42 protein-coding genes, 1 tRNA gene and 3 pseudogenes (1 of these 46 only partly in view) are annotated in these 57,671 nt (G+C 59.8%); 22 read left to right on the top strand and 24 right to left on the bottom strand.

The window, feature by feature from the left end:
• Together R1A29_RS03735 and R1A29_RS03730 are read right to left on the bottom strand one after the other, a co-directional pair.
• A protein-coding gene (locus R1A29_RS03735; RefSeq protein WP_003221630.1) for a response regulator transcription factor crosses the window boundary here: on the bottom strand, positions 1 to 501 show its 5' portion. 60 nt of this gene lie to the left of the window's left edge; the window shows 501 of its 561 coding nt (coding positions 1-501); the start codon lies at positions 499 to 501; its stop codon lies beyond the left edge, outside the window.
• The gene (locus tag R1A29_RS03730) at positions 494 to 1,756 is read right to left on the bottom strand and encodes an ATP-binding protein (protein WP_085711810.1); all 1,263 of its coding nucleotides are present in this window, start codon (positions 1,754 to 1,756) and stop codon (positions 494 to 496) included. The genes R1A29_RS03735 and R1A29_RS03730 overlap by 8 nt, the downstream gene beginning before the upstream one ends.
• 322 nt (positions 1,757 to 2,078) lie before the next feature.
• Between R1A29_RS03730 and R1A29_RS03725 the strand changes: the two genes are divergently transcribed.
• On the top strand, positions 2,079 to 2,798 hold the full coding sequence (locus R1A29_RS03725) for an SIMPL domain-containing protein (protein WP_085711811.1): 720 nt from the start codon (positions 2,079 to 2,081) through the stop codon (positions 2,796 to 2,798).
• Positions 2,799 to 2,872: 74 nt separating this feature from the next.
• Here the strand turns inward: R1A29_RS03725 and R1A29_RS03720 are convergent, their stop codons facing one another.
• Entirely contained in the window at positions 2,873 to 3,232 is a 360-nt protein-coding gene (locus tag R1A29_RS03720) for a DUF6124 family protein (RefSeq protein ID WP_438300689.1), read from the bottom strand.
• An 860-nt stretch (positions 3,233 to 4,092) separates the two neighbouring features.
• Between R1A29_RS03720 and R1A29_RS03715 the strand changes: the two genes are divergently transcribed.
• The 9 genes and pseudogenes from R1A29_RS03715 (at position 4,093) to R1A29_RS03675 (ending at position 16,716) form a co-directional block, all read left to right on the top strand.
• Complete coding sequence (locus R1A29_RS03715; protein WP_438300688.1) at positions 4,093 to 5,694, top strand: ABC transporter substrate-binding protein; 1,602 nt, start codon at positions 4,093 to 4,095, stop codon at positions 5,692 to 5,694.
• 260 nt (positions 5,695 to 5,954) lie between these two features.
• A complete protein-coding gene (locus R1A29_RS03710; RefSeq protein WP_438300686.1) occupies positions 5,955 to 7,577 on the top strand; it encodes an ABC transporter substrate-binding protein in 1,623 nt (540 codons plus the stop codon).
• Between the two features lie 295 nt (positions 7,578 to 7,872).
• Positions 7,873 to 9,470: pseudogene (locus tag R1A29_RS03705) on the top strand (ABC transporter substrate-binding protein).
• Between the two features lie 178 nt (positions 9,471 to 9,648).
• Positions 9,649 to 11,061: an OprD family porin gene (locus R1A29_RS03700; protein WP_085711816.1), complete on the top strand. Its 1,413-nt coding sequence runs from the start codon at positions 9,649 to 9,651 to the stop codon at positions 11,059 to 11,061.
• A gap of 78 nt (positions 11,062 to 11,139) precedes the next feature.
• A complete protein-coding gene (locus R1A29_RS03695; protein WP_438300685.1) occupies positions 11,140 to 12,735 on the top strand; it encodes an ABC transporter substrate-binding protein in 1,596 nt (531 codons plus the stop codon).
• Between the two features lie 73 nt (positions 12,736 to 12,808).
• A complete protein-coding gene (locus tag R1A29_RS03690) occupies positions 12,809 to 13,819 on the top strand; it encodes an ABC transporter permease subunit (RefSeq protein WP_096818896.1) in 1,011 nt (336 codons plus the stop codon).
• Positions 13,820 to 13,830: 11 nt separating this feature from the next.
• The gene (locus tag R1A29_RS03685) at positions 13,831 to 14,757 is read left to right on the top strand and encodes an ABC transporter permease subunit (protein ID WP_114881405.1); all 927 of its coding nucleotides are present in this window, start codon (positions 13,831 to 13,833) and stop codon (positions 14,755 to 14,757) included.
• Positions 14,758 to 14,767: 10 nt separating this feature from the next.
• Complete coding sequence (locus R1A29_RS03680) at positions 14,768 to 15,736, top strand: ABC transporter ATP-binding protein (protein ID WP_085711820.1); 969 nt, start codon at positions 14,768 to 14,770, stop codon at positions 15,734 to 15,736.
• Positions 15,736 to 16,716 (top strand): peptide ABC transporter ATP-binding protein, encoded by a 981-nt coding sequence (locus tag R1A29_RS03675; protein WP_114881404.1) that lies wholly within the window; start codon positions 15,736 to 15,738, stop codon positions 16,714 to 16,716. The genes R1A29_RS03680 and R1A29_RS03675 overlap by 1 nt, the downstream gene beginning before the upstream one ends.
• 105 nt (positions 16,717 to 16,821) lie before the next feature.
• On the opposite strand, the gene R1A29_RS03670 is transcribed toward R1A29_RS03675, so the two are convergent.
• A complete protein-coding gene (locus R1A29_RS03670) occupies positions 16,822 to 17,079 on the bottom strand; it encodes a hypothetical protein (RefSeq protein WP_438300684.1) in 258 nt (85 codons plus the stop codon).
• 156 nt (positions 17,080 to 17,235) lie between these two features.
• Positions 17,236 to 18,471 carry an MFS transporter gene (locus R1A29_RS03665; protein ID WP_438300683.1) on the bottom strand — a complete coding sequence of 412 codons (1,236 nt, stop codon included), beginning with the start codon at positions 18,469 to 18,471 and terminating at the stop codon, positions 17,236 to 17,238.
• A 442-nt stretch (positions 18,472 to 18,913) separates the two neighbouring features.
• Between R1A29_RS03665 and R1A29_RS03660 the strand changes: the two genes are divergently transcribed.
• Positions 18,914 to 19,321 (top strand): helix-turn-helix transcriptional regulator, encoded by a 408-nt coding sequence (locus tag R1A29_RS03660; protein ID WP_438300682.1) that lies wholly within the window; start codon positions 18,914 to 18,916, stop codon positions 19,319 to 19,321.
• Positions 19,322 to 19,346: 25 nt separating this feature from the next.
• Positions 19,347 to 20,648 carry a type II toxin-antitoxin system HipA family toxin gene (locus tag R1A29_RS03655; RefSeq protein WP_438302004.1) on the top strand — a complete coding sequence of 434 codons (1,302 nt, stop codon included), beginning with the start codon at positions 19,347 to 19,349 and terminating at the stop codon, positions 20,646 to 20,648.
• 98 nt (positions 20,649 to 20,746) lie between these two features.
• Here R1A29_RS03655 and R1A29_RS03650 read toward each other — a convergent pair whose 3' ends face one another.
• Positions 20,747 to 22,330 carry a peptide chain release factor 3 gene (locus R1A29_RS03650; protein ID WP_085608055.1) on the bottom strand — a complete coding sequence of 528 codons (1,584 nt, stop codon included), beginning with the start codon at positions 22,328 to 22,330 and terminating at the stop codon, positions 20,747 to 20,749.
• Positions 22,331 to 22,687: 357 nt separating this feature from the next.
• Between R1A29_RS03650 and R1A29_RS03645 the strand changes: the two genes are divergently transcribed.
• From R1A29_RS03645 to R1A29_RS03630, 4 genes are read left to right on the top strand one after another with little or no spacing between them, the layout of a single operon-like run.
• Positions 22,688 to 23,377: an ABC transporter permease gene (locus tag R1A29_RS03645; RefSeq protein WP_170931630.1), complete on the top strand. Its 690-nt coding sequence runs from the start codon at positions 22,688 to 22,690 to the stop codon at positions 23,375 to 23,377.
• A gap of 21 nt (positions 23,378 to 23,398) precedes the next feature.
• Entirely contained in the window at positions 23,399 to 24,292 is an 894-nt protein-coding gene (locus tag R1A29_RS03640) for a glycine betaine ABC transporter substrate-binding protein (protein WP_438300681.1), read from the top strand.
• Between the two features lie 13 nt (positions 24,293 to 24,305).
• On the top strand, positions 24,306 to 24,959 hold the full coding sequence (locus R1A29_RS03635) for an ABC transporter permease (RefSeq protein WP_007953690.1): 654 nt from the start codon (positions 24,306 to 24,308) through the stop codon (positions 24,957 to 24,959).
• The gene (locus tag R1A29_RS03630; protein ID WP_438300680.1) at positions 24,956 to 26,110 is read left to right on the top strand and encodes an osmoprotectant ABC transporter ATP-binding protein OsmV; all 1,155 of its coding nucleotides are present in this window, start codon (positions 24,956 to 24,958) and stop codon (positions 26,108 to 26,110) included. The genes R1A29_RS03635 and R1A29_RS03630 overlap by 4 nt, the downstream gene beginning before the upstream one ends.
• 50 nt (positions 26,111 to 26,160) lie before the next feature.
• Here R1A29_RS03630 and R1A29_RS03625 read toward each other — a convergent pair whose 3' ends face one another.
• Positions 26,161 to 26,385 carry a hypothetical protein gene (locus tag R1A29_RS03625; protein WP_438300679.1) on the bottom strand — a complete coding sequence of 75 codons (225 nt, stop codon included), beginning with the start codon at positions 26,383 to 26,385 and terminating at the stop codon, positions 26,161 to 26,163.
• 306 nt (positions 26,386 to 26,691) lie between these two features.
• On the opposite strand from R1A29_RS03625, the gene R1A29_RS03620 reads away from it, so the two are divergent.
• The gene (locus tag R1A29_RS03620) at positions 26,692 to 27,855 is read left to right on the top strand and encodes a type III PLP-dependent enzyme (RefSeq protein WP_039769212.1); all 1,164 of its coding nucleotides are present in this window, start codon (positions 26,692 to 26,694) and stop codon (positions 27,853 to 27,855) included.
• Between the two features lie 46 nt (positions 27,856 to 27,901).
• On the opposite strand, the gene R1A29_RS03615 is transcribed toward R1A29_RS03620, so the two are convergent.
• The 5 genes from R1A29_RS03615 to R1A29_RS03595 form a co-directional block, all read right to left on the bottom strand.
• Positions 27,902 to 28,798 carry a hypothetical protein gene (locus R1A29_RS03615; RefSeq protein WP_438300678.1) on the bottom strand — a complete coding sequence of 299 codons (897 nt, stop codon included), beginning with the start codon at positions 28,796 to 28,798 and terminating at the stop codon, positions 27,902 to 27,904.
• Between the two features lie 23 nt (positions 28,799 to 28,821).
• Positions 28,822 to 29,397, bottom strand: coding sequence for an alpha-xenorhabdolysin family binary toxin subunit B (locus tag R1A29_RS03610; RefSeq protein WP_438300677.1), 576 nt, complete (start codon positions 29,395 to 29,397; stop codon positions 28,822 to 28,824).
• The gene (locus tag R1A29_RS03605) at positions 29,385 to 31,031 is read right to left on the bottom strand and encodes an alpha-xenorhabdolysin family binary toxin subunit A (RefSeq protein WP_438300676.1); all 1,647 of its coding nucleotides are present in this window, start codon (positions 31,029 to 31,031) and stop codon (positions 29,385 to 29,387) included. The genes R1A29_RS03610 and R1A29_RS03605 overlap by 13 nt, the downstream gene beginning before the upstream one ends.
• A gap of 244 nt (positions 31,032 to 31,275) precedes the next feature.
• Complete coding sequence (locus R1A29_RS03600) at positions 31,276 to 31,974, bottom strand: tetratricopeptide repeat protein (protein WP_438300675.1); 699 nt, start codon at positions 31,972 to 31,974, stop codon at positions 31,276 to 31,278.
• Between the two features lie 57 nt (positions 31,975 to 32,031).
• Positions 32,032 to 32,712 (bottom strand): Fe2+-dependent dioxygenase, encoded by a 681-nt coding sequence (locus tag R1A29_RS03595; RefSeq protein WP_438300674.1) that lies wholly within the window; start codon positions 32,710 to 32,712, stop codon positions 32,032 to 32,034.
• Between the two features lie 207 nt (positions 32,713 to 32,919).
• On the opposite strand from R1A29_RS03595, the gene R1A29_RS03590 reads away from it, so the two are divergent.
• Positions 32,920 to 35,265, top strand: coding sequence for a TonB-dependent receptor (locus R1A29_RS03590; protein WP_438300673.1), 2,346 nt, complete (start codon positions 32,920 to 32,922; stop codon positions 35,263 to 35,265).
• 132 nt (positions 35,266 to 35,397) lie between these two features.
• The gene (locus R1A29_RS03585; RefSeq protein WP_438300672.1) at positions 35,398 to 37,926 is read left to right on the top strand and encodes a PepSY domain-containing protein; all 2,529 of its coding nucleotides are present in this window, start codon (positions 35,398 to 35,400) and stop codon (positions 37,924 to 37,926) included.
• 55 nt (positions 37,927 to 37,981) lie between these two features.
• Here the strand turns inward: R1A29_RS03585 and R1A29_RS03580 are convergent, their stop codons facing one another.
• Genes R1A29_RS03580 through ptsP form a run of 4 tightly spaced genes read right to left on the bottom strand, consistent with a single transcriptional unit; the run spans position 37,982 to position 45,130 of the window.
• Positions 37,982 to 39,523 carry an alkaline phosphatase D family protein gene (locus R1A29_RS03580; protein WP_248743995.1) on the bottom strand — a complete coding sequence of 514 codons (1,542 nt, stop codon included), beginning with the start codon at positions 39,521 to 39,523 and terminating at the stop codon, positions 37,982 to 37,984.
• Between the two features lie 59 nt (positions 39,524 to 39,582).
• Positions 39,583 to 41,316, bottom strand: a complete 1,734-nt coding sequence (locus R1A29_RS03575; protein WP_438300671.1) for a PTS fructose-like transporter subunit IIB — start codon at positions 41,314 to 41,316, stop codon at positions 39,583 to 39,585.
• A gap of 11 nt (positions 41,317 to 41,327) precedes the next feature.
• Complete coding sequence (gene pfkB, locus R1A29_RS03570) at positions 41,328 to 42,269, bottom strand: 1-phosphofructokinase (protein ID WP_438300670.1); 942 nt, start codon at positions 42,267 to 42,269, stop codon at positions 41,328 to 41,330.
• Positions 42,269 to 45,130: a phosphoenolpyruvate--protein phosphotransferase gene (gene ptsP, locus R1A29_RS03565; RefSeq protein ID WP_438300669.1), complete on the bottom strand. Its 2,862-nt coding sequence runs from the start codon at positions 45,128 to 45,130 to the stop codon at positions 42,269 to 42,271. The genes pfkB and ptsP overlap by 1 nt, the downstream gene beginning before the upstream one ends.
• A gap of 306 nt (positions 45,131 to 45,436) precedes the next feature.
• Between ptsP and cra the strand changes: the two genes are divergently transcribed.
• Together cra and R1A29_RS03555 are read left to right on the top strand one after the other, a co-directional pair.
• Entirely contained in the window at positions 45,437 to 46,432 is a 996-nt protein-coding gene (gene cra, locus R1A29_RS03560) for a catabolite repressor/activator (protein WP_085711835.1), read from the top strand.
• Positions 46,433 to 46,435: 3 nt separating this feature from the next.
• Positions 46,436 to 47,212, top strand: coding sequence for a TatD family hydrolase (locus R1A29_RS03555; protein ID WP_438300668.1), 777 nt, complete (start codon positions 46,436 to 46,438; stop codon positions 47,210 to 47,212).
• On the opposite strand, the gene R1A29_RS03550 is transcribed toward R1A29_RS03555, so the two are convergent.
• The 5 genes and pseudogenes from R1A29_RS03550 to R1A29_RS03530 form a co-directional block, all read right to left on the bottom strand.
• Entirely contained in the window at positions 47,213 to 47,602 is a 390-nt protein-coding gene (locus R1A29_RS03550) for a hypothetical protein (protein WP_134825462.1), read from the bottom strand.
• A gap of 153 nt (positions 47,603 to 47,755) precedes the next feature.
• Positions 47,756 to 49,785 (bottom strand): annotated as a pseudogene (locus tag R1A29_RS03545) (methyl-accepting chemotaxis protein).
• Between the two features lie 201 nt (positions 49,786 to 49,986).
• A pseudogene (gene ampE, locus R1A29_RS03540) lies at positions 49,987 to 50,804 on the bottom strand (regulatory signaling modulator protein AmpE).
• A complete protein-coding gene (ampD, locus tag R1A29_RS03535) occupies positions 50,801 to 51,361 on the bottom strand; it encodes a 1,6-anhydro-N-acetylmuramyl-L-alanine amidase AmpD (RefSeq protein ID WP_114881383.1) in 561 nt (186 codons plus the stop codon). The pseudogene ampE and the gene ampD overlap by 4 nt, the downstream one beginning before the upstream one ends.
• Positions 51,362 to 51,425: 64 nt before the next feature.
• Positions 51,426 to 53,615 carry a DUF1631 domain-containing protein gene (locus R1A29_RS03530; protein ID WP_438300667.1) on the bottom strand — a complete coding sequence of 730 codons (2,190 nt, stop codon included), beginning with the start codon at positions 53,613 to 53,615 and terminating at the stop codon, positions 51,426 to 51,428.
• Between the two features lie 254 nt (positions 53,616 to 53,869).
• Here R1A29_RS03530 and nadC point away from each other — a divergent pair, with 254 nt between their 5' ends.
• Complete coding sequence (nadC, locus tag R1A29_RS03525; RefSeq protein WP_085711842.1) at positions 53,870 to 54,718, top strand: carboxylating nicotinate-nucleotide diphosphorylase; 849 nt, start codon at positions 53,870 to 53,872, stop codon at positions 54,716 to 54,718.
• Between the two features lie 87 nt (positions 54,719 to 54,805).
• On the opposite strand, the gene R1A29_RS03520 is transcribed toward nadC, so the two are convergent.
• From R1A29_RS03520 to pnp, 3 genes are all read right to left on the bottom strand, one after another.
• Positions 54,806 to 55,105 (bottom strand): DUF6388 family protein, encoded by a 300-nt coding sequence (locus tag R1A29_RS03520; protein ID WP_085711843.1) that lies wholly within the window; start codon positions 55,103 to 55,105, stop codon positions 54,806 to 54,808.
• Between the two features lie 231 nt (positions 55,106 to 55,336).
• Positions 55,337 to 55,412 (bottom strand) — tRNA-Thr (locus R1A29_RS03515).
• Positions 55,413 to 55,541: 129 nt separating this feature from the next.
• Positions 55,542 to 57,647, bottom strand: a complete 2,106-nt coding sequence (pnp, locus tag R1A29_RS03510; RefSeq protein ID WP_007953735.1) for a polyribonucleotide nucleotidyltransferase — start codon at positions 57,645 to 57,647, stop codon at positions 55,542 to 55,544.
• Positions 57,648 to 57,671 lie beyond the last annotated feature (24 nt).

Below are 57,671 nucleotides of genomic sequence, written 5' to 3'. Positions count from 1 at the left end.
GGCGCGGGCAGTGGCGGAGATGTTGCCTTCGTGCTCGGTCAGCACGCGCTGGATGTGCTCCCATTGCAGGCGGTCCACCGACATCGGGTTTTCCGGCACCAGGCTGTCGAGGTCGGCGTGTTCGGAGAGCAGCGCCGCCAGCACATCGTCGGCGTCCGCCGGTTTGCACAGGTAATTGCAGGCGCCGCGCTTGATCGCTTCGACCGCGGTGGCGATGCTCGAGTAACCGGTGAGAATCACCACGCGCATTTCCGGGTCCAGCTCCAGCAGCTTCGGCAGCAAGACCAGACCGGAATCGCCGTCCATTTTCAGGTCCAGCGCCGCATAGTCCGGCAGATCGGCCTGGGCGATGGTCAGGCCTTCCTCGGCGGAACCGGCGGTGCTGACGCGAAAACCACGGCGAGCCATGGCGCGGGCCATCACCCGGGTAAAGGTCGCGTCGTCATCGACCAGCAGCAAATGCGGCAGTTCTTCGCCTTCGACTTGGATTTCGTCACTCATGTTGCTCTCCTCGGGCGCCGTGGGGCAGGCGCAGCTCGGTGAGCGTGCCGCCTTCCTCATGACTATAGAGTTTCACTGAGCCGCCGGCGCGTGTCACGCTGGCCTTGCTCAAAAACAGGCCCAGGCCGAAACCTTTGCCCTTGGTGGTAAAAAACGGTTTGCCGATCTGTTCGGCGATGGCCAGCGGCACACCGGCACCGTGGTCGCGGATGCTGATGGTCAAGTCTTCGGCGGTCCAGTCCAGGGTCACCTGAAGGTTTTCCGGGCAGGCATCGGCGGCGTTGTTTAAAAGATTCAACAGTGCCTGGGTCAGATCCGGCGGCGGTGCCACGCGCGGCAACGTACCCTGGCCCAGACGCTGGAAGCGGTAACTGGCTTCGGGGCGCATCAGGTGCCAGCGGTTGAGCGCTTCGTCGAGCCACTCGGTGACGTCCTGCATTTCCACCGCCATCCGGCGATTGGCTTCGGCGGCGCGCACCAGTTGTTGCAGGGTCTCCTTGCAGAGTTTCACCTGATCCTTCAGCACCTTCAGGTCTTCCTGAAGCATCGGATCGTGATGATCCTGCTGCATTTCGTTGAGCAACACGCTCATGGTCGCCAGCGGCGTGCCCAGTTCATGGGCGGCACCGGCGGCCTGAGTCGCCACGGCCAACAATTGCTGATCGCGCAGGCCTTCTTCACGGCGGATCGCACGCAATTCTTCCTGCCGGCGCAGCTCTTCGGCCATGCGCGCGGCGAAGAATGTGATGACCGCCGCCGCGAGGGCGAAGCTCAGCCACATGCCGTAGATCTGCAGGTTCTCCCGGGCCACCGGCAGGGTTTCCAGCGGATAGAAGTGCGTCAGCATCAACGTGTACAAGGCCAGCGCAATACCGGACAGCACCACCGAATAACGCCACGGCAGCGTCACCGCAGCGATGGTCAGCGGCACCAGATAATACGAAACGAACGGGTTGGTCGAACCACCGGAGAAATACAGTAAGGCGCTGTGGATAACCAGATCGCAGGCCAGTTGCAGCGCGTATTCGAGCTCGGTGACCGGCCACGAAGTGCGCAGGCGCACGGCGGTGAACACACACAGCAGAATCGAACAGCCGAGGGTCATCACCAGTTGCACCCACGGCAACGGCAACAGTTCCAGCCAGTAGGCCAGGCCCACGGAACCGGCCTGCGCGGCGAGCACCAGGGTGCGGATGAAAGTCAGCCGCCAGAGGTTCTGGCGAGTGGCGGAAGTCAGTTGTACGGGGGCGAGCATGAGCTCTCCTGATGAGCGCTCCAGGCGGATCGCACGGAGTATAACCAAGGCGCGGGCTTGAGAGGCGAAAGTGCGGCAAACGACCACACCAACAAGCAGTTGCAAGTTGCGAGCTTCAAGCTACAAGCAAAAGCTCGTTGCTTGTGGCTTGTGGCTTGTGGCTTGTGGCTTGTGGCTTGTGGCTTGTGGCTTGAAGCTCGTCGCTGGCCTTGTTGTCATCTGTATAGAAGTTGTAACTGGGCGAACCGGATCATAAAAGCTAGAGTCTGATGGTTTCACGCAGGCCCCCGAACCATCACCTGCGCCTCATCAAGGAGCTTTCATGCACACATTTCGCCGCAGCGCCGCCCTTCTCGCCCTGACCGTCGGCAGCGTCGCCAGCCTTCCGGCCCTGGCCGCCGATGAGCTGCACTACAACCAGATTTCCCTGCGCGCCGAAGTCAGCCAGGAAGTGGCCCGCGACCTGATGATCGTGACCCTCTACACCGAAGAACAAAACACCGACCCGGCCAAACTCGCCGCCGACGTCAGCACCACCATGAACAAGGCCCTGACCCAGGCCAAGCAGGTGAAAGACATCACCCTGCGCCAGGGCAGTCGCAACAGCTACCCGATCTACGACACCAAGGGCCAGAAAATCACCGGCTGGCGCGAACGCGCCGAACTGCGCCTGGAAAGCACCGACTTCGCCGCCCTGTCCAAACTCACCGGCGAGTTGCTGACCGACCTGAAAATGGGCGGCATGGACTTCGCCATCGCCGACCCGACCCGCAAGGCCAGCGAAGACAAACTGCTGAAAGAAGCCGTCACCGCCTTCAAGGCCCGCGCCCAACTGGCCACCGACGCCCTCGGCGGCAAGGGTTACAAAATCGTCAACCTGAACCTCAACAGCAACGGCTACCCACAACCGTACATGCGCGCCCCGATGATGATGAAAGCCGCCGCGGGTATGGATGCAGCGCCAGTGACACCTGAAGTCGAAGCGGGCACCAGCCAGGTCAGCCTGACCGCCGACGGCTCGATTGAAGTGTTGATGCAGTGATTGAATGACGGCTGAATGAAAAACCGGCGATCAGTGAATGATCGCCGGTTTTTTTGTGCCCGGGATTTGTGTTGTCAGGCTCGAGGATCAACCCGATCCAGCGCCCGGTTCACCGCCAGCTCGGCCAGCATGATGATCTGCTGGATGCCGAGCGCCGTGCTGCGCTGCGAACCGCTGAGTTCATTGGCGAAATTGCTGGCGATGGTACTGGCCGACGCCAGGGACTCGCAGGCATTGGCCAGCAGGCTTTCGGTGTCGACGTTGGGCGTGACCATATACATGGTGCTCGGGCGCGGTTTGGAAGGGTTGGGGCACAGGTAATAGTCGAGGGCGCGTTTGATGGCTTCGCGGTTGCGGGCGAGGTCTTCGGCGCGCATGGCTTCTTCGAGAGGGGTGGGTGATTTGAGGGGTGGGTCGGGGACAACCTTGTTCATTGATAACCTCCTTGCTGATTTTAAGCCACCAAATGCCGTTCTCACGCGGCGAAGAGGTGGCAGCTATGTGCGGGGTGAGAAACCGGGCAAGGAGATTCCGGCCAGACCAAAGTCTGCCCGCACACAGCCGCCATAAATCAACTACAGGCAGCAGAAAGCTGGCGGCAATTATGGTCGGACTGACGTTTGAATAACACTCGCTTGCCTGGGTTCTCACACCCAATCACAGAGTTTTCTGCGACAACCAAAGACTAGGGATCGTGCTTCCGACGGACAACCTGAAAACCTTGTGGGAAGGTTCAGTGAATCCCACACATCTTTAAACATTCGAAAATGGAACGCGGAGCGTCCCGGGCGGCATTCCCACGCGGAGCGTGGGAACGATCAAACAGTCCGCAGTAGCTTTGCGCTTTGCGCTTTCCGCTTCCCACCACTCAACACAATGAGCGTTAGCTCGAGTAAAGCTCTTGATCTTTTGGCCCCTTCGGCAGGCTGAGTGGAGGGATTCATCCGGGGGTGGGAGCGCAGCGACCGTTCGACGAAGTCGAACACATCGAGAGGAGGTGCAGCGAAGCAAACCGTAGGCGATGCCCCCGGATGAATCCCGGAACGAAGGAACCCCGAGCCCCAGCGAGGGGCCGAACGCCGGGGCCCAAGACCTTTGCTTCCTTTGGGGCGTTTGCCAAAGGGAGTCGCTGTAAGAGCGAAACCGCCAGCGGCAGCACCCGAAGAAACGGATATGCCCAAAGAACGCTGGATATACCGAGATAGACGCATCCCCTCAAAAAACGATATTTCCGAACACCCCCAAATCCCCGCTAACCTCAAGGAACAACCACCTCCAGACCCACGGGCCAGACATGCAAAGACCCACCCTAAAACCACTCCTGATCACCCTGGCCCTGACCGCCATCACCCCAATCGCCAACGCCGCAACAACCCTGGTCTACTGCTCCGAAGCCAGCCCCGCAGGCTTCGACCCCAGCCAATACACCAGCGGTACCGACTTCGACGCCTCCGCCGAAACCGTCTTCAACCGCCTCACCCAATTCAAACGCGGCGGCACCGAAGTCGAACCCGGTCTGGCCACAAGCTGGGACGTAACCCCGGACGGCCTCCAGTACACCTTCCACCTGCGCCAGAACGTAAAATTCCACACCACGGATTACTTCACCCCCACCCGCACCTTCAACGCCGACGACGTACTGTTCACCTTCCAGCGCCTGCTCGACCCGGACAACGCCTTTCGCAAGGCCTACCCCGCCGAGTCCCCCTACTTCACCGACATGGACCTGAACACCACGATCAAGTCCGTGGAAAAACTCGACGAAAACACCGTGCGCTTCAACCTGAACAACGTCGACGCCGCGTTCGTGCAAAACCTCGCCATGAGCTTCGCCTCGGTGCAATCGGCCGAATACACCGCGCAGTTGCTCAAGGAAGGCAAGGCAGCAGAGATCAACCAGAAACCGGTCGGCACCGGCCCGTTCGTGTTCAAGCGTTACCAGAAGGATTCGCAGATCCGCTACGCGGCGAACAAGGACTACTGGAAACCCGAAGATGTGAAAATCGACAACCTTGTGTTCTCGATCACCCCGGACGCCGCCGTCCGCCTGCAGAAGCTCAAGACCGGCGAATGCCAGGTCAGCGGCTACCCGCGCCCGGCCGACATCGACGTGATGGAAAAAGACCCGAACCTGCGCGTGTTGAAGCAGGCCGGCTTCAACCTCGGTTTCCTCGCCTACAACACCACGCATCCGCCGCTGGACCAACTGAAGGTGCGTCAGGCCCTGGATATGGCCATCGACAAACCGGCGATCATCAAGGCGGTTTATCAAAGTGCCGGGCAGTTGGCGCAGAACGCCCTGCCACCCGCGCAATGGTCCTATGACCCGAACATCAAGGACGCACCGTACGACCCCGTGAAAGCCAGGGCGCTACTCAAGGAAGCCGGGGTTGCACCGGGTACAACCATCAACCTCTGGGCAATGACCGTGCAGCGTGCTTCCAACCCCAATGCGCGGATGTCGGCACAGATGATCCAGCAGGATTGGGAGAAGATCGGGATCAAGGCCAACATCGTCAGCTATGAGTGGGGCGAGTACATCAAGCGCGCCAAGAATGGCGAACATGACGCGATGATCTATGGCTGGACCGGTGACAACGGCGACCCGGACAACTGGCTGGGCGTGCTGTACAGCTGCGCGGCGGTGAAAGGCAGCAACTACGCCAAATGGTGCGATCCGGCCTACGACAAACTGGTGCAGCAGGCCAAGGTGTCCACGGATAAATCGCAACGGGTAAAACTGTATCAACAGGCGCAACTGATCCTGAAACAGCAGGTGCCGATCACGCCGATCGCCAACTCCACAGTGTTCCAGCCGCTGCGCAAGGAAGTCACCGACTTCAAGATCAGCCCGTTCGGTCTAACCCCGTTCTATGGCGTGGGTATAAATAAGTAACACCCGGCCCCAAGGCGGCGCGCAAATCGTGACCAATGCACCGTTTTGGGGCTTCATTTGCACCGTAAAAACCGACCGCAAACGGTCAAATGCGTCAGAAGTTATACAGATGCGACATTAAGGTACGTTCGTGCCACGCTTTGATGCCGCCGAGCGCTCTGGATCTTGCATTGGGTATGGGCCCTGCATAAGTATCCGCAGGCACGACTCACGAGGTCGTACCTCAATATTAAAAAATGACAACAAATCATGAGGCCAACATGCTTAAACACGCGGTCATTCCGTTTTTAGTCGGCGCAGGCTTGTTAGCCTCCGCACCTTTCGCTTCCGCTGCGACTAACCTGGTGTTCTGCTCGGAAGGCAGCCCGGCCGGTTTCGACCCAGGCCAATACACCACCGGAACCGACTTCGACGCCTCAGCCGAAACCATGTTCAACCGTCTGACCCAGTTCGAGCGTGGCGGCACCGCCGTTGTTCCTGGGCTGGCGACCAGCTGGGACATCTCTCCGGACGGCCTGACCTACACCTTCCACCTGCGTCAAGGCGTGAAGTTCCACACCACCCCGTATTTCAAGCCGACTCGTGAGTTCAACGCCGACGACGTGCTGTTCACCTTCAATCGCATGATTAACAAGGATGACCCGTTCCGTAAGGCTTATCCGACCGAATTCCCGTACTTCACCGACATGGGGATGGATACCAACATCACCAAGATCGACAAAGTCGACGACAACACCGTCAAGTTCACGCTGAAAGAAGTCGACGCCGCGTTCATCCAGAACCTGGCCATGAGCTTCGCGTCTGTTCAGTCCGCCGAGTACGCAGCCCAGCTGCTGAAGGAAGGCAAGGCGGCCGACATCAACCAGAAGCCGATCGGCACTGGTCCGTTCGTGTTCAAGAGCTATCAGAAAGACTCCAACATCCGTTACACCGGCAACAAGGATTACTGGAAGCCTGAAGACGTGAAGATCGACAACCTGATCTTCGCCATCACCACCGACCCATCGGTACGTATCCAGAAGCTGAAGAAGAACGAGTGCCAGGTCACTCTGTTCCCGCGTCCGGCCGACCTCGCCGCACTGAAAGCCGATCCTGCGCTGAAGATGCCTGACCAGGCCGGTTTCAACCTGGGCTACATCGCCTACAACGTGATGGACAAGGTCAAGGGCAGCAACGAGCCGAACCCGCTGGCCGACCTGCGCGTTCGCCAGGCGCTGGACATGGCCGTCAACAAGCCACAGATCATTGACTCGGTTTACCAGGGCGCAGGCCAGTTGGCCGTCAACGCCATGCCGCCGACCCAGTGGTCCTACGACACCACCATCAAGGACGCCAAGTACGATCCTGAGAAAGCCAAGGAGCTGCTCAAGGAAGCCGGCGTCAAGGACGGTACCGAGATCGTCCTGTGGGCGATGCCGGTTCAGCGTCCGTACAACCCGAACGCCAAGCTGATGGCTGAAATGCTCCAGTCCGACTGGAAGAAGATCGGGCTGAACGTGAAGATCCAGAGCTACGAGTGGGGCGAGTACATCAAGCGCTCCAAGGGTGGCGAGAACCAGGCCATGATCATTGGCTGGAGCGGTGACAATGGTGATCCGGACAACTGGCTCAACGTGCTGTTTGGTTGCGACTCGCTGAGCGGCAACAACTTCTCCAAATGGTGCGACAAGAAATTCGACAGCCTCGTGAAAGAAGCCAAACGCACCACTGACCAGGCCAAGCGCACTGAACTCTACAAAGAGGCGCAGCACGTCCTCAAAGACGCAGTCCCTATGACACCTATCGCTCACTCGACGGTGTATCAACCCATGCGCGCCAACGTGCAGGACTTCAAGATCAGCCCGTTCGGCTTGAACTCCTTCTACGGCGTCAGCATCAAGTAAAAAACGCAGCGGCGACGTTTTCAGCGTCGCCGCTGCTTTTTTCTGCCGAATAGTCAGGAATTTGCCTACATCCTTTTCCGCTTGGTCTGACCAGGCTGGTTTCGGACGTGTCGCCTTTTCCTACGAGTCTTTAGGACTCAGCGCATTTACTGCCAGACCTGCGGCCCCTACCGTCGGGTTCTGACCAGTGACTGCGTGGGCTATCGGTTTGCTGCTGGATTGAGCTCAATGCGGCCACAACTTCCCTGGAAGGGATCGCGGCGCATTGAAAAACACTGAGACAAGAGGGAGCGTCATGCGCCACACCTTGGTTTTTTCCGCATTGCTGGGCGCCGGCCTGTTGGCCGCCACGTCCGCGAGTTTTGCCGCCAGCGACAGTCTGGTGTTCTGCTCGAAGGCAGCCCGGCCGGTTTCGATACCGCGCAATACACGACGGCGACCGATAACGATGCCGCCGAGCCGCTGTACAACCGCCTGGCCGAGTTCGAAAAAGGCGCGACCAATGTCGTACCGGGCCTGGCAACGAGCTGGGATATTTCCGAGGATGGCCTCAAGTACACCTTTCACCTGCGTGAAGGGGTGAAATTTCACACAACGGCGTACTTCAAACCTACCCGCGATTTCAACGCCGACGACGTGCTGTTCACGTTTAACCGCATGCTCGATCCGCAACAGCCCTTCCGTAAGGCTTATCCGACCGAGTTCCCGTATTTCAACGGGATGAGCCTCAACAAGAACATCGCCAAGGTCGAAAAGACCGGGCCACTGACCGTGGAGTTCACGCTCAACAGCGTCGACGCCGCGTTCATCCAGAACATCGCCATGAGCTTCGCCGCCATTCTGTCCGCCGAATACGCCGACAAGCTGCTGGCCGAAGGCAAGCCGAGCGACATCAACCAGAAGCCGATCGGCACTGGCCCGTTCGTGTTCAAGAGCTATCAGAAAGACTCGAACATCCGCTACACCGGCAACCCGCATTACTGGGATCAGAGCCGGGTGAAGCTGAAGAACCTGATTTTCGCAATCAATACCGACGCCTCGGTTCGTGTGCAGAAACTCAAGGCCGGCGAGTGCCAGGTCACACTGCATCCACGCCCGGCGGATGTGCCGGCACTGAAGAACGACGCGAAACTGCAACTGATCGAAAAGCCGGGCTTCAATCTTGGCTACATTGCCTACAACGTGCGCCACAAACCGTTCGACCAGCTCGAAGTGCGTCAGGCGCTGGACATGGCGGTGAATAAACAGGGAATTCTCAACGCTGTTTACCAGGGTGCCGGACAGTTGGCGGTCAACGCCATGCCGCCGACCCAATGGTCCTACGACACCACGATCAAGGACGCCGCCTACAACCCGGAAAAAGCCAAGGCACTGCTCAAGGCTGCCGGCGTCAAGGAAGGCACCGAGATCACCCTGTGGGCCATGCCGGTGCAGCGCCCGTACAACCCGAACGCCAAACTGATGGCCGAAATGCTCCAGGCAGACTGGGCCAAGATCGGCCTGAAAGTGAAGATCGTCAGCTACGAATGGGGCGAGTACATCAAGCGCACCAAGAATGGTGAGCACGATGTCAGCCTGATCGGCTGGACCGGTGACAACGGGGACCCGGACAACTGGCTCGGCACGCTGTACAGCTGCGACGCCATTGGCGGCAACAACTATTCCATGTGGTGCGACCCGGCTTACGACAAGCTGATCAAAGAGGCCAAGGTCGTCACCGACCGCGACCAGCGCACCGTGCTCTACAAACAGGCCCAGCAGTTGCTCAAGCAGCAAGTGCCGATCACGCCTGTCGCCCACTCGACGGTCAACCAGCCGCTGAGCGCCAGGGTTGAAGGATTCAAGGTCAGTCCCTTCGGCCGCAACGTGTTTTCGGGTGTCAGCATCGATTAAACCCATAACCGATTAGCCGCAATGCTGAGGAGGCCGTCTACCTCCTCACGCAAGCGCTTTGCCGAAATTTGCCGATCAGGCGTTTTGCAAACGTTTGCGATGTGTGAATGAGTTCTAAAACCAAAAACCGGCCCAACAAAAAAAGCCGGCATAAAAAGAAAGTAAAGGAGCTTCACCCATGAAACTGAGCAGCACCGCGATACTGGCCTTGGCCATCAGCAGCATCACCGCCACGGCGTTTGCCGAGGAGCAGAGCCAGGCGTTCACCCCGGTGACCGTCAACGAGAAAAGCGCCCAGGCTGACGCCACCGGCTTCCTCGAAGGCTCCAAAGTCAGCGGCACGACCCGTAACTGGTACGCCAACGAACAACTGAAGCGCGGCGGCAAGTTCACCTACCGCAAAGACGGCGTTGCCACCCCGACCGATCGTCGTATCAACTGGGTACAGGGCACCATCGTCAACTTCACCTCCGGCTTCACTCAGGGCACCGTGGGTGTCAGCACTGAAGTGGCCGCCTACAACGCCGTGGCACTGGAGCGTGATCGCAAGGCCCTGGCCTCCAACAACGGTGGTGCACCGGGTTCGCGTCCAGGCGCGGGCAACAACCGTACCCTGACCAAGGAAGGCGGTGACGCTGAAGGCCAGTGGAGCAAACTGGGCCTGGCCAACGTCAAGTTCCGCGTTTCCAACACCACCCTGACCGCCGGTCGCCAGAACTTCAGCACGCCAATCGTCGACACCATCGGCAACCGTGCACTACCTTCGAGCTTTGAAGGTGTGAGCCTGCACAGCGAAGAGCTGAACAACCTGTCGTTCGACGCCGGCAGCTTCGACCGCGTATCGCCGCGTACCGAAGAAAGCCTGTCGAAATTCCGCACCGAGTACAGCGCCAACGGCGCCGAAACCGATCGCGTGAGCATCGTCGGCCTGAACTACCAGCCGCTGCAGAGCCTGAAGACCAGCCTGTACGCCTCCAAGGCTGAAGACTTCTGGAACCAGTACTACTTCGGCGCCACCCACGAACTGGGTGACAGCAACGTCGTGAGCCTGACCACCGGCCTGAACTACTACAAGACCGTCGATACCGGCAAGAAAGAGATGGGCAACATCGACAACGACACCTACTCGCTGTCGTTCGGCCTGACTCACCAGGCCCACAGCCTGACCTTCTCGTACCAGGCGATCAACGGTGACGAGTACTTCGACTACCTGCACGAAACCAACGGCATCTACCTAGCCAACTCCCTGCTGTCCGACTTCAACGGCCCGAACGAGAAATCCTTCCAGGTCGCCTACGGTCTGAACATGGCCGAATACGGCGTGCCAGGCCTGAAGTTCAACATCTACCAGGCCCGCGGCTGGGGCATCGACGGTACTCACTACACCGGCACTGCGTATGACGTACGCAGCATGGACGGCGAGCACCACTACGAATACGGCATCGGTGCCACTTACGCGGTACAGAGCGGCCCGCTCAAGGCGACCACCGTGCGTGCCACCTACACTGCTCACCGCGCCAGCGAAAACCAGGCTGACGGCAGCATCAACGAGTTCCGTCTCGTGACCACCGTACCGTTCAACATTCTGTAAAAACGCGTGCCGACGGCTGACTCAGTGACGAGTCGGCCGTTCGGCTTTTTGTCTTCAACCGATTGCAGAGGGTTATCGATGAAAATGCTTCCCCTACGTGCGGCCGTCGCTGCCGCCCTGTTGAGCGCCGCCATCGGCGTCTCGGCCAAACCCTTGGTGGTCTGCACCGAAGCCAGTCCGGAAGGCTTCGATATGGTCCAGTACACGACTGCAGTCACTGCCGACGCGGTGGCCGAAACTATTTTCAACCGCCTGGCCGACTTCAAGCCCGGCACCACTGAAGTGATCCCGGCGCTCGCCGAGTCCTGGGACATCAGCGACGACGGCCTGACCTACACGTTCCACCTGCGCAAAGGCGTCAAGTTTCACACCACCGAATATTTCAAGCCGACCCGCGACCTGAACGCCGACGACGTGGTCTGGAGCTTCCAGCGTCAGCTGGATCCGAATCACCCGTGGCACAAGCTGTCGAGCGTGGGCTTCCCATACTTTGAAAGCATGGGCTTCAAGGAACTGCTCAAGAGCGTCGAGAAAGTCGACGACAACACCGTCAAGTTCACCCTGACCCGCCGCGAAGCGCCGTTCCTGGCCGACATCGCCATGGCGTTCTCCTCGATCTACCCGGCCGAATACGCCGACCAGTTGCTCAAGTCCGGCAAGACCGGCGACCTGAACAACAAACCGGTCGGCACCGGCCCGTTCGTTTTCCAGCGCTACAACAAGGACGCCCAGGTTCGCTTCAAGGCCAACCCGGACTACTTCCGTGGCAAGCCGCCAGCCGACGCTCTGGTCCTGGCCATCGCCACCGACAACAACGTGCGCCTGCAGAAGCTCAAGGCCAACGAGTGCCAGGTTGCGCTGTATCCGAAGCCGGATGACATCCCGAGCATCAAGAAAGACGACAAGCTGAAAGTCGATGAAATGGACGCGATGACCGTTTCCTACATCGCCATGAACACCCAGCACAAATACATCAGCGACGTGCGCGTGCGTAAAGCGATCGACATCGCCTTCGACAAGGAAGCCTACGTCAACGCGCTGTTCGGCAAGGGCAATGCGACCGTGGCGGTCAACCCGTACCCGCCGACCCTGCTGGGCTACAACCACGAGCTGAAAAACCCGCCACGTGACCTCGACAAGGCTCGCGCCCTGCTCAAGGAAGCCGGTGTACCGGAAGGCACCGTGTTTACTCTGTTTACCCGCAACGGCGGTGGCCCGACCAACCCGAACCCGATGCTCGGCGCGCAAATGATGCAGGCTGACCTGGCGAAAGTCGGGATCAAGATTGACATCCGCGTGATGGAATGGGGCGAAATGCTCAAGCGCGCCAAGGCCGGCGAACACGATATGGTGTCGGCCGGATGGGCGGGCGACAACGGCGACCCGGATAACTTCCTGACGCCTATGCTCAGTTGCGAGGCCGCCAAGAACGGCGAAAACTACGCTCGCTGGTGCAACGAGAAATTCCAGACCCTGCTCGACGAAGCACGGGCTAAAGTAGATCCGGCCGAACGCGCCAAACTGTACGAAGAAGCACAGGCGATCTTCAATCAGGACCAACCGTGGATCAGCATGGCCCACACCCGGATGTTCACTGCAATGCGCAACAACGTTGAGGGTTATCACATCAGCCCTCTGACAACCAATAACTTCGCCACCACCCAGGTGAAGTAGATAAGAAACTCCCGGCCTCCCTGACCCCAGGGTCGCCGGGCACGCCTAACCGGCCGATGAGGTACCACACAAGATGTTAAGTTTTATTGCCCGCCGACTGGGGTTGTTGATCCCCACGTTTTTCGGCATCACCTTGCTGACTTTCGCGTTGATTCGCATGATTCCCGGCGATCCCGTGGAAGTGATGATGGGCGAACGTCGGGTCGATCCCGAAATGCACGCTCAGGCAATGGAACGCCTCGGTCTGAACAAACCGCTGTATGCCCAATACCTGGATTACATCGGCAAGCTGGCCCACGGCGACCTTGGCGAATCCCTGCGTACCCGTGAAAGCGTCTGGACCGAGTTCACGCAACTGTTCCCGGCCACCTTTGAATTGTCGATGGCTGCCCTGCTGTTCGCCGGCGTCTTCGGGCTGCTGGCCGGCGTCATTGCCGCCCTCAAGCGAGGGTCCCTGTTCGATCATGGGGTAATGGGCATATCCCTCACGGGATACTCGATGCCCATCTTCTGGTGGGGCCTGATTCTCATCATGTTTTTCTCGGTCAGCCTGGGCTGGACGCCGGTTTCCGGGCAGAACGACCTGTTGATCGACGTTGAGCGCAAAACCCACTTCATGCTGATCGATACCTGGCTCAGCGATGAACCGGGCGCCCTGCTCGACTACCTGCATCACCTGATCCTGCCCGCCATTGTGCTGGGCACCATTCCGCTGGCGGTGATCGCCCGGATGACCCGTTCCTCCATGCTCGAAGTGCTGCGCGAAGACTACATTCGTACCGCCCGTGCCAAAGGCCTGTCGCCGGCACGCGTGGTGTTCGTCCACGGCCTGCGCAACGCGCTGATCCCGGTGCTGACCGTGGTTGGCCTGCAAGTCGGCACCCTGCTGGCCGGCGCGGTCCTGACCGAAACCATCTTCTCGTGGCCCGGCATCGGCAAATGGCTGATCGAAGCCATTGGCGCCCGGGACTATCCGGTCGTGCAAAACGGCATCTTGCTGATTGCCTGCATTGTGATTCTGGTCAACTTCGTGGTGGACATCCTCTACGGCTTTGCCAACCCACGCATTCGTCACCAGCGCTGAGGTCAATACCCATGAGCACTCCAACATCCTCAGTAGCCACCGCCACCTCGAACGTGGATCAAAGCCTGCTGTATCCGTCGCCGTACAAGGAGTTCTGGCAAGCATTCGCCAAGAACAAGGGCGCCGTCGCCGGTCTTGCGTTCTTCACCCTGATCGTGTTCTGCGCGATCTTTGCCCCTTGGGTCGCACCGCACAACCCGAGCGAGCAATACCGTGACTTCCTGCTCACCCCGCCGGTGTGGCTGGAAGGCGGGCAATGGCAGTTCTTCCTCGGCACCGACGAACTGGGTCGCGACTTGCTGTCCCGCCTGATCCAGGGTTCGCGCCTGTCGCTGCTGATCGGTCTGTCCTCGGTGGTGATGTCGCTGATCCCGGGTATCTTCATGGGCCTCCTGGCCGGTTTCTTCCCGAAGATCCTCGGCCCGACCATCATGCGTCTGATGGACATCATGCTGGCCCTGCCATCGCTGCTGCTGGCCGTGGCGATCGTCGCCATCCTCGGCCCAGGCCTGATCAACACCGTGATCGCCATCGCCGTGGTTTCGCTGCCGTCCTACGTGCGTCTGACCCGCGCTGCGGTGATGGGCGAACTGAACCGCGACTACGTGACCGCCGCGCGTCTGGCTGGCGCCAGCCTGCCGCGCCTGATGTTCATCACCGTGCTGCCGAACTGCATGGCACCGCTGATCGTCCAGGCAACGCTGAGCTTCTCTTCGGCGATCCTCGACGCCGCCGCCCTGGGCTTCCTCGGCCTCGGCGTCCAGCCGCCAACCCCTGAGTGGGGCACCATGCTGGCTTCGGCCCGCGACTACATCGAACGCGCCTGGTGGGTCGTGAGTCTGCCTGGTCTGACCATTTTGCTCAGCGTGCTGGCAATCAACTTGATGGGCGACGGCCTGCGCGATGCGCTGGACCCGAAACTCAAGAACGCCGCCTGAGGAGATTCCCATGTCACTGCTAGAAATCAAGAATCTCAACGTTCGCTTCGGCGACAAGAACGCCACACCGGTGGTCGACGGCCTCGACCTCAAGGTCGACAAGGGCGAAGTCCTGGCCATCGTCGGCGAATCGGGTTCCGGCAAGTCCGTGACCATGATGGCGCTGATGGGCCTGATCGAGCACCCGGGGATCGTCACCGCCGACTCTCTGAGCTTCGACGGCAAAGACATGCTCAAACTGAGCAATCGCCAGCGTCGGCAGATCGTCGGTAAAGACCTGTCCATGGTGTTCCAGGACCCGATGACCGCACTGAACCCGAGCTACACCGTCGGTTTCCAGATCGAGGAAGTGCTGCGCCTGCACCTGAAAATGTCCGGCAAGGCCGCCCGCAAGCGCGCCATCGAACTGCTGGAAAAGGTTGAAATCCCCGGCGCTTCCAGCCGTATGGACGCTTATCCGCACCAACTGTCCGGCGGCATGAGCCAGCGTGTGGCGATTGCCATGGCGATTGCCGGCGAACCGAAACTGCTGATCGCCGACGAGCCGACCACCGCACTCGACGTAACGATCCAGGCGCAGATCATGGACCTGCTGCTGGCGTTGCAGAAAGAGCAGAACATGGGCCTGGTGCTGATCACCCACGACCTCGCCGTGGTGGCCGAAACCGCCCAACGCGTCTGTGTGATGTACGCCGGCCAGGCCGTTGAAGTCGGTCAGGTGCCGCAACTGTTCGACATCCCGGCCCACCCGTACAGCGAAGCGCTGCTCAAGGCGATTCCGGAACACAGTCAGGGTGCCGAGCGTCTGGCGACCCTACCGGGCATCGTTCCGGGCCGCTACGACCGCCCGCAAGGCTGCCTGCTGTCGCCGCGCTGCCCGTACGTGCAGGACAGCTGCCGCGCGCAACGTCCGACCCTTGATCCGAAAAGCCACAGCCTCGCCCGCTGCTTCTACCCGTTGAACCAGGAGGTGGCGTAATGGCCGTCGTACTTACCGCCCGCGACCTGACCCGTCACTACGAAGTCTCCCGTGGCCTGTTCAAGGGCCACGCGACCGTGCGCGCCCTCAACGGTGTGTCGTTCGAGCTGGAAGCCGGCAAGACCCTCGCCGTCGTGGGCGAGTCGGGCTGCGGCAAATCCACCCTGGCCCGTGCCCTGACCCTGATCGAAGAGCCGTCGTCCGGTTCCCTGAAAATCGCAGGGCAAGAAGTGGCCGGCGCCGACAAGGCCCAGCGCAAGCAACTGCGCAAAGACGTGCAGATGGTGTTCCAGAGCCCGTACGCGTCGTTGAACCCTCGGCAGAAAATCGGTGATCAATTGGCCGAGCCGCTGCTGATCAACACCAACCTGTCGGCTGCCGAACGTCGCGAACGAGTCCAGGCGATGATGAAGCAGGTCGGCTTGCGTCCCGAGCACTACCAGCGTTATCCGCACATGTTCTCCGGCGGTCAGCGTCAGCGTATCGCGCTGGCCCGCGCCATGATGCTGCAACCGAAAGTGCTGGTGGCGGACGAACCGACCTCGGCGCTGGACGTATCGATCCAGGCGCAGGTGCTGAACCTGTTCATGGACATGCAACAGGAGTTCAACACCGGTTACGTGTTCATCTCGCACAACCTGGCGGTGGTGCAGCACGTGGCCGATGACGTGATGGTGATGTACCTCGGGCGCCCGGTGGAAATCGGTCCGAAGCACGACATCTATGCCCGTCCTCTGCACCCGTACACCCAGGCGCTGCTGTCGGCGACTCCGACCATCCATCCGGATCCGGACAAGCCGAAGATCAAGATCGTCGGCGAGCTGCCCAACCCGCTGAACCCGCCACCGGGCTGCGCGTTCCACAAGCGCTGCCCGTACGCGACCGAACGTTGCAGCGCGGAAGAGCCGGCCCTGCGCCAGCTCGACACGCGTCAGGTAGCGTGCCACTACGCCGAGCAGTTCCTCGACGGCGCGGCATAAAAAACCCGCCCTGTTGCCGGGGCGGGTCGTTAAAGCGTTGACCAAACCTCTTCTTTCTCGATTGCGCATCAGTCGGGGAAGGAGGGGTTTTCTTTTGTCTGCGATCTATGTCTGGCTGTCGCCATCATCCGGATCATCGGTGTCCGGCTCGTCGGTGGTCGAGTCGTCATCGTCCTTGCTGCCACCCTGGTCCTGATCACCGGGTTCGGATTCGGACTTGGCGAGCATAATCACACCCGCGTACCCCTGAGCCGCATTGAAACCCTGCGCAGGCGCCGCGTTGCTCGCCCACGCCGCCGTGGTGCCAAGCGTCAGCATCACCAAAACCTTAAGCAACAACACTATGCGTTGAAAAATGCTCATAAGCGTTTCCATCCTTTCGTGGTTGAAGCCAGAGTGCCGGTCCGGCGCTGAATAAAATCTAGTTCCGATCAGCCGGGTTCACCAGATAGGACGCTAACCAATGCCCGGAAATGCCATGGCTGGACAGACCGCTTTCGAATAACCCCCATAACCGGATCAGCTAAGCGAGGCGGCCTTGCGGGTTTGCACGGGCTGGCCGGCCGAGACGCGCAAACGGGTCGCCAGACAAACCAGCGGGACCGACATCAGCGCCAGCGCCGCACTGGCCACCCAGACGCTGTGCCCTCCGAATTGCCCGTAAAGCTGTCCGCTGAGCACCGGTGACAGCAACGCACTCGCGCTCCAGGCCATGAAGAACAGCCCGAAGTACTGGCCACTTTTGCCGCGTTGCGCATGCTGCATGACCAGCACATTCAGCGGTGGCATGAACAGCGCCTCCCCCAGCGTCCAGACCACCGTCGACAAGCAGACATAAAACAGCCCGGCCCCCAGTGGCAGCATGCCGAGCCCGACCGCCAGCAACACGCAACCGGCGATCAACGGGCGGCGCGAGCCCCAGCGTTCGCCCCAATGCGAGATTGGAATCTGCAGCGCCACGACAAGGACTGCGTTGATCGCGAACTGCCAACCGATGGCTTCGGTACTCAAGCGATAGTAGTCGCGCAGATAGTTGCCGAGGGTGCTGTAAACGGTGTCGAACGCCATGCCGAGCAGGACGGTCGCCGCCAGCAGCCAGAGAAATGGTTTGTCGCGGTATGGCAGGCCGGAGCCGGCCTGCGCCTCTGGCGTTTCGTCCGGGATCAGCACTGTTCGCCGCCAGGTCGTGCGGACGAACCAGAGCAACGCGACCAGCGTCAACGCCGCACTGATGAAGAACACCCAGCGAAAATCCGTCTGCGCCAGCACACCGCCCGCGATACCCGCGGCGGCCATCCCGAGATTTCGCGCGATACGGCTCAAGGCCTGGGCCCGTGGGCGCTGCGCAACCTCGCAATATTCCATGATCAAGCGCTGATGCAGCGTCCGGATCGCGCCGTCGATCGTGCCGCTGAGCAGCAGCAACCCGGCCAGCAACCACATCTGCGTCACCAGCCCGAGCCCGAGCAGCACCCAGGCTGATACGAAGAACAGCGCCGCCGTCAACCGTGCGGTGCGGATATGGTCGCTGAGCAAACCGCCCAGCATCGAACCGATCAACAGCCCGCCGCCGTACGCCGCCAACAGCCAGCCAACGGTCTCGATGGCGAAGCCCAGCTCCTGACGCAGATACAACGCCATGAACAGCTTGACCATGCTGCTCAGGCGATTGATGAACAACAACGCCGCGAGTACCCAGGCCATCGTGGAGAAGTAACCATCGAATCGTAGCAAGTGAGTGAACAGCCCTCTCATTCCATTGATCCTTGAGGTGCGTGAGCGTTGACACTAGCCGCCAGAAAGCGGGTTGTCGCCTGGACAATCAGTGAAGATTCAAATCCGGAGTCCGCTCACCTACAGATAGGAAAAGGCCTACACGAAGAGCCTGTGCACGCTTTTACATCGCAAGTAGCATTCGCATTGAATTTGAGAGTGACTCCAGACAACCAGGCGAGCGCCAAAAGCCGAAAGCGCTCCACTGGTCTGAAAAAAGCGTCTTCATGATCGCAAAATCATCACGAAATCCTGGCCGGTCTATAACACAAAGAAATATTTTCATTTGTGCGCACTTCACTGCGTAACACAAATAAAAATTTTCTTTAGCGACTCAAACTAAAAGAACAAAACTATGCATAATGCAAAAGAATATTTTCCTTGAGTCTCAAAAAAGACCACAACACAAAGGAATATTTTCCTTATGCGAATACAACGTAAAAGTGATGACGCCATCTCTGCTCAGTTAGGTGAGGCCCTGCGCGCGCGCCGCCTGCGCAAGGACATCACACAAGACCAGCTTGCAGAAAGTGTCGGAGTCAGTACTCCCACGATTCAAAAGCTGGAAAAAGGCAAAGGCACTCTACAGTTACTGATCGCAGTGCTACGAGAATTTGATTCTCTGGACCTTCTCTCCGGCCTGATCGAGCCTCCACGTGCGAGCCCGATGGCTGCGGCTCAGACAGGCAAGACAGGTCGCGTCCGTGCGCTGGGGGGCGTCCGCACCAGCGACGGCCGAATACAGGTCTATCAAAGCACTCAACCGCAGACACCACCAAAAAACAAAGAGCAGGGCAAAGCGAAACCTTTGCTGATACCAAGGAAGAAATGACGTGGCGATAACTGCAGAAGTGTGGATGTGGGATACCAAGGTAGGCGCTGTGCTTTGGGATGAAAGCCAGTCCCCCGCAACAGCAACATTTGAATTCGATCCAGCCTTTACCGAAATCGGACTGGAGATTGCACCACTGACCATGCGAGCAGTGGCAGGTGAGGTGTACGCCTTCCCATCGCTGAACGTTCAAGCTTTCAAATCTCTCCCGCCATGCCTTTCAGATTCGCTTCCCGATGACTTCGGTAACGCAGTGATCGACGCTTGGCTGGCCAAGGAAGGACGCGACCCCAATAGCTTCACTCCCGTTGAGCGATTGCTTTACATCGGCGCCCGAGGCATGGGGGCGCTGGAGTTTCGCCCTGCCGTGGACAGGGCCAGGACCAGGATCGAAAAGCTGGAGCTCGATTCTTTGGTGGAGCTTGCCGGACAGATCCTCGAGCAGCGTCAACAGCAGTTTGCCGGACTGCAACTGGGTCATGAAGGCAAGCAGGACGAGGAAGCGCTCAAGCATATGTTTCAGGTGGGTTCATCGGCTGGCGGCCAACGACCGAAGGCAATCATTGCCATCAATGAAAAAACCGGTGAGCTTTGCTCGGGACAAATCACAGCCCCGGAGGGGTACAGCTATTGGCTGTTCAAGTTCGACGTGCCCAAAGGGGCAAACTCACTGGGTGACCCTGCCGGCTTTGGCCGGGTGGAATACGCTTACCATCTGATGACTGTCGCCTCGGGGATTATCATGACCGAGTGCCGTCTGCACATTGATGGTCCTCGTGCTCACTTCATGACTCGCCGCTTCGACCGGATGGACGATGGTGACAAGATTCACGTGCAAACATTGTGTGCCATGGACATTGCCGACTACACCAAACCAGGCGCGTACTCTTACGAACAAGCGCTACTCGTAGCGAGGGATCTGAGCCTTCCCAGAGAGGATCAAATAGAGCTGTTTCGACGCGCCGTGTTCAATGTGATTGCGCGAAATCAGGACGACCACACTCGAAATATTGCTTTCCAGGCCTGGAGGGATGGGGTTTGGCGCCTGACTCCGGCATATGACATGTGCTGGGCTTATCGCGCTGACTCACCATGGGTATCCACTCACCAGATGACCATCAATGGAAAAAGGGATGCCTTTACAGTCGAAGATCTGCTCGCACTGGCTAAACAGATCCCCAGGTTGAACGGGCGCAAAATCATTAAGGAAGTTGCCGATTCGGTGCGTCGATGGCGCGAATTCGCAGGTATCGCTGGCATTGAAAATGAAAAACTGATCGAAGAAATTGAACACAGCCACCGGTTGTATCTTGCGGACGACCTGTGAAGAAAAAACAAAAAAGCCCTGCAGGCGTAAACCTGCAGGGCTATTCGCTCTGAACCCCGCAGTTTGCGCTGCAGGGAGTCAGCACAGTAGATCAGCGCTTAGTGGTGTTCACGGGTCGCACGGAATTTCACGTCCGGCCAGCGCTCTTCCATCAGGGCCAGGTTGACCCGGGTCGGGGCGAGGTAGGTCAGGTGACCGCCGCCGTCCAGCGCGAGGTTTTCCACAGCCTTGTTGGAGAATTCCTCCAGCTTCTTCTTGTCGCTGCATTCGATCCAGCGCGCGGAGTACACGGTGATCGGCTCGTAGGAGCACTCGACCTTGTATTCCTCTTTCAGGCGGCTGGCGACCACATCGAACTGCAGCACACCGACGGCGCCGAGGATGATGTCGTTGCTGCGCTCCGGGAAGAACACCTGGGTCGCGCCTTCTTCGGCCAGCTGTTGCAGGCCCTGGCGCAGTTGCTTGGATTTCAGCGGATCGCGCAGGCGTACGCGGCGGAACAGTTCCGGAGCGAAGTGCGGGATACCGGTGAAGCCCAGGGTTTCGCCTTCGCTGAAGGTGTCGCCGATCTGGATCGTGCCGTGGTTGTGCAGACCGATGATGTCGCCGGCGTACGCCTCTTCCAGCTGTTCACGCTCGGAGGAGAAGAACGTCAGGGCGTCACCGATGCGCACGTCCTTGCCGGTGCGCACGTGGCGCATCTTCATGCCTTTTTCATACTTGCCGGAGCAGATACGCATGAAGGCGATGCGGTCGCGGTGTTTCGGGTCCATGTTCGCCTGGATCTTGAAGATGAAGCCCGAGAACTTCTCTTCCACCGGCTCCACGGTGCGCTCGTTGGCTACGCGTGGCAGCGGACGCGGCGCCCAATCAACCACGGCGTCGAGGACGTGATCGACACCGAAGTTGCCCAGTGCGGTACCGAAGAACACCGGGGTCAGTTGACCGTCGATGAATTCCTGCTGGTTGAACTCGTGGCAAGCACCCTGCACCAGTTCCAGCTGTTCGAGGAAGCGGTCGTACTCGTCGCCCAGGTGGGCGCGGGCTTCGTCGGAATCGAGCTTCTCGATGATCTTGGTTTCGGTACGTTCGTGACCGTGGCCGGCGGTGTAGACAATGATGTAGTCGTCCGCCAGGTGGTACACGCCCTTGAAGTCGCGGTAGCAACCGATCGGCCAGGTGATCGGCGCAGCCTTGATCTTCAGGACGGCTTCGATCTCGTCGAGCAGTTCGATCGGGTCGCGGATGTCACGGTCGAGTTTGTTGATGAAGCTGACGATCGGCGTGTCACGCAGACGGCAGACGTCCATCAGGGCGATGGTCCGTGGCTCTACACCTTTACCGCCGTCGAGAACCATCAAGGCCGAGTCCACCGCGGTCAGGGTGCGGTAGGTGTCTTCGGAGAAGTCTTCGTGGCCCGGGGTGTCGAGCAGGTTGATCATGTGTTCGCGATACGGGAACTGCATGACCGACGTGGTAATGGAAATACCCCGCTGCTTCTCCATCTCCATCCAGTCGGATGTCGCATGGCGGTCGGATTTACGGGATTTCACCGTACCGGCCACTGCAATCGCCTTGCCCATCAACAGGAGCTTTTCGGTGATCGTGGTTTTACCGGCATCGGGGTGGGAAATAATGGCGAAAGTGCGGCGTTTCGCGACTTCGGCGGCCTGTCTGGTCATGGGAAATCGCCTGGCGGTGATTCAAAAAAGGGCCGCGATTATAGCCCAAGTCAAGACAATAACCGAACCGTTGAGCACATTAAGGGTGGCCAAATGCTGCCTCAGATGGGAACCTTTTAAAGCACGGAGACGTCCATCCCCTGTTACGACTTTTCGTCAGGGGCTGAAAAATCAGCAAGTTAGCCTGACGAGGCTGCGCTCATGGCTCGCTTTCAGACCGCTTTTGGCCGGTGCTGGGGGAGCTGCTTCTCGCGAACGTTCACTCCCGGCAGCCAGGCATGGCATGCCACTCGGGACAGCGTCCGCCGACTATAAAAAAGGAGTCCGCCTGTGGCTATCCGCTATGGCAAAGGGCTGATGGGAGGTGCGGTGGTGATCGCGCTCCTGGCCCTGCTGGTCCACTGGATCGGCATTAACACGATCGAACACTACCGCGACGATTTGTTGTTTTACCTGCAAGCTCATCTGATTCTCGTCCTCGCTTCAATGCTGGCCGCCCTTGTCGTGGGCATCCCCGCCGGTATCTTCCTGAGCCGCCCGACCATGGTCGGCCGCGCCGAACGCTTCATGCAGATCTTCAATATCGGCAACACCGTGCCACCGCTGGCCGTTCTGGCGATTGCCCTGGGGATACTCGGCATCGGCAGTGGTCCGGCGATCTTCGCTTTATTCCTCGCCTCGCTTCTGCCGATTGTGCGCAACACCTACGAAGGCCTGAAAAACGTCCAGGGCTCGCTGAAAGAAGCCGCCACCGGCATCGGCATGACCCCGCGCCAGGTGTTGTGGCAGGTCGAGTTGCCCAACGCCGTGCCGATCATCGTCGGCGGTGTGCGGGTAGCTTTGGCGATCAATGTCGGTACGGCGCCGCTGGCGTTCCTGATCGGCGCCAACAGCCTCGGCAGCCTGATTTTCCCCGGCATCGCCCTGAACAATCAGCCGCAACTGCTGCTCGGCGCCGCGTGCACCGCGCTGCTGGCCCTGCTGCTCGATGGCGTGGTCACCCTCGCCAGCCGTCTCTGGCTGGAACGCGGTTTGCGCCCGTCTTAAGGCTTCGGCAAAGGAATATTCATGAAACGACTTAGCTTGATCTTGGGCTGCGTTCTGCTGTTCGCAGGATTTGCCCAGGCGGCAGAAAAGCCGCTCATTCGCCTCGGTGCCCGAGTGTTCACCGAACAAACCCTGCTCGCGGAAATCACCGCCCAGTACCTGCGCAGCAAAGGCTACGACGCGCAGATCACCGGTGGTCTGGGCAGCAATCTGGCCCGCAGCGCCCACGAAAGCGGGCAACTGGACATGCTCTGGGAATACACCGGCGTATCGCTGGTGGCCTACAACCATGTCACCGAAAAACTCGACAGCGAACAGTCCTACGCCCGGGTGAAAGAGCTCGACGCAAAAAAAGGCCTGGTCTGGCTGACGCCGTCGAAATTCAGCAACACCTACGCCCTCGCCCTGCCAAAAAAAGTAGCCGAGGAATATCCGCAGATCAGCAACATCAGCCAGTTGAACGATGTGCTGCGCAGCGAGGCCAAGAGCAATCATCTGGTGGCGCTGGACACCGAATTCGCCAACCGCTCCGACGGCCTTAACGGCATGGTCAAGCTCTACGACATGAACCTGACCCGCCAGAACATCCGGCAGATGGACGCTGGGCTGGTCTACACCGCACTGCGCAACGGCCAGGTGTTTGCCGGCCTGGTCTATACCACCGACGGTCGCCTCAACGCGTTCGGCCTGAAGCTGCTGGAAGACGACAAGCATTACTTCCCGGACTACACCGCCGCGCCCGTTGTGCGCCAGGCCTACCTCGACGCTCACCCGCAACTGGCGGCGCAACTCAAGCCGCTGGCCGAGCTGTTCGACGACGAAACCATGCGCCAGCTCAACGCGCGGGTCGATGTCGATCACGAGAGCCCGTCGAAAGTCGCTGCCGACTTCCTGCGCCAACATCCACTGAACTAAAGGAGGAAAAGTCATGGAATTTTTGAACGCCTTTTCCCACCTCGACTGGCAACAGGTAATGCACCTGACCTGGCAGCACATCACCCTGGTCGGCATCGCCGTCAGCCTGGCGATTCTTATCGGCGTGCCGCTGGGCATTCTGATGACGCGTTTCCCGAGCCTCGCCGGCCCGCTGCAGGCCAGCGCCACGGTGCTGCTGACCGTGCCGTCGATTGCGTTGTTCGGCCTGCTGCTTCCGTTCTACTCGAAGTTTGGCCAGGGCCTCGGCCCGATGCCGGCGATCACCGCGGTGTTCCTTTATTCACTGCTGCCGATCATGCGCAACACCTACCTCGCCCTGACCGGCGTAGAGCCGGGCATTCGCGAAGCCGCACGGGGCATCGGCATGACCTTCGGCCAGCGCCTGCGCATGGTCGAGTTGCCGATTGCGGTGCCGGTGATCCTCGCCGGCGTGCGCACCGCCGTGGTGATGAACATCGGCGTGATGACCATCGCCGCGACCATCGGCGCCGGCGGCCTCGGCGTGCTGATCCTCGCCTCCATCAGCCGCAGTGACATGTCGATGCTGATCGTCGGCGCGCTGCTGGTCAGTCTTCTGGCGATCTTCGCCGACCTCATTTTGCAGTGGCTGCAACGTTCGCTGACTCCAAAAGGACTCCTGAAATGATCGAACTTCAAAACCTCAGCAAGACCTTTCAAAGCAACGGTAAAGATGTGAAAGCCGTGGACTCGGTAAGCCTGACCGTCAATGAAGGCGAAATCTGCGTGTTCCTCGGGCCATCGGGTTGCGGCAAAAGCACCACACTGAAAATGATCAACCGCCTGATCAGGCCGACCTCGGGCAAGATCCTGATCAACGGCGAAGACACCACCGACCTCGACGAAGTGACCCTGCGTCGCAACATCGGCTACGTGATCCAGCAGATCGGTCTGTTCCCGAACATGACCATCGAAGAGAACATCGTGGTGGTGCCGAAACTGCTCGGCTGGGACAAACAGAAATGCCACGACCGCGCCCGCGAACTGATGAGCATGATCAAGCTTGAGCCCAAGCAATATCTGCATCGTTATCCCCGTGAACTGTCCGGCGGCCAGCAGCAACGGATCGGCGTGATTCGCGCACTGGCGGCAGATGCACCGCTGCTGCTGATGGACGAACCGTTCGGTGCGGTGGACCCGATCAACCGCGAGATGATCCAGAACGAATTCTTCGAGATGCAGCGGGCGCTGAACAAGACCGTGATCATGGTCAGCCATGACATCGACGAGGCGATCAAGCTCGGCGACAAGATCGCGATCTTCCGCGCCGGCAAGCTGTTGCAGATCGATCATCCGGACACTCTGCTCGCCCATCCGGCGGACGATTTTGTCAGCAACTTCGTCGGCCAGGACAGCACATTGAAACGTCTGTTGCTGGTAAAAGCCGAAGATGCGGCGGACAACGCACCATCGGTGAGCCCGGAAACTCCGGTGGCCGATGCGCTGGAGTTGATGGACGAGCATGACCGTCGTTACGTGGTGGTCACCTGCGCCGAGAACAAGGCACTGGGTTATGTGCGACGTCGCGACCTGCATCGTCAGACCGGTACGTGCGCGCAGTTCCTGCGTGAGTTCAACGCCACGGCCGCGTACGACGAGCATTTGCGCATCCTGTTGTCGCGCATGTACGAGTTCAATCGTGCCTGGTTGCCGGTAATGGATGCCGAGCGAGTGTTCCTTGGCGAGGTTACCCAGGAGTCGATTGCGGCGTACCTGAGTTCGGGTCGTTCGCGCGGAATGAAGACCAATATCGTGTCGCCGGCCGAAGCGTTGGCCTGATCAAAAGCAAAAGGGCTGTTCGACAGCCCTTTTTTTCGACCGCCGGATCCTCAAGGCCGGGATTTTTTCGCCGACGATGAGCCGGCAAGAAATATCAACACACCAGAGCGCCGAACCCGGCCGTTTTTGTCAGCTTCAACCAGCAAATCCCCCTCACCTGCCCTTCTAGCAGCCAACGTCGCCGATGTTGAAGTGATCGCAGTTATCCATGACTTGGCACGCATCAGCATCGAACGTGCAGGTATTTTTAACACCTGAAAATTATTGCGGAACATCTGACCGTCATCTCGGTCGGCTACAAAGAGTGATATCCGCGACGCACGTCAGAAGCGTGCAAAAACGCGACATTTTTAGTTGATCTCAGGCCCCTCACGCCCTAAAGTTCGCGCCGAACGTCCATGCTGGAAACGATCCATCCGGCTCAAGTACTGACGACGAGACAGCAAGGCCAAGGGCAACGACCCATGGCCTTTTTGCTTTCGGCGACATGCCTTGGGAAGTAGGCGAACCAAAGTGGGGATACGGAGGACGTTCATTTGCACCCATTGTTTTTACCCGTTTGCCCATAGGAGCTCCCAAGTATGTCGATCCAGGTCGAAGACTATTTCGCGCGCGAAACCTTTCAGAAAATGAAGGCCTTCGCCGACAAACAGGAAACCCCGTTCGTGGTGATCGACACCGCGATGATCGCCCAGGCCTACGATGACCTGCGCGCCGGTTTCGAATTCGCCAAGGTCTACTACGCGGTCAAGGCCAACCCGGCCGTCGAGATCATCGACCTGCTCAAAGAGAAGGGTTCGAGCTTCGACATCGCCTCGATCTATGAGCTGGACAAAGTGCTGAGCCGTGGCGTCAGCCCGGACCAGATCAGCTACGGCAACACCATCAAGAAATCCAAGGACATCCGCTACTTCTATGAGAAGGGCGTGCGCCTGTTCGCCACCGACTCCGAAGCCGACCTGCGCAACATCGCCAAGGCTGCGCCGGGCGCCAAAGTCTATGTGCGCATCCTGACCGAAGGCTCGACCACCGCCGACTGGCCACTGTCGCGCAAGTTCGGCTGCCAGACCGACATGGCCATGGACCTGCTGATCCTCGCCCGCGACCTGGGTCTGGTGCCGTACGGCATCTCGTTCCACGTCGGTTCGCAACAGCGTGACATCAGCGTCTGGGACGCCGCGATCGCCAAGGTCAAAGTGATCTTCGAGCGCCTGAAGGAAGAAGACGGCATCCACCTGAAGCTGATCAACATGGGCGGCGGCTTCCCGGCCAACTACATCACCCGCACCAACAGCCTGGAAACGTACGCCGAAGAAATCATCCGCTTCTTGAAGGAAGACTTCGGTGATGACCTGCCGGAAATCATCCTTGAGCCGGGCCGTTCGCTGATCGCCAACGCCGGTATCCTGGTCAGCGAAGTGGTACTGGTTGCGCGTAAATCCCGTACCGCCGTCGAGCGTTGGGTGTACACCGATGTGGGCAAGTTCTCCGGCCTGATCGAAACCATGGACGAAGCGATCAAGTTCCCGATCTGGACCGAGAAGAAAGGCGAGATGGAAGAAGTCGTGATCGCCGGCCCGACCTGCGACAGCGCCGACATCATGTACGAAAACTACAAGTACGGCCTGCCGCTGAACCTGGCGATCGGTGATCGTCTGTACTGGCTGTCGACCGGTGCGTACACCACCAGTTACAGCGCCGTAGAGTTCAATGGCTTCCCGCCGCTGAAATCGTTCTACGTGTAAACAGCCCGCAACTACAAAAAAGGCCCATCCTTGGATGGGCCCTTTTTTACTCACCAACCCATGCATCAAACTGGTTGATCATTGCAGCAAAATCCTCAGACATCCCCACAACCAATTCCAACTTGGCATTCAACCTTCCCAAAGTTGTCACATCGGCCGTTTGAAAAAGCTCCTTCTCTACCCTCTCGACACGTTGGAGGACTCCCTCGATAAAGGCACCCATCTGGGTATATAAGGTAGTGAGCTTGTTAAATAGCAGAGTAATGTCAGATTTATATTCCCCAGCTCTGACCTGCGGATCCGTCGAAGAGTACGCAATGTCCCAGACAGGAGTGGTAGCAGCCTCTCTGAACAGCTCTTCAACGACGATTGATTGCGGATGACATTCACAAGATCGATAGTCCAGCGCCTGAAAAAACGCTGCTTTCAGTCCAAATGAGTTCTGATAGATTGTAGCTATCGGATCTTTCATATGCTCGATCGCGCCTTTCAGGCTCCAGCATTGACCACCCAATGCATGAACCATCTGGATCACCTGAGTTGGCGGAGAACTCCAGACAGGGTCGCGAGAAAAACTGAACAAACCGCAGTCGACTTGATCAAGGCGTTTACTCGTCGAGGCCTGACTGGTTATGTCCAATGCATCACGCTTGAACGCCAATAGTTTTTGAACAAGATCGCTGCAAAGCAGCCGCGCACTTTCAGTACGCCTACCGTAATCGCGCAACATTCTTTGAGTAAAGGAAGCTTGATTAAAACGAGAGTCGTAGGCGAGTCCTGCACGTCGGTGACCACTCTTTTCACGACGCTCAAAAACAAGGGGAATTTTGTCGTAAATCGGGAGCATGCCATCAAGGAATCGCATATAGCGATCCACTACGTACCGCTGCTCCTGGGTAAACTCATAGGCTTCTAAATTCATATCCATATGAAGGGTGAGCACTCAGCTCACCCCTTGACTCCTTGTCAGCGGTAGACAGACTTCACATATTCAGTAATTTCAGAGATTTTTCCGATTGCGATCTTGGCACGCTCATCGATGGGCAGGGACTTGTCCGACACAAAATCACGATCAAATGCTTCAACATCGTCGACCAGCTTCGAGAACTCAGTGACGAACTCCCAACGCCCGTCATCCAGTGAATCAAGAGCCTCCACCAGACGAATTTTCCCATTGGCCACGGTGAAATCGTTGTCATGCTGATCCCGCTGTTCCCGCAAGCCTGCCGCACGCTCTTGCAAGGTTTTGTAGGCGGCGAGCATATTGAGATAGGAAATGGCATGACCGATCCCCGAAATCAATTTTTTGAGTGTATCCATAGCGAGCTGCGCAATCAGAATCTGAGGTGGCTCCAGCCCGAGTGCCTTGAGATTTTCCAGGGATAACTGCACTTCATTACCGATTTTTTCAATGCCGGCCTTCTCGATCAAATCAATCGCGTCCGATACCGATTTTAACTGGGCGGTCAGTTCGGTCAGTTTTTCTTCGACTTTGGCCTTTTGCTCTTGTGCATAGGCCTTATCGCTTTCTAACGTCGCCACCCACTGCTTCGAAAGCCCCTGTCGAATCGACCACTAATATCACGTTTCCAGCCAATAAACTTTCCGCTTCGTTCAGACAAGATGCCGCGCGCAGTTTGCAGCTCAGTTTCAATTTTCGCGGGAACGTCATCGTCTTCCGGAGTGTCGACAAGGTCCTCCAACAGCCATTCCAGGTTGTCAGTGCACCTTTTAAGTTTGATATCGATTTCCTGACACTGAACTTTCACGCCATATGTTTTTTCCCTGATAGACCCTGCCAAAGTATGCATTGTCCCAACGGGTCCAGGCAGATACGAGTACTTTTGCGAAAGCATCTGCGCATTAACGTCTGCATCTTGAACCACACCATTGTGATCCACCAACTGATCCATACTGAAATCTGAAATTGTCAACATAAAGGCACTCCTTGCCTGAAATCTTGCATTACCTTCTTCATATTCCCTGTCTGCTGCCCTGAAGACTTCAAGTAGCGGATCAGTGTTGTTTTTCACATCTTCCCAAGGGTTAATTACACGTTTGATGGCACTGATCAGTCGCGACAATTTGGTCGCTTCTTCCACAAGTTGCAGATCTTCGAACGACCCCTTGATAAAAAGACTCAAAGAGTTCCAGACCAGCATGAGGTTTTGCGTTGCAACTTCCGCTTCGATAGCAACATAGTTGAGATTCTGAAGATCATCACGCACCCTGTTTAGCGAGCTCAACGTCTGATTCTTGCTGGCCATCAACTTATTATCAACGGATTGCTTCTGGCGCAATTCATTGCGATCACGACGAATCTGTTCGGCCTTTACGCCTAAAAAAATACCAACAATTAATCCGATAGGACTCACGATTGCTGATGCAATCGCCTGCTTGACAAGCTCGTCATACTTTTTATTAAGCTCATCGATTTGATCTGCATACTCGTCAATCCTCGCCTGCAGTACTTTTATTTCCTGTGCATAAGTATTATCGGAGACAAACCTCATACGCAGTTTTATTTCCGGCAGCACCTGAGTACGCATATCAGCGCCAAAACTGTCCAGACTGCCCCTCACCACCTCGGCCGTCGCATGACATTTTTTTATATCATCGAGGATGACACCCAGATAGTAACCGATATCATCAACAACACCTTCCGGAACTTCGATACTAGGGATATTTGGCAACTGATCTTTGAGCTTCAAATACTCCTCAATAGTATCAATCCCGTGTTCCTTCAAAAAACCTGAAATTTCAAGCTTCTCGTAAGTTTTAACAATATCGCCGCCAGTCGAAAGAATCCTTGTGGAAAATATATCCAGATCGGTGCCTGTCTGCATGATCTTTTCACGCAGCGGCCTCCAGCGCGCAGCGTGGTCAAATGTCATTTTAAAGGTCTTCTGAAAATCCTCGACCTTAAGTCCGACACCACCACTGTCACCCTCACCGTATCTCAGGTAATCACGGATCGAGCCTATCTCCACGGGCAACGACAAACCCAACTCTTCATACTTTCGCAGACTGATGATTTGTTCTTTTGTAAGCTGTATCCCGGGCTCTCGATTAAAGGCCTCGCCTTCATACTCGCCACGACCAAGAGATGCGTCCATAAATAATTGTGGCGCTACTTCAGCGACACCTGACAGTTCGCCAGTAGTTTTGAGTTCCATCTGAGACTCCTTGTCTTCACTGGATATTAATTTGGCTGACACAATGACAAATGAGCATTACAACTGCGGCCCATCAACACCGTGCAAGCGGACATTAGTCCAGCAAGACGAGCAGCGACAACCCTTCAACTATTAGAATTCAATTCAAAAGACAGCACTAAAAAATCATAAGCAGCCATAACTAATGATCACCAGAAGAGTGACTGCTCACAATTTGGCAAACTTTAAAAATTCACACGTTATTTTATGCGGTCAATTCAGATAAACGCTGACCATAAACGCGGGACATCGCGCGAATCTGCGGATGTTGTGAACCCAACAAGGCTTCACTGCTGACGCGCAGAAAGTTTACGTTGCCCAGTGCCAATGCCTTGCTCAGCCAATGCAGCGAATCATCCACTTTCCCCTCATCAGCTAGAATCGCCGCATAACTGAACTGCCCGCGGAAATCCCCGCCCTCGGCTGAGCGTCGATACCACTCTCGAGCTGCTGCCGGATTCGCAGGGCACACTTGCCCTTCCTCCAGGTAACGCCCCAACAGGTTCATCGATTTGGCGTGTCCTGCCTCAGCGGCCTGCCTGTAAAGGGTCAGCGCCTGAAGATGGTCCTTCACCACACCCCTACCGGTCGCCAGCAGATTGGCCAGGTTGTACATCGCCCAGTCCAGGCCTGCTTTGGCGGCAATCAAATAGTGTTGCGCAGCGATCGATGCCTCTGCTGCACAACCCCATCCGTGTTCATGACACCGACCAAGCATGTTGCGCGCCATCAAATGACCTTGCCCTGCGGCGATTTCAAACCAGCGCAATGCCAGCGGCTGATCCTGCGCAATCCCGTGACCATCGAGCAAAATCTGCCCAAGCAGCGCCTGCGCTTCGAGCACGCCCTCACCCGCCGCCAACAAAATCGCCTGGGCCGCGCGGGCCGGGCTTTCTTCGAGCATGGCCGTGAGTCGTTCGCCGTCGAGGACTTCTTCGCGACGTAACCGAAAGTCCGCCACTTACACCTCGACCCAGCGACGCAACAGGTTGTGATAGGTGCCGGTGAGGCGGATCAGCGAAGGGTGATCGGGCATGTCCTGGGTGAGTTGCTGGATCGCGCCGTCCATCTCGAACAGCAACGCGCGCTGACTGTCTTCGCGAACCAGACTTTGAGTCCAGAAGAACGACGCATAACGTGCGCCGCGGGTGACGGCGTTGACCTTGTGCAGGCTGGTGCCGGGGTACAACACCATGTCGCCGGCGGGCAGTTTCACGCGCTGGGTGCCGTAGGTGTCCTGGATCTCCAGCTCGCCGCCGTCGTAATCCTCGGGTTCGCTGAAAAACAGCGTGGCCGACAGATCCGTGCGCACACGCTCGATGCTGCCCTTGGGCTGGCGCACCGCGTTGTCGATGTGAAAATCGAAACTGCCGCCCGCCGAGTAGCAGTTGAGTAACGGCGGAAATACTTTGTGCGGCAGCGCAGCCGACATGAACAGCGGATTTTTCCACAGGCGTTCGAGCATCGCGGCGCCGATTTCCTTGGCCAGCGGATGACCTTCCGGCAATTGAAGATTGTGCTTGGCCTTGGCCGATTGATAGCCGGCGGTGATCTTGCCATCGGCCCAGTCGGCCTGTTCCAGAGCCTCGCGGATGCGCCGCACTTCGTCTTTCTCGAACAGAGCGGGGATGTGCAGCAGCATGTCGAAGTCACCTGATGGCAAAGAGGCGGCAATGGTATTGATTCTTATTGGCTGTGTAAAACCCGCTAGACGAATGAATCGGCAAAAACCGTAAGGTTAAATTGTAAAGAATGTAAATTCGTCGCGAATAACAATGTTTCGCAATTGATACGAATACCTGTTTACCCTATATTCCGCCGCCTCAAATCCTTGGGGAGGGGAATAAAAATGTCACGTCAACACGCACAATTACCCGTCAGCTCACCACGTCTGCTCGCCTCTGCCATCGGCGTTGCACTGACCGCCGGCTCCGCAGGCCACATGGTGTTCGCGGCCGAAAAGACCGACAGCAAAGCCTCCGGCAATGCCATTGCCCTGGACGCCACCGCCATCACCGGCGAAGCCCAGGACTCGACGTCCTACCAGGTCGAGAAGGCCTCCTCGCCCAAGTACACCGCGCCGCTGGTCGACACTCCGCGCTCGGTCACCGTTATTCCGCAACAAGTTCTGAAAGACACCGGCGCCCTGAACATGCAGGATGCGCTGCGCACCGTACCGGGCATCACCTTCGGTGCCGGTGAAGGTGGCAACCCGCAAGGCGACCGTCCGTTCATCCGTGGTTTCGATGCGCAGGGCGACACCTACCTCGACGGCGTGCGCGACACCGGTTCCCAGAGCCGTGAGATCTTCGCCGTGGAAAACATTGAAGTCAGCAAGGGCCCGAACTCCGCCATCGGCGGTCGCGGCGCGGCTGGCGGCAGCATCAACCTGGTGAGCAAGAAAGCCCACCTGGGCAACTCGTTCGATGGTGGTTTCACCTGGGGTTCCGACCAGACCCAGCGCTACACCCTCGACGGCAACTACCAGTTCAGCGACACCGCTGCCGGCCGTCTGAACCTGATGAGCCACGAGAGCAATGTCGCCGGTCGCGACAGCGTCGACTACGACCGTTGGGGCATCGCGCCGTCCCCGGCCTTCGGCCTGGGCACCGACACCCGCGTCAACCTCGACTACTACCATCTCGAAAGCAACGACACCCCGGACTCGGGCATCCCGTACACCATTCCGAAGGCCGGCTCGGCAGCACGCACCAAGTCCAACCCGGACAAACCGTACTCGGGTGGCGATCACAGCAACTTCTACGGTCTGGATGGTCGCGACTTCCGCAAGGGCCGCACCGACACCGCAACGTTCGCCATCGAGCATGACCTGAGCGACTCGCTGACCATCAAGAACACCCTGCGTCACGGCACCAGCATGCAGGACTACATCCTGACCCAGCCGGACGACAGCAAGGGCAACGTCAACAACGGCAGCGTCTGGCGTCGTGCGAACACTCGCGTGAGCAACACCGAGACCACCACCAACCAGACCGACCTGTTCGGTAACTTCTACGTTGCGGGCTTCAAGAACAGCTTCTCCACCGGTGTCGAATACACCCGTGAGGAAAGCCAGAAGTCCTCCTACAACGTCAACACCGACACCACCCCGGGCAGCCCTGGCACCTCCAGCACCAACTGCACGCCGTCGATGATCGGCGCTTCCAGCGGCTACAACTGCACCTCGCTGTCGAACCCGAACCCGAACGATCCGTGGAACGGCGCAATCTCGCGCAACTACGCCGGCACCGACACCAAGGCCAATACCTACGCGCTGTATGCGTTCGATACGCTGGAACTGTCCGATCAGTGGCTGGTGAACATGGGCCTGCGTTACGACCACTTCGACACCAAGTACCGCACCTACGATGGCTCGGGCGCCACCGTCGTGACCAAAGGCATCGAGTCCAAGGGCAAGGACACCAGCGAATTCGTCACCGGGCAGTTCGGCGTGGTCTACAAGCCGGCACCAAACGGCAGCATCTATGCGTCCTACGCCACCTCGGCCACCCCACCGGGCAGCACACTGGGTGAAGGCATGGACGGCAACCCGCTGGGCGGCACCACTGATCGCAGCGGCAATCTGCTGAGCAGCGACATGGAGCCGGAAACCACCCGGAACTACGAAATCGGCACCAAGTGGGATCTGCTGAACGATCGCCTGTCGCTGACCGCCGACATCTTCCGCACCGAGAAAGACAACGCTCGTGTGCAAGTCGATACCACCTCGTACGAAAACGTCGGCAAGACCCGCGTGCAGGGTATCGAGCTGTCGGCCAGCGGCAAGATCACCGACAAGTGGCAAGTATTCGCCGGCTACGCCTACATGGACAGCGAGCAAGTGGACGGTGGTGACCTGCCGGCCAACAAGGCCAACAACGGCAACGAACTGCCGAACACCCCGAAAAACAGCGCCAGCCTGTGGACCACTTACCAGGTCACGCCGAAGCTGACCATCGGTGGCGGTGCGTTCTACGTGGATGACGTGTTCGGCAGCGTGGCCAACACCACCATGGTCGATTCCTATGTTCGCTACGACGCTATGGCGGCCTACAAGCTGAGCAAGAACGTCGACCTGCAACTGAACGTGCAGAACCTGACCAACGAAACCTACTACGACAAAGCCTTCTCGACTCACTTCGCCAACCAGGCGGCGGGCCGTACGGCATTGCTGAGCACCAACTTCCACTTCTGATCGAAGCTGGAAGCATCGGGCCCCGTTCATTCACGTGAACGGGGCTTTTGTGCGTAATAAAGAACGTTTCTCGATAACCCACGGCATAATGCACGCCGTGAACACCACTTTCGAACGGACAAGGCTAGCGACGTGTTGAAGAAAACCCTGTTCCAGTTGCACTGGTTTTTTGGCATCACTGCCGGGCTGGTGCTGGCCCTGATGGGCATCACCGGCGCTGCCTATTCGTTTCAGGACGAGATCCTGAAAGCCCTCAACCCCTCCGTGTTGCAGGTGGAGAAACAGGTCGCCGGCGTCCTGCCGCCCGCCGACCTGGTGGCGCAGATCGAAGCCGCCTCGGGCAAGAAAGTCTCGATGCTTACGGTCGAAACCGAAAGCGGCACCGCCGGGCGCGTCTGGTTCACCCCGCCGAAAGGTGAGCGTCGTGGCGAGATGCGTTACTTCGACCCCTACACCGCCGAGTTCAAGGGCGAGGCCACCGGCCAGGACTTCTTCGGCCTGATGCTGCAACTGCACCGGTTCCTGGCCATGGGCGATACCGGCCGCAACATCACCGGCGCCTGCACTCTGATGCTGCTGTTTTTCTGCCTGTCGGGCCTCTATCTGCGCTGGCCACGCCAATGGAACAGCTGGCGCGTCTGGCTGACCCTCGACTGGAAGAAAAAGGGCCGTAGCTTCAACTGGGACCTGCACTCGGTGTTCGGCACCTGGTGCATGCTGGTCTACCTGCTGCTGGCGCTGACGGGATTGTCCTGGTCCTACGAGTGGTACAACAAAGGCCTGACGAAATTGCTGTCGGATGCACCGCAGAACGAGCGCGTGCGCGGCGGCCGTGGCCCGGCTCCCGAAGGTCCGGCGCCGACTGCCGATTACGCAGCCATGTGGATCAGCATCTACAGCGCCGCCGGCCCGGGCCTCGCCTCCTACAACATCCGCATGCCGCCAGTGGCCGGTCAGCCGGCGACCGTGTTCTATCTGCTCGACAACTCGCCCCATGAGCGCGCGCTGAACCAGATCACCCTCGACCCGGCCACCGGTGTCGTCAAACGGGTCGACCGCTACGCCGACAAGAGCTTCAAGGCGCAATTGCTGACCAGCATTTATGCGCTGCACGTCGGCAGCTATTTCGGTCTGGTCGGACGAATCATCGTGACCGTCGCGGCGGTGCTGATGCCGCTGTTCTTCATCACAGGCTGGCTGTTGTACCTGGATCGCCGACGCAAGAAAAAGCAGATCAAGGATGCCCGTCAGGGTCTCGAACAACCGGCCGGCGATGGCCCGGCGTGGCTGATCGGTTTCGCCAGCCAGAGCGGTTTTGCCGAGCAACTGGCGTGGCAGACCGCCGGCCAGTTGCAGGCCGCCGGTTTGCCGGTGAAGGTGCAGCCGCTGGCGAATGTCAGCGAGCAGGATCTGCAGGAATCAAACAACGCGCTGTTCGTGGTCAGCACCTTCGGTGACGGCGAGGCGCCGGACAGCGCTCGCGGTTTCGAACGCAAAGTGCTGAACCGTGCCTCGGTTCTCGACAACCTCCACTACTCGGTGCTCGGTCTCGGCGACCGCCAGTATCAGCACTTCTGCGGTTTCGCCCGACGCCTGCATCAATGGCTGGGCGAGCATGGCGGCAAGACCCTGTTCGCCCCGGTGGAAGTCGATAGCGGCGACCCTTACGCGCTGCGGCACTGGCAGACCCAGCTCGGCCTGATCACCGGCCAGGTGCCGGTCGACACCTGGCAGGCACCGAGCTACGGCAACTGGACGCTGGTCCGCCGCGAGTTGATGAACCCTGACAGCAGCGGCTCGCCGGTTTTCCTGCTGGGGCTTTCCGCACCGGATACCAGCAGCTGGCTGGCCGGCGATCTGGTGGAAGTGCTGCCGCGCAACTGCCCGTGGGCCATCGAACACTTCCTCGACGGCCTCGGCATTCGCGGCGAAACCAGCGTGAAGGTCAACGGCCTGGAGGAATCGCTGGAAGTCGCCCTCGCCACCCGCCAGTTGCCCGAACACCGCGCCCATCTGGTAGGCCTGCACGCTCAGGCGCTGGTGGATGCGATGGTGCCGCTGGCGATGCGCGAATACTCGATCGCTTCGATTGCCGCCGACGGCGTTCTGGAACTGATCGTGCGTCAGGAACAGCACAGCGACGGCACCCTCGGCATCGGCTCCGGCTGGCTGACCGAGCACGCTCCTGTGGGTGGCAGCATCAGCCTGCGAGTACGGCGCAACAGCGGGTTCCACCTGCCGAACCAGCCTGTGCCGATGATCCTGTTGGGTAACGGCACCGGCCTTGCCGGTTTGCGTAGTCTGCTCAAGGCGCGGATTGCCGACGGCCAGCAGCGCCAATGGCTGTTGTTCGGCGAGCGCAATCGGGAACACGATTTCCTGTGTCGCGCAGAACTCGAAGAGTGGTTGATCAATGGTGATCTGGCGCGACTGGACCTGGCGTTCTCCCGGGATCAGGCCGAGAAGATCTACGTCCAGGACCGCTTGCGCGAATCGGCTGGCGAACTGAAGAAGTGGCTGGCGGACGGTGCCGTGATCTACATCTGCGGCAGCCTGCAAGGCATGGCGTCAGGCGTCGACCTGGCGCTGCATGACATCCTCGGCGCCGAAGAAGTCGAACGCCTGATCGAACAGGGTCGCTATCGTCGCGACGTTTACTGACCATAAATAACAACTGTGGGAGCAAGTTCGCTCCCACAGTTTGTTTGCGCTGAACTCAGGTCGGCTGCAACTTCTGCTCAAACACCGCCACCCCGTTCAGATCCCGCAACACCACACTCATCTCCCCGCTCTGCCCCTCGATATTCACCTCGCCAAAAAACTGGAATCCGGCAAACGGTGAGGCGTTTTGCGTCGGCGGCGCTTTCTGGAACACCACTTCCGGGCCAAAGGTCTTGTCCAGCGGATTGGGCCCGAAACTCCCGGCGTTCAAGGGCCCTGCGACAAACTCCCAGAACGGTTCGAAATCCTGGAACGCCGCGCGATCCGGGTGATAGTGATGCGCCGCGCAGTAATGAACATCCGCTGTCAGGAACACAAAATTGCGCACCTGATGTTTACGCAGGAACCCGAGCAATTCCGCGACTTCCAGCTCACGGCCCTGAGCCGGTCCCGGGTCGCCGTTGGCTACCGCTTCCCAACGCGGCACGCCGGGGCTGACTTCACCGTCCGGCACGCCAAGACCGATCGGCATGTCGGCCGCGATGACTTTCCACTGGGCTTTCGAGGCCTTCAATCCGCGCTTGAGCCAGTTCAGTTGCTCACGCCCGAGGAACGGTTTTTCCGCGCCGAGATTGTCGTCGTTGGCGCCGCGATAGCTGCGCATGTCGAGCACGAACACATCGAGCATCGGCCCGTAGCTCAGCTTGCGATAGATCCGCCCGCCACCGTCTGCTGCCTGACGGCGCATCGGCGAATATTCGAGCCAGGCCTGGCGCGCGCGCCCGACCAGGGTGTGGATATCTTTTTCCTGATAGCGCTCGTCGAGCTGCTTGCCCGGCGACCAGTTGTTGACCACTTCATGGTCGTCCCACTGCCAGATCTGCGGCACTTCGGCGTTGAAGCGGCGGATGTTTTCATCCATCAGGTTGTAGCGGTAATTGCCCCGATAATCGTCGAGGGTCTGGGCGACCTTGCTTTTGGCTTCCGTGGTGAGGTTGCGCCACACGCGGCCACCCTCGGTGGTCAGTTGCGCCGGCACCGGGCCGTCGGCGTAGATGGTGTCGCCGCTGTGGATAAAGAAGTCCGGCAGGCGCAAACGCATGGATTCGTAGATGCGCATGCCGCCGATATCCGGGTTGATGCCGAAGCCCTGGCCGACCGTGTCGCCGCTCCAGACGAATCGGATATTGCGTCGCGCCGTCGGTGCACTGCGCAAGTGGCCGAGCCACGGCTCGCTGGCGACGCCGGTCTGGGCGTCCTTGAAATACACGCGATAGAAAATCGCCTGATCGACGGGCAATCCGGTGAGCTCGACGCGGGCGGTGAAATCGCTGCGGGCATCGGCCAGCGCGGAGATGACGCGTCGAGGATGGCGGAACTGACTGCGGGTGTCCCACTCCACCACCATCCGCGCCGGGCGATCGCTGCGACTCCAGATCATCGCCCGGTCGCCTTGCAGGTCGCCGGACTGCACGCCGTCGGTGAGTTGCGGTCGATCCTTGACCGAGGCGATCACGGCCGGGGCCAGCCCCGGCATCAGCAAACCGGCGCCGACCACTTGCATCACGCGCCGGCGACCGAGGTTGAAATCGCTCATGCTGTTCTCCCTGAAAAAAGGAAAACTTAACCATCACCAGATGAAGCGGGTGTGACACCTCAGGCGTTGGCCGGCTCCAGCGCCAGCTCGACCGCTTCCGGACGCTTGACCAGCGCATACACCACCGCCGTCAGCAGGCTGCCCGCAACGATGGCCAGCAGGTACAGCAGCGCATGGTTGATCGCGTTCGGAATCGCCAGCACAAACAGGCCACCGTGGGGCGCCATCAGCTTGCAGCCGAAGTACATCGACAGCGCACCGGTCAGCGCACCGCCGGCAATGCTTGCCGGGATCACCCGTAACGGGTCTTTCGCGGCAAACGGAATCGCCCCTTCGGAGATGAAGCACAAGCCCAGCACCAGCGCCGCTTTACCCGCCTCGCGTTCGGTCTGGGCAAACTTGCGCCGGGCGATGAAGGTGGCGATGCCCAGACCGATCGGCGGCACCATGCCGGCGGCCATGGTTGCGGCCATCGGTGCGTAACTCTGCGAGGCCAGCAGCCCCACCGAGAACGCATACGCAGCCTTGTTGATCGGCCCACCGAGGTCGACGCACATCATGCCGCCCAGCAGCACACCGAGCAGGATCGCGTTGGTGGTGCCCATGCTGTCGAGGAAATGCGTCAGCGCCGCGAGCATCCCGGCCACCGGTTTGCCGACCACGTAAATCATCACCAGCCCGGTGATCAAACTGGCGAACAACGGGATGATCAGAATCGGCTTCAGCGCTTCCAGACTTTGCGGCAACGCCACATAACGACTGATCAGCTTCGCCGCATAACCAGCGATGAAACCGGCGACGATCCCGCCGATGAAGCCGGCGCCCAACGTGCTTGCCAGCAAACCGCCGATCATCCCCGGCGCCAGGCCCGGACGGTCGGCAATCGAGTAGGCGATGTAACCGGCCAGCAACGGCACCATCAATTTGAACGCGGTCTCGCCACCGATCTGCATCAGCGCCGCCGCCAGGGTGCCCTCTTCCTTGAACGCGGTGATGCCGAACACGAACGACAACGCAATCATCAAACCGCCCGCCACCACCATCGGCAGCATGAACGACACACCGGTCAGCAGGTGTTTGTAGACACCGGTTTTCTCTTGTTTGGCCGGGGCCTTGCCGTCGCTTGCAGCGCTTTCCTGCTTGCCTTCGGCCAGGGCTTTTTTCAGCGTGGCTTCGGATTGCTTCAACGCGATCCCGGTGCCGCAGCGGTAGATTTTCTTGCCGGCAAAACGCTCAGTGGCGACTTCGATATCGGCCGCCAGCAGCACCACGTCGGCCTCGGCAATCGCCGTCGCGCTCAGCGGATTTTTTGCTCCCACCGAGCCTTGGGTTTCTACCTGAAACTCATAGCCCAGACGCTTGGCCGTCTGCTGCAGCGCTTCGGCAGCCATGAAGGTGTGGGCGACGCCGGTCGGGCATGCAGTGACGGCGACGATGCGTGGCACGCGTTGCTCGACGGCAGCCGGGGCAACTTCGCTGGCGACATGAATTTCGGCTTCTTCGGCACCACGGCGCAGCACCGCTTCGACATCCTGCAGCGCTTGCGCCGGCGCGATCCGGAATACGCGTTTACCGATGAAACGCGTCATGTCGATGTCGCCGGTGGCCACCAGCAACACCCATTCAGCCGCCTCGATGGTGGCCGCCGACAACGCGCGTTCAGGATGCGCCGCATCCACCACTTCGACGCTGGTGCTCCAGCCCTGACGCTGTGCCGCAGCATCCAGCAGCCGGGCGCACAGCACACTGGTGACCATGCCGTTCGGGCAGGCCGTGACAATGGCTAACTTCATGACAAACCCTCTTATTGTTCTGTCAGGGGACGCACGCGCACGCCCTGTTCGAGCTGCGTCAGTTGCGCAGCATCGTGAATACCGAAACCGATCTGGGTCACCGCTTGCGCCGCAATCGCCGTGGCCGTGCGCAGGGTTTGCTCCGGCATATCGGCACTGAGCAGACCGTGGAGCATGCCGGCCAGCAACGAATCGCCGGCACCGACCGTGCTGGCGACGCTGACCTTCGGCGGCGTGGCATGCAGCGCGGAGCCGACGCTGAACCAGTTCACACCTTCTGCGCCGTGGGAAATCACCACATGCTCGATGCCTTGAGCGTGCAATCGACTGGCCGCTTCTGCCTCTGCGACGTGTGACAGCACTTCACACCCCAGCGCGTCGGCCAGCTCTTCGGTGTTCGGTTTGATCAGCCACGGGCCGGCCTTCAGTGCAGTGCGCAACGCTTCGCCGCTGGTGTCCAGTGCCACCTTCAGGCCCAGGGCTTTCAGGCGCTCGATCAATTCGCGCAACCACTTCGCACTTACCCCGCGCGGCAGACTGCCGGCCACCACCACCGCGTCATGCCCCGGCGCGATCTGCACCAGCCGATCCAGCAACGCCTGTTGTGCCACTGCGCCCACTACCGGCCCCGGACCGTTGATGTCGGTGATACGCCCGTCCTGCTCTGCGACTTTGATGTTGCTGCGGGTCTCACCCGGAACGCGGATAAAGGCGTCGACAAAGCCGCGTTTGGCGAACAGGTTTTCGAATGCCTGCAGATTGTCTTCACCGAGAAAGCCGCTGACCGTCAGTTGATGACCGAGATCGGCGAGCACCTGAGCAACGTTCACGCCTTTACCGGCGGCATGGGTGTGCATCTCGTCGCTGCGATTGACCTGACCGGGTTCCAGACGCGGCAACTGCACCGTGAGGTCCAGCGCCGGGTTGAGGGTCAGGGTAAGAATCTTGGCCATTACAGGGCCTCCACTAATGCGCGCACTTCGTTGGCGCTGCCCACGGCCAGGGCTTGTTGAGCAAGGGTTTGCGTCCGGGTCAGGCTGAGTTCGCGGATGCGCGCCTTGACCTCGGCGATGCTGCGTCCGGAGACGCTCAGTTCATCCACACCGAGGCCGACCAGCACCGGCACCGCCAGTGGATCCGCTGCCAGCTCGCCGCAGACGCCGACCCATTTGCCGTGGGCATGGGCCGCGCGCACGGTGATGTCGATCAGTTGCAGCACCGCCGGGTGCAGGCCGTCCGCCTGGGCGGACAGGGTCGGATGACCACGGTCGATGGCCAGCGTGTACTGGGTCAGGTCGTTGGTGCCGACGCTGAAGAAGTCGACCTCTTTGGCCAGCACCGGCGCCAGCAACGCGGCGGACGGCACTTCGATCATGATCCCCAGTTGCAGGTCGGCGACCGGGATTTCCAGGCGCAGGCGCTCGGTCATGTCGCGCGCCTGACGCCACTCGTCGACGCTGCCGACCATCGGGAACATGATCCGCAGCGGACGGTTGTCCGCCGAGCGCAGCAAGGCGCGCAACTGCGCTTCCATGATCTGCGGACGCTGCAGGGTCAGGCGAATCCCGCGCACACCGAGGAACGGGTTTTCTTCCTTGGCGATCGGCCAATACGGCAGCGGTTTGTCGCCGCCGACGTCGAGGGTGCGCACCACCAGCGGCCGGCCGGCGAGACCATCGAGGACGCGGCGGTATTCGGCTTCCTGAGTCGCCTCGTCCGGCGCTTGCGGGTGAGCCATGAAAATCAGTTCGGTGCGCAGCAGGCCGATGCCTTCGGCGCCCTGCTCCACCGCGCTGATCACACCGGCGCTTTCGCCGATATTGGCGAACACTTCCACGGCGTGGCCGTCGGTAGTATGCGCCGGTTGGTGACGTTGTTCGGCGGCGGCTTTCAGGCGTTGCTCACGGGTGTCGCGTTCTTCGGCGGCGCGTTGCAGGGTCGCGGCATCCGCGTCCACATGCAGGCGACCGCGCTGGCCGTCGAGCAGCAACGGCGTGCCCGGTTTCAACAGCAACACCGCTGCGCCCGCACCGACCAGTGCCGGAATGCCCAGCGCACGAGCCACAATGGCACTGTGAGCGGTGGCGCCGCCGCGAGCGGTGAGAATCCCCGCCACCCGTGCCGGATCAAGCCGCGCGACGTCGGACGGACCGACTTCATCCATCACCAGAATGTACGGTTGCTCAGGCTCGGCGGGCGTCTGCACGCCGCACAGTTGCGCCAGCACCCGACGCCCGATATCACGCAGATCGGCGGCGCGTTCGGCGAGCAAGGCGTCCTGCAGGGATTCCTGTTGTTTTGCGGCGGCCTCGATCACGGCCATCCAGGCTGCCTCGGCGCTTTCGCCTTGCTTGAGGCGGGTGTCGACTTCATCGGTGAGTTCCGGGTCGTCGAGCATTTCCTGATGGGTGATGAAAATCTCGCGGATCGCCTTGGCCTTGCTGCGTTCGATCAGGCCTTGGATGTCCTGACGCACGTCGGCCAGGGCGTTTTTCAGACGATCTCGCTCGGTGGCGGCGGACTCACCGCGCAACGGGTAATCGATGGTTTGCTGAACCTGAATGTGCGCCGGGCCGATGGCAATGCCGGGCGCGGCAGGAATCGCTTGCAGCAGGCTGCCGGAGGCCGGGGCGCTCACAACTTCGGCAATGTCGGCGATGACTTCGCGCTGCTGACTGACTGCCGGCAACGGTTCGACTTCTTCGCCGAGGCCTTCTTCGATAGCCGCCAGCAAGGCCGGCAAGGCATCGGCGGCAATGCTCGGTTCGGCGATGATTTCCAGCACCTGGCCGCGACGGGCGCCGAGGCTCAACAGTTTGCTCAGGCTCTTCACCGATACGGCGCTGTCCTGACCGTCGACGATGCGGACACGGATTTCGCCGTCAAAACTCTTCGCCAGTTGCGCGAGGATCTTCGCCGGCCGTGCATGCAAGCCATGGGCGTTGGCCAGGGCAATTCGCGCGCTCGGCCAGTCGGCAGGCAATTCGCCGCCGAGCACTTCGAGGACTTTGCGGCTGCTGGTGGCACGGCCCAGTTCATGGCCGCGACCTTCGATCAGCAATGCACACAAGCGCTCGAGCAACGCCTGATGCGCTTCGCCGAGGCTGGCCAGGCAAAACAGACCGCTGAGGGGCTGGCCGAGGTAACGCATCGGTTTGTCCGGGGTGACGAACGCCAGGCCCGGACGCTTCACGGTCTGCTCGCTGTGCAGCCACCACAGGCCATCGCCCAGCGGCAGTGCTTCGACTTGCTGCAACACCCCGGCAAAACCGTTGCTCACGCAATCGGCTTGGCGCAGCAGACGCGCACCGCGCCAGACCAGTTCTTCGAAATCGTCGGCTGATACGCCGAGGCCGATCATCTGCGCATCCAGCGCCAGTTCCTGCGGCGCGCCTTGCAGCAGTTTCAGCAGCGCTTCGGGCGAACTGGCGCGGCGCAGGGCCTGGCCCAGATCGGTCTCGCCGAGGGCACGGGTCAGCAGTTGCAGCAGACGCAGGTGTTCGTCGGATTTGGCCGCGATGCCGATGGCCAGATAGACGATCTGGCCATCGCCCCAGTCCACGCCGTCGGGAAACTGCATCAGCCGCACGCCGGTAGCAAATACCTGATCGCGGGTTTCGGGCGTGCCATGGGGGATCGCTATTCCCTGACCGAGAAAGGTCGAGCCCTGGGCTTCCCGCGCCTGCAAGCCGGCCAGGTAACCGTCAGCGACCAGACCATCAGCGACCAGATGATTGGCCAGCAGTTGCAGGGCGGCGGGTTTATCCACAGCCGATTGGCCCATGGATATCTGCTCTACAGTGAGCTCGAGCATGCGATCTCCTTTTTGACGCGTTGGTGCGCCAGGTATTGTTTTGAATGGTTGCAGCTTAGGCGCTTGTAGGCTTCCCTTTCAGGAGGCAGTTTTGGCGGTTTCACGGCAGAACCGGCCAAAGGCGTCTAAAACGTAGAAAATACGCTTGCTGAAACGTTTAATCTAGATTGATCGGCACGTTACTCGATAATGTCTCATCCTTGAAGTCCAACTTGTCGGATGCGCTGCGACAATGGTCGCCTGCCTGAATCGGGTAGGATTGGCGAAAATGTGGCGGCAAGCTCGAAAAAACAAGGAAATCCCGGGTTGAAACTCAGTGATATCGCGCGGTTGGCCGGAGTGTCCGTGACCACCGCCAGCTACGTCATCAACGGCAAGGCCGAACAGCAACGCATCAGCACCGCAACCGTCGAGCGGGTGCGGGCGGTGGTCGATCAGCACGGCTTTACTCCCAATCCACAGGCGGCCGGGCTGCGCAGTCGGCACACCCGGACCCTGGGTTTTATCCTGCCGGATCTGGAAAACCCCAGCTACGCGCGGATCGCCAAGCTGCTGGAACAAGGCGCCCGGGCGCGCGGCTATCAGTTGTTGATCGCCAGCTCCGACGATGCGCCGGACAGCGAACGGCAACTGCTGCAACTGTTCCGCGCACGGCGCTGCGATGCGCTGATCGTCGCCAGTTGCCTGCCGGCCGGTGACGACAGCTACCGGCAGTTGCAGGCCAAGGGCTTGCCGGTCATTGCCATCGACCGGGTGATGGACCCCGAGCATTTCTGCTCGGTGGTCAGCGACGACCGCGAAGCCAGCCTGCACCTGACCGAAAGCCTGCTCGACCCGCAGCCGAAACAGATCGTGCTGCTGGGCGCCCGCCCGGAACTGAGCATCAGCCAGGAACGTGCCGCCGGGTTCAAACAGGCCCTCGCCGGCTTCAAGGGCGAAGTGCTGGTCGAGCACGCCGAGTCCTTCAGCCGCGAGTGCGGCAAGCAATTGATGGAAGAACTCCTGCAACGCCTCGGGCATTTGCCGGATGCGCTGGTGACCACGTCCTACGTACTGTTGCAGGGTGTGTTCGACGCGCTGCATGACTTCCCGCTGAAAAACCGTCCGCTGCGCCTCGGCACGTTTGGCGACACCCAGTTGCTGGACTTCCTGCCGCTGCCGGTCAACGCCATGGCCCAGCAGCACCAGCTGATCGCCGACAAGGCGCTGGCACTGGCGCTGGCGGCGGTCGAGCAATCGGACTACCAGCCTGGCGTGCAGGCCATCGCCCGTACCTTCAAGCAGCGCATTCACCGGGACTGAGCCGTGGAGCTGATCGACAGCCACACCCATCTGGACTTCCCCGACTTCGACGCCGACCGTGCGGCGTTGCTGGCCGAGAGCCGTACCCTCGGTGTGCGGCGGATGGTGGTGCTGGGGGTGTATGAAGGCAACTGGCAGCGGGTGTGGGATCTGGTGCAAAGCGATCCCGATCTGTATGCGGCTTTCGGCTTGCACCCGGTGTATCTGGATCAGCATCGGCCGGAAGACTTGGTTGCGCTGGGCGACTGGCTGACACGGCTGCGCGGTCATCGACAGCTGTGCGCCGTCGGCGAAATCGGGCTGGATTACTTCATCGAAACCCTCGACCGCGAACGCCAGCAGGCGCTGTTCGACGCACAACTGCAACTCGCGGTGGATTTCGATCTACCGGCGCTGATTCACGTGCGGCGCAGCCACGCGGCGGTGATTGCCACGCTCAAGCGCTTCAAGCTCAAGCGCGGGGGCATCATCCATGCCTTTGCCGGCAGCCGTGAAGAGGCGCGGGAATACATCAAACTCGGTTTCAAACTGGGTCTCGGCGGCGCGCCGACCTGGCCCCAGGCGTTGCGCATGCATCGTGTACTGGCGGATTTACCGCTGGGCTCGGTGGTGCTGGAAACCGACTCACCGGACATGGCGCCCGCCATGTACCCCGGCGTGCGCAATACTCCGGCGCATCTGCCGGCGATCTGCAACGCGCTGGCGGGATTGATGAATATCAGTGCAGAACAACTTGCCGAGACCAGCACCGCCAACTGCTGTGAAGTGTTCGGCTGGTAGTCAGTCGCCGTGAGCCTTGGCCGCATCGAGAATCAAGGTCATGTGCTGACGGTGGCGAACAAAACGTGCCAGCGCGAAGTACACGAAAATCACGATCAGTGAAGCATTCAACTGTTCAGTCACACTGAGCAGTCCCACCCATTCCATCACCAGCGCCACCAGCAACGCGGTACATACCGTCACCGACGCACTGAAGCGCAACAGGCCCAGTGAATCCAGGGATTTGAAGCGTCTGATCTGTTTCGGGCAGCGCAGCTCCAGGGTTTTCTGGCAGTGAGCGCAGGTGAACGGTTCATTGATCGCGATGGCATTCAGTTGCCAGGGTTTGAGCAGCAGCGTGGTCTGGCAATGGGCACAGCGGCCCTGGACTCCCAGGGTTGCAACAGACATGTGTGGCCTCCTCCAAACGGTCAGTTGATGTGATCTTGATCCATTGAAGACGAAAAATCAGAGCCCGGAGGAAATCAGGAAATTGCTTACAAACGTAAGCAAAGAAGTACTACAAATTATTCCGACACACCTGCCTCCGGAGAGGCAGGCTGCTTAAACCCGGAAGGCGCTGATCAACTGTTTCAACTCCACCACCTGCGCCGACAGGGCCCGACTGGCATTTTCGGTCTGACAGGCACCTTCGGCCGTGCGCTCGCCGGCGCGGTTGATCTCGACGATGTTCTGGTCGATGTCATGGGCGACGGCGGTCTGCTGCTCCACGGCAGCGGCGATCTGCTGGTTCTGATCAACGATCATGCCTACCGCACCGAGGATGTTTTCCAGCGCCTGCTGGACCTTTTCCGACTGCCCGACCGTGCCACTGGCCATCGAATGACTGACGCCCATGGCCTTCACCGCCGCGCCGACCCCACCGTGCAGCTTGGCGATCATCTGCTCGATTTCTTCGGTCGATTGCTGAGTGCGTTTGGCCAGCGTCCGCACTTCGTCCGCCACCACCGCAAAGCCCCGGCCCTGCTCACCGGCCCGCGCCGCCTCGATCGCCGCGTTGAGGGCCAGCAGATTGGTCTGCTCGGCGATGCTCTTGATAACCTCCAGCACGCTGCTGATCGACTGGCTGTCGCTGGCCAACTGATTGATCACCCGCACCGACTGATCTATTTCGCTGGCCAGTGCCGCGATGCTGCCCTGCTGCGACTCCACCAGACCACGTCCGCTGATGGTTTCGTCGTTGACGCTGTGGGCGCTACTCACCGCAGCCGCCGCACTGCGCGCGACTTCCTGCGAGGTCGCCGACATCTGGTTCATGGCCGTGGCCACCTGCTCGATCTGGCTGCGCTGACCGGCCACGGCCTGGTTGCTCTGCGCCGAGACATCTTCCACTTGCCCGGCCTGACGCTCGACCTCGCCGACGGTTTGCCCGACCCGCTCGATCAGGTCGTGGATCTTGCGCACCGTGCCATTGAACACCTCGCCCAGTTCACCCAGTTCATCGCGGCTATGGGCCACGAAGTTGACCGTCATGTCCCCGGCCGCGACTTTGTCCATCATCGCGCCAAGGCGTTTCAGCGTATTGCGGGTCGAGGCGTAGAAGCCGCCATAGAGGTAGAAAATCAGCACGAACACCACCGACAGCGCCACAGCCTGCAACACCATGTGCGTGCGGTTCTGCGCCAGACGCTGCTGCAATTGGGTGTCGAGGAATTTCAAGGTGGCTTCGTTGAGCTGATACGTGCGGTCCATCAGCCCGGTGACCTGGTCGTAAAAAGCCTGCCACGGCGCATCGAGTGTCTCGGCGACCACCACTTGCTCTTCGAATATTTCGCTGGCCTGCTTCAGCGAGGCCTTGCTGGCGTCGGCCGCCGCACTTAGCGAATCCCGCGCGGCTTTGCTTGAGCCCAGCGCGTCCTGCAGTTTCAGCCCGTACTCGCCCTGAAGCTTTTCGATCTGTGCCAACAGTTCATCGAAGCGGGTGCTGGAGGAACTGTTGAGAAACCCTGCCCCAACGAAAAAGAGCCCATGGCCCGGCCTTCGCCAAGAGTCTGGGTGATGGCTGGCGTGATCGCGGTGACCAGTTCGCTGAGTTGGCGGATATCGCTCTGGGTGTCGCGGCTCAGACCGGCCTGGCTGGCGACGATCTGGCTGAAAATCTGCGCACTGCCCAGCAGTTTGCCGATCAGCGCACTTTTGCTTTGAAGGGAGTTCTCCGCTTGCTGGGCCTTGAACGCGGCAATCATCTCATCGCGCTTGGCATCGAAGACCTTGATTTGCTCCGGGTCCTCGGTCATGGCCGTCAGCCCTTGCAGGCGCGCCAGAACGTTTTGCTCGAGGCTGGTGATTTGCGACTCGACATTACCGGCCTTGCCCGACTGGCCGAGGGTGACGTTGATCTGCACCAGGTTGTTGAGGGTTTCCAGATCCCGACGCAGGGTCAGGCTGCTGCCCAGCAGGTCGAGGCTTTGCAACTCCACCCGGGTGCCCTGGAATTCGCGATAGGAATCGCGCACCAGATAGAAGTTGGTCACCAGCATCGGTACCAGGAACAGCACGCTGATCAGGCTGAACTTCATGCCGAAGCTCAGGCGGTTCATCAGCGAGACGGCGGGATAGAGCAAGCTCTTCACTGGAAGTCTCCCTTGGTTTTTTCTTGTTTTTATTGGCAGGCGCGGGGCGACAGCAGATAGCCACTATCGGGCGCTATCTCTGTATAGCTCAAATCGAAGGGAGGTTTTGTAACTTAAGGTTAACGGCAGAGGATCGCCCGAACGCGGGCTGCGTTCGGGCGACATTTTGATCTTCAGGCAGGCATCAGTGGATCAGGACGGTCAAAGGGCAAACCCGGCGTACCACAACACCGCTGCACGCAGCAGCAGCTCCCACAGGCAATCGAGGGTGTTGATGCCTTCCGGGCCAACCACGGCGGGCGGATTTCCCCGGCGGCCAGGCCGACTCTGTTGATCAATTGCGCGGCGCTGATGTTCCAGTTCAACAGCTCATGCAGCATGATCCGGCTGACCGCGACGAAGTTGCCGACCAGAGCCAGACTCGCCGCCAGCAGGCGCACCGGCACCCAATCGAACGCGTGCCGCAGCTGCCCTGCCCGCTCGGCCAGTGCCGGGTTCTGTGCGTTTTCTTCAGCGAGCGCCAGCAGGCGATAGCTCAGCGCGGCAACCGGGCCAAGCAGGAAGTACCAGAAAATCACCGCGAAAAAGCTCTGGTAGGCCTGCCACAACAGATGCCGCTGCACTTGCTCCAGCAATTGCTCACCGCTTTCGGCACAGATATCCAGATCGCGCTTGGCCACGTGAGCGGCGGCCTGCAAGTCTTCCCGACGCCAGGCATCACGGAACGGGCCGAGACCGCCGAGCAGATCGCCGCGCCCCAGGCTGTAAATCACCACCAGCAAATGCACCGGCAGGGCCAGCAGGCCATAGGCAACCGGCTCCAGCACCAGCAGCAATAACCCCAGCAATGCCACCGGCAGCAGCACCAGAATGACCAGCACCAGCCACGGCCGCTTTGCCAGATTGCCACTTTCAAGCTTGTGCAGTTCGCGGATCCATCCGCCATCGCGTTGAACCCGATGGCGCAGGGCCGAGAACTTCTCGATCCATACCGCCAGCAGTAACACCAGAAAACTCATTGTCCTTCCTCTTGTGCCAGGGCGGCGCGGTAGCGTGCCCAGTCGAATGCGGGTCCAGGGTCGGTCTTGCGTCCGGGTGCGATGTCGCTGTGTCCGCAGATACGTTCGACAGTGATCGCTGGAAACGCTTTTTGCAAATGCCGGGTCAGCACGACCAACGCCTGATACTGCGCCTCGGTGAATGGCAGATCATCGGTGCCTTCGAGCTCAATGCCCACGGAAAAATCGTTACAGGTTTCCCGCCCTTCGAACACCGACACGCCGGCATGCCAGGCACGCTCAAGACAGGAGACAAACTGGGTGACCTTGCCGTCACGTTCGATCAGAAAATGTGCGGAGACGCGCAGGTCGGCGATCCCTGCAAAATAGGGATGCTCCGTGACATCCAGACGATTCTGGAAAAATTCCTGCACCTTGCCGGTGGCGAACTGCGCCGGCGGCAGGCTGATGTTGTGGATGACCAACAGGGAGACTTCGCCCGCCGGGCGTTCATTGAAGTTGGGCGAGGGGCAGACCTGCACCCCGTGACACCACCCGCTTGCGGGATCCAACTGCATACCGATTCCTTCAACGCCGACTGTGTTGGCGCCCAGTATGCCGTGATCGGCCCCCGGCGCGCGATCACTTGCCGCGATTGAGCCGTCGCAGATTGCCGAGCACCGACTCCAGCGCGCGGTCGAAGAGCAAGGTGTCATCCAGCGCCCGCACTGTCCCGCGACGGAACTCCATGGCCAGGGCGATGCGGTTACGCTCCTGCACTTTCGTTCCGGTGCGGTCGACAAACACATACTTGCCGGTCGCCTCGATGATCGCCGCCAGTTTGCAGCGCAAGGTGTGCTCTTCATCCTCCTGGAACGCCACCCAGCTGCCCAGGCGCAGCTGATCGACCTGGCGCAAACTGGCGTCATCGGCCGGCAAACGCTCCGGGCCCAACATCGGATGACCTTCGTCGGCGGTCTGCAAAACGATGGCCTGAGACACCTGGATCATCGGCGGCGACTCGGCCTGATCCGGCTCGGCGGAAGGCTGAAGCAAACGAACGTGCAATGCTTCCAGCGCGCTGAAAAACTCACTGGTGGCAAACGGATCGAACGCCGAACTGCTCAGCCCGTCACGCAGCGACTTGAGCAGTCCCGGCACCAGCGACAGCAAACGCAGGCCCGACTCGGCATCCTCGTGACGCTGCACGCTCCAGATCAACTGCTCCATGGTCTGCACGTCGGCCTGCCATTCGGCGGACTGATCGCCGTGCTTGAGGCACGTCAGCAGCAAGACTTTGCTCCAGGCCGCCTGGACGAAGGTCACCACCGTCGGTGGCAGGACTTTGCCGAGCATCGCCTGGTTCAACGCCTGTTCGACACGCAGGCGGGCCAGTTCGGTCCTCGCCCGGCCCTCTTCGGCATCGCGCAGCCGCTGCTCAAGCAGTTCGCTGCGGCGGCGCTCGTCGCTGGTGAAGGTGAGGAAGTCCGCCAGCAACTCGGAGAAAATCGCCGGGTCATCGACGAAATCCGTCAGCAAACGCTGCACTACTTGCTCGATGCGCAGATAGAGGCTGTCGCGCGCATCGCCGTCGCATTCACCCCAGCCCATGGCCGCTTCGGCGATTTCATTGAGCAGGCGTCGTGCCGGATGGCTGCTGCGACTGAAAAAACTCTTGTCGATCACCGCGACTTTCAACATCGGGATCTGCAACCGGGCGATCAGCGCCTTGAGTGAATCCGGCAGATTGCGATCGTCGAGAATGCAGTCGAAAACCATGGCGACCAGGTTGATCACATCCTCGTCCGCACCGCCGACGATCCGCGACTTGCCGCTTTTTACGCTGACCCGGGTCAGCAATTGCTCAAGCTGATTGCGCAGATCGAAATCTTCCTGCCCCGCCAGCGCCGGCACGTATTGCTGCAAGTGCGAGAGCAGACGCAGCAGGTCACGGGTGGAAATCGGCTGGGGAGCCGCACTTGGTTCAAGGGTCGGCGCGACGCTGCCGCGCACGTGCAACAGCAACTCCTGAAGTGCGGCGAAAACTTCCTGCACGCCCGCGTCCGCCGGCGATTGATCGTGTTCGTCGAACTCGCTGTGCGCGCTGGCCGAGGCGTGATCCCTGGCCCGGCGGGCCGGAGCAGGCTTCAGCTCGGGCAACACCCCGGTGGCGACCAACAGTTGGTTGGCCTCCGCGAAAAGTTGGTCGGTGTCGGCCAGCACATAGCGCTCGAACAGTTTGAGCAGGATCAGCTTGACCTTGATCTCCACGCCCAGGTTGCGCCCGGCCTGGAGGAAAAACTCACACAGCATCGCCGGGCCCAGCGGGTTGTGTTGATCGTCCAGGGATTTGCCGAGCAGCGCATTGAAGCGCGCGGTCAATTGATCGAGGGCGAAACCGTCGCGATTCAGCACACGCCCGACCATCGTTTCGATCGCAACGCTGCGCTCCATGTCGTCGGTGCGCGCCGTGGTGTCCTCGTACTGCAACGCGTGAGGCACGACGTTTGGTACGGGATCATATTGAGTGAGGCCGACAAAGGCCTCGAAGAATTGTTCGAGAAAGCCGCGCTCGATGTTCTTGCGCTTGAGGCGCAGGTCGCGCATGGCTTCGAAAAAGATGTTCTGTTCGACGTCGTTGCGGGCCCGGTCGGCCATTTCGAACAGGGTATCGTCGGCGTTATCGAACAGCTCCTGCAAACCGTTGCGCAGGCGTTGTGCAGCCTTGTCACGAACCTGAAGCAGAATCACAGGCAGGCGGGCGAGCGGCGAGTGTGTCGCCTGATCGGTAGCAGCCTTGTGCAAAGGCACTACGTTCCCGTCGTTGTGCATCCAAGCCTCCTGAAACGGTGATTTGCCGACGTCAAAGTCATGGCGTCAAATGCAAGGCGGATTATCTTGCAAAAGTTGTCTCCGGCGCCAGAGCCATCAGGGTTTCCCCTATGCGCGATACCTTTCAGTGACCACGCCGGAATCGGGTTTGCTCAAAGAAAATCGACCGGATGCAGCGCTAGGTAGCCGTTCTCGCCTTGGGTTGGCCGACGCCATGCCCCTATAATCGGGCCACTTAGTTTGTGGAGCCCGTTATGCCGAATCTACGTCTCGCCGATTTGACCGCCGAAATCGAAGCCAACGTGCGCCGTGCGTTGCTCGAAGACATCGGCAGCGGCGACATCACCGCGCAACTGATCCCGGCCGAACGCCTGGCCAAAGCCACCATCATCACCCGTGACGCTGCTGTGATTTGCGGCACAGCCTGGGTCGATACGGTGTTCCGTCAGCTCGACCCTCGGGTGGCGGTGCACTGGCAAGTGCGCGATGGCGAGCGGGTTTCCCCGAACCAGCCGCTGTTTCACCTGGAAGGCCCGGCCCGTTCGCTGCTGACCGGTGAACGCAGTGCCCTGAATTTCCTGCAGTTGCTGTCCGGCGTAGCCACCCGCGCGCAATACCTCGCGGACTTCGTCGCCGAAACCGACGTGAAACTGCTCGACACCCGCAAGACCCTGCCGGGCCTACGCCTGGCGCAGAAATACGCGGTCACCTGCGGTGGCTGCCATAACCACCGAATCGGTCTGTACGATGCGTTCCTGATCAAGGAAAACCATATTGCCGCCAGCGGCGGAATCCCGCAGGCCATTGCTGCCGCGCACAAGATCGCGCCGGGCAAACCGGTGGAAATCGAAGTGGAAAGCCTGGATGAACTGAAGGAAGCGCTGGCAGCCGGTGCCGACATCATCATGCTCGACGAACTGAGCCTCGACGACATGCGCGAAGCCGTGCGCCTGAACGGCGGCAAGGCGAAGCTGGAAGCCAGCGGCGGCATCAACGAAAGCACGCTGTTGCCGATTGCACAGACCGGCGTGGATTACATCTCGATCGGTGCGATGACCAAGGATGTGAAGGCCGTGGACCTGTCGATGCGCCTTAGCCTCTGAGGAGCAGCGAGCTACAAGCGGCAAGTTACGAGCTAAAAGCTGTTCTGCTTTAACTTGTAGCTTGCGGCTCGACGCTCGCAGCTGTCGTTATACGACGAGATTGTTCATCTCGCAGTACTCTTCCCAATCGACACCCAGCACTTCGGCCGCCTCCTTGTGCAGCTCCAGGCGCTTGGCCTCGAACTCTTCAGGGGTACTGGTGTACTTGAGCGTCAGTTCCCACGGCTGCAAACCCTGGGCTTCGGCTTCGTCTTCGAACGCCCACTGGATCTGGTCCTTCTGCTCATCGGGACTCAGGTCCTTGATCTCGTCCATCAACTCCGGCGCATCAAGTTTGTACTTCTCCAGCGCTTGTTCGTGGCGTTGCTCTTGGGTCAATTCAGTCATGGCGTTCTCGCTGATCGTAAGAATGGAAGATGGATCTGGATCATCAAGGATCTCTCTGACGCGGATTGTCCGGCCTTCGGAACCATTCGGGATCATCTGAAAACTGCTGGGCGATGCTCATGCAGACAGCGAATATAGGACGTTTGCGAGGCGAATTACACGGGTCTTTACATCTCTCCCACAAAAAGCTGACCCGTTGATCATGGAGCGGTGCGTAATTAAAAGAGGGATTGGTGCCCGAGACAGGAATCGAACCTGCGACCTTCGCGTTACGAGTGCGCTGCTCTACCGGCTGAGCTACACGGGCGGTGGGCTAAACCTAGCACCGGTCTTGCAGGTCGGCAACTTCGTAGAATGACTCGATATTTCGCAGATAAAAAAATGCCCCGCCGTTTTCACGGCGGGGCATTTTCATTGCGCTAAAGCAACGGGGTGATTAAACGCCCGAAGCCTTGGCCGCTGCCACGTCTTTGATGGACAGCTTGATACGGCCGCGGTTGTCCACGTCCAGTACCAGCACTTCCACTTCCTGGCCTTCTTTCAGGATGTCGGTCACTTTCTCTACGCGAGCGTCGCTCAGCATCGAGATGTGAACCAGACCGTCCTTGCCCGGCAGGATGTTGACGAATGCGCCGAAGTCGACGATGCGCTCAACCTTGCCGACGTAGATCTTGCCGATCTCGGCTTCTGCGGTGATACCCAGAACGCGCTGACGCGCTGCTTCAGCCGCTTCCTTGGTTTCGCCGAAGATCTTGATCGAACCGTCGTCTTCGATGTCGATCGAAGCCTTGGTTTCTTCGCAGATCGCACGGATGGTCGCGCCGCCTTTACCGATAACGTCACGGATCTTGTCGGTGTCGATCTTCATCGCGATCATGGTCGGAGCGTTGGCCGACAGTTCGGTACGCGACTGACCGATGATCTGGTTCATCTGGCCGAGGATGTTCAGGCGCGCTTCCAGGGCCTGGCCCAGAGCGATTTCCATGATCTCTTCGGTGATGCCCTTGATCTTGATGTCCATCTGCAGCGCGGTGACGCCTTTGGCGGTACCGGCCACTTTGAAGTCCATGTCGCCCAGGTGGTCTTCGTCACCCAGGATGTCGGTCAGAACAGCGAATTTCTCGCCTTCTTTAACCAGACCCATGGCGATACCGGCAACCGGAGCCTTCATCGGAACACCAGCATCCATCAGGGCCAGGGAAGCGCCGCAAACAGAAGCCATCGAGCTCGAACCGTTGGATTCGGTGATTTCCGATACCACACGGATGGTGTACGGGAACACGTCAGCGGCTGGCAGCATGGCCGAAACCGAACGACGGGCGAGACGGCCGTGACCGATTTCGCGACGACCGGCGCCACCCATGCGACCACACTCACCCACCGAGAACGGAGGGAAGTTGTAGTGCAGCATGAACGGGTCTTTTTTCTCGCCTTCCAGGGTGTCCAGCAGCTGTGCGTCACGGGCGGTGCCGAGCGTCGCGACGACCAGAGCCTGGGTTTCGCCACGGGTGAACAGTGCCGAACCGTGGGTCTTCGGCAGAACGCCGACTTCGATGTTCAGCGGACGTACGGTGCGGGTGTCGCGACCGTCGATACGTGGCTTGCCGTTAACGATGTTTTCACGAACGGTGCGGTATTCGATTTCGCCGAAAGCGGCTTTGACGTCGGAAGCCGAAGGCTGGCCTTCTTCGCCGGACAGCTTGGCAACCACCTGGTCACGCAGCTCGCCCAGACGCGCATAACGGTCGGCCTTGATGGTGATGGTGTAAGCCTGGGAGATCGCTTCGCCGAATTCGGAGCGGATGGCGGCCAGCAGCTCGGTGGCTTCTGGAGCAGGCGCCCAGGTCCAGGTTGGCTTGGCTGCTTCGGCAGCCAGTTCTTTAACAGCGTTGATCACGACCTGGAATTCGTCGTGAGCAAACAGTACCGCGCCCAGCATCTGGTCTTCGGTCAGCTCTTTGGCTTCCGATTCAACCATCAGTACGGCGTCCGAAGTACCGGCAACGACCATGTCCAGGCTCGAGGCAGCCTGCTGCTCGTAGGTCGGGTTCAGCAGGTAGCCGGTGCTTTCGTGGAAAGCAACGCGGGCGGCGCCGATCGGACCGTCGAACGGGATGCCCGAGATAGCCAGGGCAGCCGAGGTACCGATCATCGCAGCGATGTCCGGATCGGTCTTCTTGCTGGTGGAAACGACGGTGCAGACAACCTGCACTTCGTTCATGAAGCCTTCAGGGAACAGCGGACGGATCGGACGGTCGATCAGTCGGGAAGTCAGGGTTTCTTTTTCGGAAGGACGGCCTTCACGCTTGAAGAAACCGCCAGGGATCTTGCCGGCAGCGTAAGTCTTTTCCTGGTAGTGAACGGACAGAGGGAAGAAACCCTTGCCCGGATCGGCTTGCTTGGCACCGACTACGGTCACCAATACGCTGACGTCGTCGTCAACGGTGACCAATACTGCGCCGGAGGCCTGACGGGCGATACGGCCAGTCTCGAGGGTAACGGTCGACTGACCGAACTGGAATTTTTTGATTACCGGGTTCACGGTGTCCTACCTTCTTTGTGGCTC

Origin of the sequence: Pseudomonas sp. NMS19W, from assembly GCF_051554255.1 — a bacterium.
In the GTDB taxonomy this organism is placed as follows: domain Bacteria; phylum Pseudomonadota; class Gammaproteobacteria; order Pseudomonadales; family Pseudomonadaceae; genus Aquipseudomonas; species Aquipseudomonas kribbensis.
The sequence above is the reverse complement of the archived record's forward strand: the minus strand, read 5'-3'. Positions and strand labels throughout refer to the sequence as shown.

Coding starts and splice junctions, on each gene's coding strand:
- R1A29_RS03600 (WP_438300675.1), bottom strand. CDS start 31,974: ATGCTCGAAGAAAGCCCGGCCCGCGCGGCCCAGGCGATTTTGTTGGCG.
- R1A29_RS03635 (WP_007953690.1), top strand. CDS start 24,306: ATGGAATTTTTGAACGCCTTTTCCCACCTCGACTGGCAACAGGTAATG.
- R1A29_RS03580 (WP_248743995.1), bottom strand. CDS start 39,523: ATGAGCGATTTCAACCTCGGTCGCCGGCGCGTGATGCAAGTGGTCGGC.
- R1A29_RS03550 (WP_134825462.1), bottom strand. CDS start 47,602: ATGTCTGTTGCAACCCTGGGAGTCCAGGGCCGCTGTGCCCATTGCCAG.
- R1A29_RS03685 (WP_114881405.1), top strand. CDS start 13,831: ATGAGCACTCCAACATCCTCAGTAGCCACCGCCACCTCGAACGTGGAT.
- R1A29_RS03625 (WP_438300679.1), bottom strand. CDS start 26,385: ATGTTCCGCAATAATTTTCAGGTGTTAAAAATACCTGCACGTTCGATG.
- R1A29_RS03715 (WP_438300688.1), top strand. CDS start 4,093: ATGCAAAGACCCACCCTAAAACCACTCCTGATCACCCTGGCCCTGACC.
- R1A29_RS03530 (WP_438300667.1), bottom strand. CDS start 53,615: ATGCACAACGACGGGAACGTAGTGCCTTTGCACAAGGCTGCTACCGAT.
- R1A29_RS03670 (WP_438300684.1), bottom strand. CDS start 17,079: ATGAGCATTTTTCAACGCATAGTGTTGTTGCTTAAGGTTTTGGTGATG.
- R1A29_RS03595 (WP_438300674.1), bottom strand. CDS start 32,712: ATGCTGCTGCACATCCCCGCTCTGTTCGAGAAAGACGAAGTGCGGCGC.
- nadC (WP_085711842.1), top strand. CDS start 53,870: ATGCCGAATCTACGTCTCGCCGATTTGACCGCCGAAATCGAAGCCAAC.
- R1A29_RS03700 (WP_085711816.1), top strand. CDS start 9,649: ATGAAACTGAGCAGCACCGCGATACTGGCCTTGGCCATCAGCAGCATC.
- R1A29_RS03725 (WP_085711811.1), top strand. CDS start 2,079: ATGCACACATTTCGCCGCAGCGCCGCCCTTCTCGCCCTGACCGTCGGC.
- R1A29_RS03655 (WP_438302004.1), top strand. CDS start 19,347: ATGTGGGATACCAAGGTAGGCGCTGTGCTTTGGGATGAAAGCCAGTCC.
- R1A29_RS03680 (WP_085711820.1), top strand. CDS start 14,768: ATGTCACTGCTAGAAATCAAGAATCTCAACGTTCGCTTCGGCGACAAG.
- R1A29_RS03710 (WP_438300686.1), top strand. CDS start 5,955: ATGCTTAAACACGCGGTCATTCCGTTTTTAGTCGGCGCAGGCTTGTTA.
- pfkB (WP_438300670.1), bottom strand. CDS start 42,269: ATGGCCAAGATTCTTACCCTGACCCTCAACCCGGCGCTGGACCTCACG.
- ptsP (WP_438300669.1), bottom strand. CDS start 45,130: ATGCTCGAGCTCACTGTAGAGCAGATATCCATGGGCCAATCGGCTGTG.
- R1A29_RS03590 (WP_438300673.1), top strand. CDS start 32,920: ATGTCACGTCAACACGCACAATTACCCGTCAGCTCACCACGTCTGCTC.
- R1A29_RS03650 (WP_085608055.1), bottom strand. CDS start 22,330: ATGACCAGACAGGCCGCCGAAGTCGCGAAACGCCGCACTTTCGCCATT.
- R1A29_RS03520 (WP_085711843.1), bottom strand. CDS start 55,105: ATGACTGAATTGACCCAAGAGCAACGCCACGAACAAGCGCTGGAGAAG.
- R1A29_RS03730 (WP_085711810.1), bottom strand. CDS start 1,756: ATGCTCGCCCCCGTACAACTGACTTCCGCCACTCGCCAGAACCTCTGG.
- R1A29_RS03660 (WP_438300682.1), top strand. CDS start 18,914: ATGCGAATACAACGTAAAAGTGATGACGCCATCTCTGCTCAGTTAGGT.
- R1A29_RS03665 (WP_438300683.1), bottom strand. CDS start 18,471: ATGAGAGGGCTGTTCACTCACTTGCTACGATTCGATGGTTACTTCTCC.
- R1A29_RS03630 (WP_438300680.1), top strand. CDS start 24,956: ATGATCGAACTTCAAAACCTCAGCAAGACCTTTCAAAGCAACGGTAAA.
- R1A29_RS03695 (WP_438300685.1), top strand. CDS start 11,140: ATGAAAATGCTTCCCCTACGTGCGGCCGTCGCTGCCGCCCTGTTGAGC.
- R1A29_RS03575 (WP_438300671.1), bottom strand. CDS start 41,316: ATGAAGTTAGCCATTGTCACGGCCTGCCCGAACGGCATGGTCACCAGT.
- R1A29_RS03675 (WP_114881404.1), top strand. CDS start 15,736: ATGGCCGTCGTACTTACCGCCCGCGACCTGACCCGTCACTACGAAGTC.
- R1A29_RS03645 (WP_170931630.1), top strand. CDS start 22,688: ATGGGAGGTGCGGTGGTGATCGCGCTCCTGGCCCTGCTGGTCCACTGG.
- R1A29_RS03620 (WP_039769212.1), top strand. CDS start 26,692: ATGTCGATCCAGGTCGAAGACTATTTCGCGCGCGAAACCTTTCAGAAA.
- R1A29_RS03605 (WP_438300676.1), bottom strand. CDS start 31,031: ATGGAACTCAAAACTACTGGCGAACTGTCAGGTGTCGCTGAAGTAGCG.
- R1A29_RS03720 (WP_438300689.1), bottom strand. CDS start 3,232: ATGAACAAGGTTGTCCCCGACCCACCCCTCAAATCACCCACCCCTCTC.
- R1A29_RS03690 (WP_096818896.1), top strand. CDS start 12,809: ATGTTAAGTTTTATTGCCCGCCGACTGGGGTTGTTGATCCCCACGTTT.
- R1A29_RS03640 (WP_438300681.1), top strand. CDS start 23,399: ATGAAACGACTTAGCTTGATCTTGGGCTGCGTTCTGCTGTTCGCAGGA.
- ampD (WP_114881383.1), bottom strand. CDS start 51,361: ATGCAGTTGGATCCCGCAAGCGGGTGGTGTCACGGGGTGCAGGTCTGC.